This window comes from Xanthobacter agilis (assembly GCF_021730435.1).
Taxonomy (GTDB): domain Bacteria; phylum Pseudomonadota; class Alphaproteobacteria; order Rhizobiales; family Xanthobacteraceae; genus Xanthobacter; species Xanthobacter agilis.
Window position 1 is genome coordinate 57672 of the sequence record NZ_JABWGX010000009.1, and the last position, 57671, is coordinate 115342.

Genomic DNA, 57671 nt, shown 5'->3' on the forward strand with positions numbered 1-57671 from the left:
GGTCTCGCGGTTCACCTGCTGTTGCAGGGCGGCCTTGCGGCCGGTCGCGGCGTTGGCGCCGTCGTCGGATGCCGACAGCACCGCGCCTTCGGTGTTGAGGACGGTCACTTCCTCAAGCTTGAGGCCGGGGACGGCGGAGGCCACAAGGCGCCGGATGGCCTGGGCGGTGGAGGCATCCTCGGCGTTTTCGGTGCGGATCACCACCGACGCCGAGGCCTGCTGCTGGTCGCGGCGGAAGGCGGCCCGATCGGGCAGCACAATGTGAACCCGCGCCGCCTTGATGCCCTTCATGGTCTGAATGGTGCGGGCCAGCTCCCCCTCCAAAGCACGCACGCGCGTGACTTCCTGCATGAAGGAGGTGAGCCCGAAGGAGCGGACATCGTTGAAGAGTTCGTAGCCGGTGTTGGCGCTCTGGGGCAGGCCCTTCACGGCCAGCAGCATGCGGGCCTTGGCGGTGTCGGCATGACCGACCATCACCGTCGTGCCATCGGCATTCACGTCGAAGGGGATGCCGGCATCCTTCAGCGCGCCGCCGATGCGATTGACGTCTTCGCGCGTCAGGTTGGAATAAAGCGGCTCTCGCTCGGGCTGGCCGAGGTAATACACGCCTGCCGCGATGGTGCCGACCACCGTCAGGCCGATGAGTCCAAGGGCGACCAGCCGGCGCATGCCGAGGTCACGCAGATTTTGCCACAGGAGTTCAAGCTGCTTCTGGCCAATCATCCGCCGATCTCGTCCGCTAACGCTCCCACCCCGCAATTTAACTTTCGCGGTGAGGGTGAAACTGAAGGCCAAGCGGCCGGAACGCGAACGCCCGGACCTCGCGCCAAGCCTGAGTGTCGGCGGTCAAACTTGCCTGGGCATTGCAGGCGGGAAGAGACAAAAAAGGCCGCCCTCCAAGGAGGCGCGGCCAAATAAATCCACTCTGGGGAAGAATGGCGAATATCCAGATTGCCCGGAACGGACTCCGGAATTTATAAAACCGCCGCGCCCAGGAGGGTTGGGCGCGGCGGTCTTTACCTCACTGGAAGAGCTGCAGCACGTTCTGCGACGAGCTGTTGGCGATCGAGAGCGACTGGATGGCCAGAGACTGCTGGGTCTGCAGGGCCTTCAGGCGGGTCGACTCTTCTTCCATGTCCGCGTCCACGAGGGTGCCGATCGAAGACTTGTTGAGGTCGATCAGGCTGCTCGCGAAGGTCTGCTGGGACTCCAGGCGGCTCGAGGTGGAGCCGAGCTTGCTGCCACCGCTGGTCACCTGCGAGATGGTCGCGTCGACCAGCTTGGTGAAGGCCTGGATCAGGTCCACGTCGCTGTCGGTCGCGGCAGTGCCGGAACCGTCGATATCGGTCAGGTCGATTTCGGCGACCGAGCCGGTCCACGTGCCCGTCGAGCCATCGGCCTTCGAGTACGAGATCGTGAACTGGCTGTCCATGAAGCCCTTGACGTCCGTCGCGGTGGTGCTCAGCGTCACCGTCACGGCGCCATTGGTGCCGCTGGTGAAGCTGGCGTTGGTGGCCACCGTGGCCAGCGACGCCGCGGTCGTGGACGCGGTGTTGCCAGCCGTGTTGGAATCGTACAGGCGGAAGGAGCCGGTATCGAGGCTGGTCGTGCCCACACTCACGGTCTCGCCGCTGCGCGAGAAGGACGACAGCAGGTTCCGCTCTTCGGTGAAGGTCGTGCTGCTGGAGTCGACGGAGAGCCAGTTGTCACCGGCGCTGCCCGACACGCTGTTGGTCGCAGCGGTCTTGATGTTGGTGAGGGCGGCGTCGATGTCGTCCTGGTTCGCGCCGCGGTCGGCGGTCGAAGACACCGAGGCGGCCAGCGAGCTCTTGATGGTGTCGAGATAGGTGAGGACCTGCTCGACGCCCGAGGAGGCGGTGGTCACCGCGTTCTGGTCCAGCGCCATCGCGTCCGACACCGCGCTCAGGGCGCTGTTGTCGGAGGTGAGGGTGGTGGAGATGGTCCAGTAGCCGGCGCCGTCCGAAGCGCCGTTAATCTTCTTGCCGGTCGAGACGCGGTTGTTGGTGGTCTCGAGCTGGTCATTGATCGACCGCAGGGTCTGGAGGGCGACCGTTGCGGAGTTGTTGGTGATCATGCTGGTCATGATGAAATGTCCCTCTTCAGGTACAAGTGAAGAATTTCAGGGGGACATGCCGGACTTTCACCGGAATGACAGGGCGGCATCATGCCTTTGAATTTGGATCTAAAACGATCCAAAGGACCACCGAAGCGCGTCCCTCAACCTGTCATGGTCAAAAGCTAGCACGGGAAGCTTGCGCGAGGCAAGCTTCCCGGATGGGGCTGGCCGAAAATGTCGCGGCTGTAGGGAACGGCCGGATCAGAAGAAGGAGCGCACAAGGCCGCTCACCAGGAGGTTCCAGCCATCGATGAGGATGAAGAACAAGATCTTGAACGGCAATGAGATGACCGAAGGCGGCATCATCATCATGCCCATGGACATCACCAGCGTGGCCACGATCAGGTCGATCACCAGGAACGGCAGAACGATCAGGAAGCCGATCTCGAAGCCGCGCCGTAGCTCGGAGATCATGAACGCGGGAATGAGCACCCGCATGGAGATCTTCTGCGGCTCGGCGCCAGCGCCTGGCGTCGCACCACCCGGGGATGGGGCGGGCGTCGCGGGCAGGATGTTCTGACGCACGGCGATGTCGGCGAACAGTTGAAGATCCTTGCCGCGGACATGATCGAGCATGAAATCGCGGAACGGATCCGAAATCTTCTCCAGCGCTTCCTGCTCGGTGATGCGATTCTCTGTGAGTGGGACGACGCCGTCCTGCCATGCCCGGTCGAAGGTGGGCGCCATGACATAGAACGTCATGAACAGCGCGAGCGAGACCAGCACCAGATTCGCCGGCGTCGACGGCAACCCGAGGCCGGAGCGCAGAAAGGAAAAGGCGATGATGAAACGGGTGAAGCTCGTCAGCATGATGAGCAGCCCCGGCGCCACTGAAAGGACGGTGAGCAGCGCCACCATCTGGATGATGCGGGCCGCCGTGCCGCCGCTGAAGTCGGGCAGGATCTGGTCGAGGCTCGGCAGGTTTCCGGCCGACGACTGGGCGAAGGCCGGGTCAGCTCCGAGAACGATCGCAAGGCTCACGAGGGGAAGAGCCAGAGCCGCCGACGGCCGTCGCCGTCGCGCGCCCGCCGGGGAGCACACGATCACTGCACCACCATCGTTCCGAGCACCAGCTCGGTGACCTTGCCCTGAGACCGTGTGGTCGCGCGATCATTGAGGTCCTCGCGCAGGTGCTGAAGGCCGCTCGGCCCTTCAAGCTGGCTCAGGGAGAGGGACCGCATGTAGGCGATGATGTCTTCGCGCACTTCCGCCGCGGTGACATCCGGATTGGCGAGCGCACCGTTCTTGAACACCAGCGCGACTTCCAGGCGCACGAAGGTGGAGGAGGGCGCTGCGAGATTCACCACGATAGGCTTCAGGTCCTTGATCGCGAGATCCCCAGTGTAACGCAGCTGGGGCGCGTCCTTGTCTCCGGGGGCGGAGGCCAAGCGCGCGCTCACCGAGGCCTCCACGGTGTTTCCGAGCAGGTAGCCAATGCCCGCGCCCGTGACCAGCGCGATGAGGGTGAGAACGGCAAGCGCGATCAACAGGCCGCGTTTGCCGTTCGCCGGGGTCTCGTCGGAAGAGGGGCTGGCCACAGGATCTAATCCTCACCAGGGCGCGACGACATCGTAGATGCGCTGGCCCCACGCGGGCTGCTGCACGTCCATCTGGCGGCCCCGGCCACCGTAGGAAATGCGGGCTTCGGCGATCTTGTCATATGGAATGATATTGCCCGACGACACATCGAGCGGATTGACGATGCCCGCGATGTTCAGCACGCGGACTTCGTAATTCACCTTGATCTCTTGTGAGCCGCTGATGATGAGGTTGCCATCCGGCAGCACTTCGGTCACCACGGCGGCGATGCTCAGGCGCAACTTCTCCGATCGGTCGATCGTGCCCTTGCCGTTGGTCTCGGTGTCCGAATTGACGGTGAAATTGCCCGCCGCATTGCCCGCATTGGCGCCGCGGCCGAAGCCCGAGAGGCTGAGGCCGGTGTCGAAGTCCAGATCGCTCTTGGACTTGCGCGAGCGGTCGGTGGCGTTGTCGAACTGGGCCTTGTCGTCGAGGGCGATGGATACGCGGATCACGTCTCCCACCTTCGAGGCGCGCAAGTCCCGATAAAGGCTGCCCGAGCGGTTCTGGTCCCAGGTGGAACGGAAGCTGCGCACCGGCGGTTGCTGGAACGTCACCGGCACCGGCTCACGGGTGGTTTCAAGCCCGGAGCCAAGCGGGCTCAAGGTGGGGCCGGTCAGCAGGTTGTCGTTGTTTGTCTGGCAGCCGGCGACAAGAAGCGCGGCGCCGACGGTCATGGCGAAACGTTTCATCCGGGACGCCCCTCCTGCGCCCGGCGCGAGAGGCCGACCAGCGTGGAGGTCAGCCGTGCCGCGCGGGCAGGGTCGAACTCGTTCAGGATGGAGCTGGCCACCCGAGGGTTCAGCTTGGAGAGCAGGGCCGCCGCCATGTCCTCGTTCATGGCGGCCATCTGCGCCGCGGCCGCATCCGGCCGCATCTGGGAGATCACCGCGACCAGGGATTCGTCGGCCTTCTTGAGGAAGGCTTCGCGACGTTGCAGCCAGTCCTGGTATTCCGCCCGCTTCGCCTCAAGTTGAGCGATGCGCGCCTCGATTTCCTTCTCCATGGCCGCAAGCGCCTCCTTCTGCCGCGCGAAACGCGCGTCGGCGGCGGCATCGGCGATATTGCGGCAGTATTGCGCGGCCTGCTCATCCCGCGCGGCGGCGGCGGGCGCCGGCTGCGCGGCACCGGGTGCGCTCTGCGCTTGAGCCGGACTCGCGGCGCCGAGGACGGCAGCCAAGGCGAGAAGCGGCATGCCCCCAGCTGCGACCCGCGCCGGGCGCCGGTCCGCGGCGCCGCCCGAACGGCGGGCCAATGCCGCCGTGACAAGTGTGGGCAGCGTGAGGTTCATCATACACCCCTCCATGCTGAGGACGCTGTTCCGCCCGAAGGCGAAAGCAGAGGATGAATCGTTCTAGGCGGACTGTCTTGCGCGACGCTGACCTTGATGCGGCGCGTCATGCCGCGGCGGGCTCCACCGGAGTGCGGCGCATTACTGGAACACAAGCTCGGCCTGAAGGGCCCCAGAGGTCTTCACCGCCTGGAGAATGGAGATGATGTCCGTGGGCTTGAGGCCAAAACGATTGAGCCCGTTGACCAGGGACTGGAGGCTCGTTCCGCGCACGATGCCGATGGGCCCGCCACTCTCCTCCGCCGCGATGTCGGTGCGTGGCACCACCACCGTCTCACCGAAGCTGTAGGGCATGGGCTGGGAGACCTCGGGGGTCTCGGTCACCTGAACGGTCAGGTTGCCCTGGGTGACGGCGAAGGTGGAAACCTGCACATTGCGGCCGATGACCACCGTTCCCGTGCGCTGGTCCACCACCACCCGCGCCGGCGTGTCGGGCTCGACCTGGAGGTCGCCGATCTCGGCGAGGAAACGCGCCGGATTCACGCGCTCGGGTCGCTGCACCACCACGGTGCGCAGGTCGATCTCGCGCGCGAGACGCTTGCCGTAGCGGGCCTGGGTATAGGCGTTGACCACGTCGGCAATGGCGGCGGCGGTGCGGAAATCCGGGTTGGTGAGGTCGAGGTAGAACTCCGGAAGCTCGCTGAGGCGACCGGGAACCTGCTTTTCCACCAAAGCGCCGTTGGCGATCCGGCCGGCGGTGGGCACGCCCTGGCTCAAGGTCTCCGCCTGTCCCGTGATCTGGATGCCCGAAACGAGCTGGCCCTGCGCGACCGCATAGACGATGCCGTCGGCGCCGTTGAGGGGGGTGACGAGCAGGGTGCCGCCGCGCAGCGAGGTGGCGTCGCCGAGGGAGGCGATGGTGACGTCGATGCGTGTGCCGATGGCCGCGAAGGCGGGCAGGTTTGCGGTGACGGCCACAGCCGCCACGTTCTTCGCGCGGAGCGCGATGCCCTGCACGTTGATGCCCATGCGATCGAGCATGGACTGCATCGCCTGCTCGGTAAACGGCGAATTGCGCAACGTGTCGCCGGTGCCTTGCAGGCCGATCACCAGCCCGTAGCCCACCAGCAGGTTGTCGCGCACGCCCTGAATCGAGGAGATATCCTTGATGCGCGTCATGGCATGTGCAGGCTGCGCTGCGAAGCCGCACAGGCCGGCGAGAATGACAATGGCGAGACGCAGCAAGACAGTCATCTCATCTTGATCCTGACGGAACCATCGGCCTGGACCTCGCCGATGATGATCTGGCCACTGTCGATGTTCTTGAGCCGGACGATGGCGCCGGCGGAGCCCGATTCCAGTGGGGTCGCGTAACCGGAGATATGGAGGCCACCTTCCTTCAGAATCACGCGGGCGGTGACACCCTTGGTCACCATGATGGCGTCCGTGACGGAACTCATGGAGATGGGAACACCCGCCGGCAACACCCGACGCGCCACCTTGCCCGCCAGCGCATCGGCGCGCGGGGCGTACATGCCGCTTTCAACCACGTTGCGTGGCGCGGGCCGGTCGGTCAGGACCGCCGGGGTCAGTGCATCGCCGGGATAAAGGGTCACGCTGGGAACCGGCAGGGTCAGGTTGAGCTGGGCGGCGGAAGTTTCCGCTCCGGCGCTCAAACCCGGTGCGGATGGCGCGCCGGCATGCTGGTCGCCTTGCGCGCTCCGCTCCGCCTCCGCCTGCGTCGCGAGCGCCGAGATGCTCTGCGCCCGCCCGGCTCCACAGCCGAGGGCGAGGGCCATGGCGAGGCAGGGCAGGAAGGCGGTGCGCGCGCGCATCAGCGGATGCCCGTGGAGACGATCTTCGACATTTCGTCGGCGGCCTGGATCACCTTCGAGTTCATCTCGTAGGCGCGCTGGGCCTGGATCAGGTTGGTGATCTCCTTCACCGGATCGACGTTGGAGCTTTCCAGATAGCCCTGCGTGATGGCACCGAAGCCGACATCGCCGGCGACCCCTTCCACCGGCTGACCGGATGCGGGCGTCTCGCGGTAGAGATTGTCGCCGAGCGGCTCAAGGCCGGAATCGTTGGCGAAGGTCGCCAGCTGAAACTGGCCGATGAGCTGCGGCGCGGTCTGATTCGAAAGCTGGGCATAGACCTGCCCGGATTCGTTTATGACGATGCTGCTGGCATTGGTGGGCAGCGTCATCGCCGGGTTCACCGTGTAGCCATCCGCCGTCACCAGCTGACCGGTGGAGCTGCGGTTGAAGCTGCCGGCGCGGGTGTAGAGCGTCTCGCCGTTCGGGCTCGTAACCTCGAACCAACCGTGCCCGTTGATGGCCACGTCGAGCGGGTTGGAGGTCTGCGACAGCTCACCCTGGATATGCAGGTTGCGGATGCCGATGGTGCGCACGCCGAGACCGACGAGAGCGCCCTCGGGCACCGGCTCGGCGCCGTCCTGGTTCGGCACGCCGCGGGCGCGCTCGGCCTGGTAGAGCAGGTCGGTGAACTCAGCGCGGGCCCGCTTGAAGCCGGTGGTGCTGATATTCGCGATGTTGTTCGCGATCACCTCGACGTTCGTCTGCTGGGCCGACATGCCGGTGGCGGCGATGGCAAGCGCTCTCATGATGGCTCCCTCGAGACGTCAGATGGTCATCCGGCTGATTTCTTGATAGGCGGCGACGACCTTGTCGCGCACCGAGATCGCGGTCTGCAGGCTCTGTTCCGCGTTCATCACGGCTTCAACCACCTGCTGAACCGAGGCGCGGCCGTTGATGCCCATGATCGAGGTCGCCTCGCTGGTCTTCAGCGTGTCCACGGTGTCGGACGACATGCGTGCGAGCATGGTGGAAAAATCCGTGCCGTCCACGCCGGAGGTTCCCTGCGCGCCACCGGTCGCAGCGGTCTCCATCTGCGTATTGCTGCGGCTGAGCGACACGCCACCCGTCGAGGTGCTGGAAGTCGAGAAGTTGACGGAGCTGATCATGACGACGTCCTCAGCAGGTCGATGGTCATGGCGACCATGGACCGGGCTTGCTTGATCATCTGAAGATTGGCCTCGTAAGTGCGGCTGGCTTCCCGCATGTCAGCCATTTCCACGAGCGGGTTCACGTTCGGCATCATCACCCGGCCCTTCTCGTCGGCGGCCGGATTGCCTGGTTCGTACTCGGTGCGGAACGGCGTGCTGTCGACGCCGGTGTTCTTCACACGAACCCGCGAGACGCCCATGGCGCGGTCCAGCTCCGCCGTGAACTGGACGGTCTTGCGGGCATAAGGCTCCGCGCCGGGCGTGGAGCCGGTGGAACTGGCGTTCGCGATGTTTTCCGCAACGATCCGCATGCGCGTGGACTGGGCTTCGAGCCCGCTGCCGGCAATGCGCGTTGCGGCTTTGAGGGGATCGATCACGGTCATTTGAGGCTCGCGAGGATCATGCGGTTGAAGGTGCGGACGATGGTGGTGTCGAGGGTGAAGGATGAATTCACCTCGTTCGCTTTCATCATCTCCTGCTCGATGCTCACGGAATTGCCGGAATTGTTGACGCCCCAGGCATCCTTGGCCGAAAGCGTACGGGTCGGCACGTCCACCGACGGCGCCGCGAGATGGCTCTCGGAGGTGCGGGCGACGTTCAGTTGTGTCTGATTGAGCACGGCATCGAACGCTGCCGCATCCACCGCCTTGTAGCCGGGTGTATTGGCGTTCGCGATGTTGCCCGCGATGGCGGCTTGGCGCACCGACGCCCATTGCGAATGGCGGGATGCAAGGCCGAACAGGTAGAGAGGCTGCATGGCGATCTCCGCGAAGCGACTCCCGGCGCGTTCTGCATGGACAATCTCGGCGGATCACCCCGTTACAGGCAAATGCCGCGAGTTCATCTTCGCCTTCTACCGGGTGAGGCTTGCTTGAAGCTGATGATCGCGATCCCTAGGTCGGCGCGCGGGAATCCTCGAGGGCCGCGCGCAGCAGGGCGAGGCTTTCCTCGTGGCTGGTGCAGTGTGCGCGGAAATCGATGCCGTCGATCGCAACGCCGACCGAGGTGGCTTCGAAGACCAGCTTGAAATAGACCGAGAGCGTCGTGTGATGAAACTCCAGGTCGAGGCTGACGGTCGGCGGACGGCCCCAATCGGATTGGGTTATGGCATGTCGCCCATAACGCAGCGCGCCGGGTTTCAGCGTCAACTCCGCCGACGAATCGACGATGTCTTCGATATTGCTGGCTTGCCCGGCGTTGATATAGCCGATGAGCAGGCCGGCTTCGGTGAAGAACAGTTCGGCGATCACGCCACGCAGTGCTGTGGCGAGGAGCGTCTCGAAGGCTTGCGCCTCCAGCTCGGTATTGCCGTCTAGAGGCAAAAAGTGTCGGTGGCTATTTGGGACCATTGGAGCGTTTCGAATATATGAAGTGAAGGACCTGGGCCACTGGACGGTAAAATTCACGCGGAATCCATTGGTCCACTTCGACGGCGTCATACATGGCCCGGGCGAGGGCGCGGTCTTCCACCACCGGGATGGCGTTGTGTTCCGCGATTTCTCTGATCTTCAGGGCCACAAGATCAAGGCCTTTTGCAAGAACGAACGGTGCGCCACCGAGGTCGCGGTCGTACTTCAGGGCGATGGCATAGTGGGTGGGATTGGCGATGACCACGGTGGCTTTCGGCACCGCCGTCATCATCCGGTGGCGGGCGCGCTGGCGGGCGACGGCGCGCATGCGGGCCTTCACGAACGGATCGCCTTCCGCCTGCTTGACCTCGTCCTTCACTTCCTGGCGGCTCATGCGCAGCTCGGTCTTCCAGTGCACCCGCGACCACACCAGGTCGGCGCCCACCAGGACGATGGTGGCCACGCACACCGCGGAAACCAGACGCATGGCGAGTTGCAGCACTGCCGCCGGCAGCAGCAGAGGATCCGTGAGCATGGCATCCACAAGCCGATGCTCTTCCCAATAGAGTACAAGGCCGGCAACGAGGCCCACGGCGAACAGCTTGAACAGAGCCTTGCCGAATTCGATCTGTCCTTGAATGCCGAACAGCCGCTTGAAGCCGGAAGCGGGCGACACCCGATCCCATTTCGGGGAGATGCGTTCAGCCACCATCGAGGGGACATTCTGGAACACGGCCGCCACCAGACCGGCCATGGCGAGAATGATGATCATCGGCGTCAGGAAACGTCCGGCGACCAGCATGGTGTCCCAGAGCAGGTCGATCGCGTCGCTGCCGTATTCCAGACGGAACCCGCCGGGGTCGTCGATCAGCCTGGCGAGATCGTCGGTCAGAAGGCGCGCCGGCGCGGCCACGAAAAAGGTCAGGCAGGCGAGCACGCCGAGCAGCGAGGCGAACAACGTCGCCTCCCGGGAGAACGGCACATTGCCCTTCTCCAGGGCGTCGGAGATCTTCTTCTCCGAAGCGTCCTCGGTTTTACTCTCCTTGTCCTGTTCCTCTGCCATGACCCCCCATCCCGTTTAACCGCCGTCCGTCGTCTCGCCCGATCCCATGGCACATGCGCCGCACATGCGCCGCGTGTCGCGCCGTGCTGCGCCGCCGCACCAGAACGCCGAACGACGCCATGGCCGTGCGCCCGGCCGTGGAGCCGGGCCGGTCTTGCCGGAGCGGGTCGATATAGGGACACCGCTCCAAAACGCGCGCCTCAATCTCCTGTTCCCGCCGGTGCCAGCCGGATGTCCCTGCCCCGCCCGTTGGCCACCTGCGTCCGCATCGGCTCGCCGCAGGTCTTGTGCTCAGACAATTTCCGCGCGCGGAGCCCGCGCCGTTTTGTGTGGAACGTCTCTAACGCACATAAGAATCTTCGTCGCTGTCGCTGTTGAGCTCGATCTCGCCTCGGCCGGCCATGTCGAGGGCGAGGTCGGTGATGGTGCGACGCGCCTCGGTGACCTCGCGGGTCGGCACCGGCTCGCCGCTCGCCATCTCCTGCTCCACCATGCGACGGATGCGGGCGCCGAGAGACTGCAGGATCATCTCCCGGAAGTCGCGGTCGGTTCCCTTCAGGGCCAGCACCAGCTTGTCGGTGGGGACCTGGTCGAACAGCGAGGTGCGGGCGCGCGGCGTGAGCTTGACGATGTCGTCGAAGGTGAAGAGCAGGCCCTTCAGGATCTCGGCGGACTTCGGCCGGGTATGCGCCAGGCTCGACAGCACGATCTCCATGTCGTCGCGATCCATCTTGTTGATGATGTCGGCCATGCGGGCATGGGGATCGGCGCCGGCGTTGCGCGAGAAGTTCATCATGAAATCCTCGTACACGGTCCGTTCGATCACCTGCATGGTCGCGTCGACAATGGGCTTGAAGGTGAGCATGCGGCGCAGGATGCCGTTTCGCCGTTCCTCGGGAATGAAGCTCATCACCTTGGCGGCGCAGGCCGGACGCACCTTCGAGAGCATCAGGGCGGCGGTCTGCGGATGCTCCTTGGCGATGTAGGTGGCGAGGATGCTCTCCGACACCGTCGAGATGCGCTCCCAAATGGAGTGGTTCGCCGTGCCGAGCAACTCGGCCATGATATCGGCGATCTGTTCCGGGGGCAGGACGCCGCTCAGCAGCCGCTCCACGTCCGATGCCGTGCCCATCAGGCTGGCGCCCGATGCGAACTGGGCCGCGAAATCCTCGACGATCGCCTCGATTTGCGTGGGTGTGACGGATTTCAGCTGCGCCATCGAGCGCGTGATGAGCTTGATCTCGTCCGGATCGAAATGCTTCAGCAGACGGTTCGCCGTCGGCGGGCCCATGGTCATGAGGACCGCGGCCACCTTGTCGGTCCCGTGCAAGGGGCGCGATTTCCCCGGAGTCGGCGTCGTCGCCATGGACCTGTCTCCGTCAGGCTTCGTCGGTGCCGCCCGGGCCGACGATCTCCGTCAGGGAGACGCCGAAGCGCGAGCTGTCGTCCTCGACCACCATCACTTCGCCGCGGGCGATGATGCGTCCGTTCACCACCACGTCCACCGGCTCGCCCACCCGATGGTCGAGCGGCACCACGGCGCCGCGGCCGAGCTTCAGGAGGCTGGAAACCGGCATGGTCGCGGAACCCAGCACCACCTGGAGCTGAACCGGAATGCGCTTGACCGCATCGAGGCCGCGGCCGCCGAGGGTCTCGTCGGGCTCGGTTCCGGGAGCTGAGGAGAGCAGCACTTCGTCGAGGTCTGCGGCGTTCTTGTTGTCGGTGTCGGCCATGGCGTCCTCTGGAGCAGAAGGGAGGATGTTATCAGTGCTGCTTCACTTTCGCGCCGGGGATCCCGGCACGGGCATCGAGCTCGGCGATAACGCCATGGGCGTCTTCGATGCGGCTCGACAGCTTGGTCAGCACCTCGCGTCCGTCGCTGCTGAAGGTTTGAAGGGAATCGCGCGCCGCGGTCAGCGCCTTGGCCGCGTCCTCCAGCGCCCGGCCGTAGTCGGCGTTCAGCCGGTCCAGCCGCGACAGCCGCCGATAGAGCATGACCACGCACACCGTCGTGGCAACCAGCGCAGCGAGCAGCAGAATATCAACGGGGTAGGATATCATCGATGAAGTCCTGATTCTGGCTGATCTGTTCGTCGAGACGCACCACATAGGCGCCGTCCGACTGGCCGAGACGGCACCAGAAAAGGGGCTGGGCGGCGCTTTCGAGCTTCACGCGGCTGGTGGGCGTGGCGTTGAGCTTGAGCACCTGGCCGACCTTGAATTCCGACACCTCGCCAAGGGTCATCTCGCGCTCCTCCAGGATGGCGCGCAGTTTAACCTCGGTTCGGTTGATCTCCTGGCGGATCTTCTGCGCCCACTGCACGTCGCGATTGCCGGTCTCCGCCACGTTGGTGTGCGCCAGCGCGCGCCGCAGAGGCGTTAGCGCCGTCTGCGGGATCAGCACGAACATTTCGCCGCCGCGGTTCAGAGCTTGGAGCAGGAATTTCGCCACCACCGCCATGTTGTTGCGCCGGCCGATAACCGCGAAGTCCATGCGCGTTTCCTGGCGCTCGAACTGGAAGGTGGTGTCGCTCACCAGGGCGAACGACGTCCCGAGCGCCTTCGCCATCTGTTCGAACAGCATCTGGGCCACCCGGCCTTCGATATTGGTGAAGCTGCGCTCGTCCTCCACCGGCGGCTCAGAGCCGTCGGAGCCGAACAGCACTTCCACCATGCTGAAGATGAAATCCCGGTCGAAGCCGACGATCAGCTGGCTGTCCCACGACGGGGCCCGGAAAATGCCGGCGATGGCCATGCCCTCATAAGCCTCCAGAACCTCGCCGATGCGACCGTTCTCGATGCTGAGGAAGGAATAATAGGCCTGGGAGGCGGCGAACTGGCGCAACCCGTCGGCGCAGGCGGTGGCCATGCGGTCGAACAGCACATGCAGCATGGGCAGCCGGTCGAGGGACAGACCGGCCGCATCCAGCAGCATGTCACGGATGTCTTGATGCTTGTGGGGTGTCATGGATCAGGCCGCCTGCTGCACGGCACCACCGGCGGAGGTGGGCGCGGCATGAATCGCTTCGCTTTCCACCTCGTCGATGGTGGGCCGCTCCGCTGCGGAAATGGTCTTGCGCCCGTGCTCCAGCGCGATGGGGGGAAGCGCACCGTTCATGAAGGCGATCAGGGTCTGCTTGACGATGATGAAGGGTTGGCACTGCTTCTCCCGCGTCGTCTTGATCTTGGAGGCGAGCGGCGAAATGATCGCGTACGAGGAATAGATGCCGAGGAAGGTGCCGATGAGCGCGGAGCCGATGTAATGGCCCAGAACCTCCGGTGACTGATCGATGGCGCCCATGGCCTTGACGATGCCGAGCACCGCGGCGCAGATGCCGAGCGCCGGCAGCGCCTCCGCCACCGTGTTCATGGCGGCGGCGGGCTTGGTCTTGTGCTTCTTGATGGTGGAGATCTCCTGCTCCATCAGGCCTTCGATCTCATGGGACTTGGCGTTGCCGATCAGGATCAGCCGCGCGTAGTCGCAAACGTACTGGGTCAGTTCCTTGTCCTTCAGGATGGTGGGGAACTGGCCGAACAGCGCGGAGTTCTGCGGGTCGTCGATGTGCACTTCCACTTCGTTGCGCGGCTTTTGGCGCATGTCGCGCATCAAGGCGTACAGCAGGCTGAGCAGGGCGAGGAAGTCCTTGCGCTTCGGCGCCACCCCAGTCGCCGCCTGCATGATCGCGCTGCCCGTGTCCTTGATGACCGACATGGGGTTGGCGATGATGAAGGTGGAAAAGGCGATGCCGCCGATGATGACGTATTCGAACGGCTGCCAGACCACGCTCAGATGGCCGCCCATGGCGACGAAGCCGCCGAACGTGGCGCCGAGGCCGAGGATGATTCCGATAATGACCGCCAAGGCGCAGTTCTCTCTCTCATAGAGGTGTTGGCCACACGGATAGTTGAGCAGGATTGCGCGAGGCTGAAGTCCGAGCCGGCGCAACGCCGATCTCTCGAGCGCCGAGGCCGGGGTCCGCGCTTCACCACGCGCCGGGCAGGTTCGCACAAGCCTCGGTCGGGCATGATGCGAGCGTGCAGGATGTGTCCTGCCCATCCTCTGGCGAACCCACTGGAGCGGATGTGTCGTCCAACCTTTACGTGGCCCTTTCGGCTCAAATGGCGGCGGATAAGCGACTGACCACGGTCGCCAACAACATCGCCAACATGAACACGCCGGGCTTCCGTGCCGAGCAGGTGCGCTTCTCCGAGCTGTTGTCGGAAACGGCAGGGGACAAGACGTCCTATGTGTCGGAGGGCGAGACCTTCACGGCGCTGCGGCCGGGGCCGATCACGCAGACCGGGAATCCGCTGGACCTCGCGGTCGAGGGGGAGGGCTGGTTCGCCGTGCGTACCGACAAGGGGGTCGGCTATACGCGCGATGGCCGCATGCAGATGACCACCGAGGGCGCGTTGCAGAACATGAGCGGCCTGCCCATGCTGGACGCGGGTGGCGCGCCGCTGATGGTCGATCCCAATGGCGGCGCGTTGCGGGTGGGTACGGATGGCTCCCTGTATCAGCAGGGGCGGGTGGTTGGGCGGGTCGGCGTTTACACCATGGGCACCGGCAGCACGCTCACCCGGTATAACGGCTCGACGATGATGACGGATCAGCCACCGGCGCTGGTCCAGGAATTCACGCGCAACAAGGTCCTGCAGGGCTATTCTGAAGGCTCGAACGTGGATCCGGTGATGGAGATGACGCGCCTCATCTCCCTGCAGCGCGCGTTCGAGCAGGCGGCCAATGCCGTCTCGCAGAACGAGGATATGACCACGAGCGCGATCCGCCAGCTCGGGCCCTCCAGCTGATCGGGCGAGGCCCTTGGGAATGCGCCACGGGCGCATATGTGGGGAGGGTTGAGGTAACGCATGAACGCACTTGAGCGTTTGGCTGCGGTGGTGGAAGCGGGCCTGGAGGATTGCCCCCCGGCCCGGGTGGGTGGGCTCGTGCGTCAGGTGGCGCCGACCTATTTCGAAGTTTCCGGCCTCTCGCATGCGCTGCGGCTCGGGGAGCGCGTCGGGGTTGAGGGTGAACGGGGCGTGCGGCTCGGCGAGGTGGTGCGCATCGACGGCGCGGCCGCCGTGGTGAAGCCCTATGATGGCCAAATGCAGGTGGGGCTCGGCGAGCGCGCGTTCCGCGTGGGTCCGCTGCAGCTTCATCCGAGTGCGTTGTGGAAGGGGCGTGTCATCAATGCCCTCGGCCAGCCGCTGGACGGCCAGGGGCCGGTGCCCCGCGGGCCGCAGCCGATGCCGCTGGATCGGGATCCCCCGCCCGCCATGGCGCGGTCGCGGGTGGAGAAGCCGCTGCGCACGGGGGTGCGGGTGGTGGATATCTTCACGCCCCTGTGCCAGGGGCAGCGCATGGGCATCTTCGCGGGGTCCGGCGTCGGCAAGTCCACATTGTTGTCCATGTTCGCCGGCTGCACCGGCTTTGATACCGTCGTGGTGGCGCTGGTGGGCGAGCGTGGGCGCGAGGTGCGGGAATTTCTGGAAGGCCCGCTTGCGCCCAATCGCGGGCGCGCGGTGGTGGTGGTCTCCACGTCCGACGAGAGCCCGATGTTGCGCCGCATGGCGCCGCAAGCCGCGCTGGCGATCGCCGAGCATTTCCGCGATGCGGGTGAAAGCGTGCTGCTGATCGTGGATTCGGTCACGCGCTATGCCCATGCCGCCCGTGACGTGGCGCTTGCCGCGGGCGAGCCGGCGGTGGCGCGCGGCTACGCGCCGAGCGTGTTCTCCACTTTGCCGAAGCTGCTGGAGCGGGCGGGGCCCGGCGAGGAGGGCAGGGGCTCCATCACCGGCATCTTCTCGGTGCTGGTGGATGGCGACGACCACAACGACCCGGTGGCGGACGCCATTCGCGGCACCCTCGACGGCCACATCGTGCTCGACCGGGCCATCGCCGACCAGGGGCGCTTTCCGGCGGTGAACGTGCTGCGCTCGGTGTCGCGCCTGTCGGGTTCGGTGTGGAGCGAGAGCGAGCGGGAGCTGGTGCGGCGGTTGCGGGCCATGATCGCCCGGTTCGAGGACACGCGCGACCTCCGGTTGATGGGCGGCTACCAGGCGGGGAGCGATCCCGAGCTCGATCAGGCGATCGCGGCGGTGCCGCGCATCTACGATGCGCTGCGGCAGGTGCCCGGAATGCCGCCGAGCCGCGATCCTTTCGCTGACCTTGCGGCGGCGCTGCGGGCCTGATTCCGGCAGCTTCGCACAAGCCATTTACGGTTAAGTGTGGCACCATCGGCCGTATGGAGCGGCCACTGCCCTCGGGAGCCAAGCGAGATGAGCCTTTACGGTATGATGCGCACGAGCGTGTCGGGCATGAACGCGCAGGCGAACCTCCTCAGTACGGTTGGTGACAATATCGCGAACGCGAGCACCACCGGCTACAAGGCGGCAAGCGCCGATTTCTCCTCGGTGATGCTCCAGTCGGAGACCTCGAGCGGCGGCGACTATCAGTCCGGCGCGGTCAAGACGTCGATCAGCTACGGTGTCTCCACGCAGGGGACGCTCAACTACACCAGCAAGACCACCACCGACCTTGCGATCCAGGGCAACGGCTTCTTCCTGGTCACCGACGCTTCCGGCTCGAGCGCGCTCACCCGCGCCGGCGACTTCACGCAGGATGCCTCGACGGGCAATCTGGTCAACGGCGCCGGCTATAATTTGATGGGCTATGCTATCGGCTCCGACGGCACGGTCGACACCACCAGCTTGGTGCCGGTCAATATCGACAATGCGACGGTCACCTCGGCGGTGTCCACGAGCGCGACCTTCTCCGCGGCTCTGCCCTCCACCGCGACCTCTTCGGATGATCCGCTGACCACGTCACTGACCGCCTATGATGCGCTTGGGTCGGAGCGGACGGTGACGCTCAGCATGACGAAGAATGCGACGGCGACGACGGCCGGCACCACCGAATGGACGGTGGAGGCGACAGGCGATATCAATCCGACGCCGGCGACCTTTACTTTGATTTTCGATAGTTCGGGTAACCTGACGAATGCCGATGCCGCCAGCGCGTTTAGCGTAGGCGTGACGAACTCCCAAGATTCGACCGTCACCAGCCCGTTGACGATTGATCTGTCCGGCATGAAGCAAAAGGACATGGACTACACCGTCCTGACGTCGGATATCGACGGCAGCGCGGCGTCGGTGCTCTCCGATATCTCCATCGACACCGACGGCACCGTCTATGCGGTGAACGACGACGGCGACCAGTTCGCCATCTTCAAGATCCCGCTCGGCTATGTGACGAGCCCGGACAATCTCACCCCGATCACGGGCAATGCCTACACTGCGAATCAGGAGTCCGGCTCGCTGCAGATCGGGACTGCCGATTCGGGCGGCCTGGGGAGCATCGTTTCGGGCGCGACCGAAGGGTCAACGGTGGATACGGCGAGCGAGCTCACCACCATGATCGTCTCGCAGCGTGACTACACCGCCAATTCCAAGGTGTTCCAGACCGGCACCGAGCTTCTCGACGTTCTCATGAACCTCAAGCGCTGATCGGCGAAGCTTTCGGGGGGTCGTCATGAGTCTTTCAGCCACTTTCAACACCGCGCGTTCGTCGCTGCAGGCTACTTCAACGCGACTGTCCGTGTCGGCGAGCAATGTGGCTTCGGCGGACGACACCTCGACTTCGCGCAAGATCGCGGTTGTGACCACGACCAGCGACGGCGGGTCAAAGGTGGTCAATATTACGCGGGCGTCGGACTCCGCTCTTTACGACCGGATGCTGAGCGCCACGTCGTCGAGTTCCAAGCTGTCGGCCATCGACAGCGGGCTGACCGTCCTGCAGCAGACGGTCGGGGACACCGAGAGCGAGACCTCCCCGGCCGCATTGCTGGGTGTCTTCTCCAGTGCCCTGTCGTCGGCCGCGAACGCGCCCGACGACTCGGCGCTCGCTGCATCCGCCGTGACGGCGGCGCAGAATGTCGCCCAGTCGCTCAATGACGCCTCCGAGACGGTGCAGAAGGTGCGCACCGATGCGGATTCGAGCATCGCCACGTCGGTGTCCAATGTGAACGACCTGTTGGCGAAGTTCCAGGCGGCCAACGACGCGGTGGTGCAGGGGACGGCCATCGGCGCGAACGTGACCGACGCGCTGGACCGGCGGGACGCCATTCTTTCGGATCTGTCCGAGGAAATGGGGATCTCGACCCTCACGCGCGCCAACAACGATGTCGCCATCTATACCGACAGCGGCGTGACCTTGTTCGATAAATCGGCGCGGTCGGTCACCTTCCAGGCGTCCGGCGCGCTTGATGCAACGAGTTCGGGCAATGCGGTCTATGTGGACGGAGTGGCCGTGGCTGGGCCGGGTGCAAGCTCGTCCATGACATTGAAGTCGGGTGCCATCGCCGGCTATGCCGAATTGCGGGACGACGTGGCCGTCACCTACCAGACCCAGCTCGACGAGGTGGCGCGCGGGCTCATCACCGCTTTCGCGGAGACCGATCAGACCGGCGGCACGACCACGCTTGCCGGCCTCTTCACCGCGGGCTCGGGTGATACCTCGGTGCCCTCTTCCCTGGTGGCCGGGCTGGCTGGCAACATTACTGTGAATGCTGCTGCCGACTCCACACAAGGTGGCTCGCCTTTCACGCTGCGCGACGGCGGCATGAACGGCGCCTCTTACGTTTACAATGCGGACTCGGAAGCGAGCTATTCGACACGCTTGACGGAGCTTATCGGCGCGCTGAGTGCGTCGCAGACCTACGATTCGTCTTCACAGTTGGAAAGCGACACCAGCGTGATGACCTTCGCGACGGCTTCGGTGAGCTGGCTCCAGGGGCAGCGTTCGGTGGTGTCGACAAGTCTCGATACTCAAAGTGCGGTTCTCTCACAGACATCAACGGCTTTGTCGTCTGCGACGGGTGTCAATCTCGATGACGAATACGCGCTTCAGCTTGAATTGGAGCGCAGCTATCAGGCTTCATCCAAATTGATCGGTGTCGTGAGCGACCTTTACGATCAACTGTTCAGCGTGATCGGGTGACTGCAATGAAGAGCGGATTTATCTCCACTTTGAACTGGACCACCAGCTCGCTGAAGTCCATGTCCCGGTTGCAGACCGAGATTGCGACCACGACCGCGGAAATTTCCTCGGGCCGGCAGGCGGACGTGGGTCTGACACTTGGTGTGCGCACCGGGCAGAGCGTGTCGTTGTACGCGACCAAAGCGTCGATCGACGCACAAACGCAGTCCAATGCGTTCGCGTCCAACATCCTCAGCACGTCGCAGACGGCGTTGTCGCAGGTTCTCACGAGCGCCAACGATTTTCTCTCCAGCCTGATCACCGGCAGTTCGTCCAGTAGTGACCCGGAAACATTGGTGTCCGAGGCCGATGGTGCCTTGTCCACCTTGATCGACAATCTCAATACCGCGGACGGTCAGCGCTATGTGTTCGGTGGCACGAACAGTTCAGTCGCGCCCATGGTGGCCTATGAGGACGGTCCTGAAACCGCGGTGATCGATGCGTTCACCACCGCGTTCGGTGTGGATCCCAGCGATTCGTCGGTGAGCGCCATTTCCGCGGACGACATGAGTGACTTTCTGGATGGCGCTTTCGCGGATCTGTTTTCCGATCCGGGATGGGGAAATACGTGGTCGAATGCGTCGGATCAGGCTCTGACGAGTCAGGTGTCCAGCAGTTCGTCGCGGCTCGAGATCTCGACCACGGCCAATACCTCGGGCATGCGCAACCTGACCATGGCGCTGACGATGGTGGCAAAGCTTGGGACCGCCAATCTTTCGGCCGAGACGCGCGCAGTTGTGATCGACAAGGCGACGCAACTCGCTGGGGCCTCGGTGGCGCAAATCACCACCGCCAGCGCCAATCTTGGCGTGACGCAGACGCGCATAGACAGCGCGAATAGTGTCCTGAGCAGTGCAGGTAGTCTGGTTGATACGCAGATTACCAATCTTGAAGGGGTGGACACCGCCGAGGCGAAGACGAAGCTGGATAATCTGACGACACAGCTCCAGATGTCTTACTCCACGACGGCGACGCTGATGCAGTTGTCTCTTCTTGATTATGCCTGATCCCACACAAGAGGGTCGCCATGTACAAATTCGCATACGCGGAAATTCTTGACGAAGCTGGCAGCGCGGGTCGCGATCGCGAACGCCAGGCGTTCGATCATGTCATGGATCTGCTCACGGAGGCGCAGGCGGCCGGGGCCGACTCGCCGGAGCTGCGCTCTGCGTTGCTGACTGTGCAGAAGCTGTGGCGCTTCCTGATCTCTGACCTGGCGGATTCTCAGAACGAGCTGCCGCAGACGTTGCGGGTGAATCTCGCCTCGCTTGGGCTTTGGATCATTCAGGAGGCGGATCGCATTCTCAACGATCCGTCGCGGGATATCTCGCTGTTGGTTGATGTCAACAGAAGCATTCGGGATGGCCTGAAATGAGTAAAGCCATGCGTATATCGTTGAAGGCCGGTGAGAAGATCTATGTCAACGGCGCTGTGTTTTGCGCCGACCGGAAGGTGACGCTTGAACTGCTGAACGATGCCGTCTTCCTGCTGGAGGGGCATGTGATGCAGGTGCAGGACACCAGCACGCCCCTGCGCCAGCTCTATTTTATCGTGCAGTCGGTTCTCATGAGCCCCAACAGCGCGAAAGAAGCGCGCCGCCTCGCGGTGAATCACCTGGCGGCGCTGTTGGGTGCTTATTCCAATCCGGAGATGCTGGCGCAGCTCCGGCAGGTGAATGCACTCCTTGCGGAAGATCGATGCTTCGACGTGCTGCGGCAGTTGCGTCAGCTGTTTCCGTTGGAAGATGCGATCATCGAAGGTGCGCCGCAGCCGCAGTGCGAAGTGGCCTGAAGAACCGGTTCGCGCAGGTTTCATCGTGCATGAGTGACGGTGGAAAGGAGCCACAATGACTTCGGTATCGAGCGCAACAAGCAGTACGAGCACGACGAGTTCGACCAGTTCCACGTCGTCGACCGCCTCTGCGACATCCATCGATTATGATGCGTTCCTCCAGCTTCTGGTGGCGCAGTTGCAGAATCAGGATCCAACCGATCCGATGGATTCGACGGCCTATCTGTCGCAGCTCGCGTCCTTCTCTCAGGTGGAGCAGCAGGTCAGCACGAATTCGAAACTCGACGCCTTGCTGACGTCCACCGCGCTGCAGACAGCGGACTCGGCGATCGGCAAGACGCTGACCTCGGCCGATGGCACGATTTCGGGAACGGTGTCCTCGGTGCAGATCACCAGCGATGGCGTGGTGGCGACCCTGACGGACGGTCAGACGGTCACCATCGAAGACGGCGTGGAATTGAGCGGGTCGTGAACGAGGCCGATGCTCTGGATCTGGTCAATACGGCCATCTGGACCGTGTTGGTGGCTGCCGGGCCGGCGGTTATGGCGGCGATGGTGGTCGGTATTCTCATCGCTTTGTTTCAGGCGTTGACACAAATCCAGGAAATGACGTTGACCTTCATTCCGAAGATCATCGCGGTTCTGGGCGTAGCTGCCTTGACGGGATCCTTCATGGGATCGCACATCATGGCTTTCACTGAAGAGATCTACGGTCGCATCGCGATCGGCTACTAGGACGGCGGGCAGGGATGGGGCGAAGGGTCTTGATGCTGGGCGGAGCTTGAGCGCATGGCCGACATCCCTGCTTCCGATAATCCTGCGACACGGTCGCGGCGCGATATCGGCTTCGCCATGGGGATCGTGGCGATCCTCGGCATCATGTTCTTGCCGATTCCGCCGCTGCTTATCGACCTGGGGCTGGCGCTGTCCATCGCCCTTTCGGTCCTGATCCTGATGGTGTCGTTGTGGATCAACAAGCCACTCGAATTTTCAGCCTTTCCCACGGTGTTGCTGATCGCCACACTCCTGCGCCTTGGCCTCGGGGTGGCCACGACGCGCCTGATCTTGTCCCATGGCAGCGACGGCGTGCACGCGGCGGGGCAGATCATCGCCGGCTTCTCGCAGCTGGTCATGAGCGGCGACTTCGTGATCGGCATCGTGGTGTTCGTGATCCTGGTGACGGTGAACTTCCTCGTCATCACCAAGGGTGCCACCCGTATCGCCGAGGTGGGTGCGCGCTTCACCCTCGATGCCATCCCCGGCAAGCAGATGGCCATCGACGCCGATCTCAACGCTGGCCTGATCGATGATCGTGAGGCGCAACGCCGGCGTGCCGAGTTGGAGGAGGAAAGCGCCTTCTTCGGCTCCATGGACGGCGCCTCGAAGTTCGTGCGCGGCGAGGCGGTGGCGAGCCTCATCATCATCGCCGTGAATATTTTCGGTGGCATCATCATCGGCGTCACGCGCCACGGCATGCCGATCGGCGATGCCGCGAACATTTTCACGCGCCTGTCCGTGGGCGACGGTCTGGTGGCGCAGATTCCGGCCCTGATCGTTTCACTTTCGGCCGGCCTGCTGGTCTCGAAGGGGGGGACGCGGGGACGCGCGGAAACGGCGGTCCTGGGCCAGCTCGGGGCCTATCCACGGGCGCTGTTCGTGGCGGCGGGGCTGATGTTTTCCATGGCCTTGGTGCCGGGTCTGCCGCTGGCGCCCTTCGCCTTCCTGGGCGGGGTCATGGCGTTTGTGGGCTATTCCATTCCCAAGCAGCTCGCCAAGAAACAGGCCGCTGAGGCGCAGAAGGTGGAAGCGGAGCGGCAACGCAAGGAACGCGAAGCGCGCGAATCGGTGAAGGAAAGCCTGCGCACCCCGGAGATCGAGGTGTGCGTGGGCAAGCAACTGGCCGGGCAGGTGCTGCGCACGCCCACCGAGCTGACCAACCGCATTGGCAAGATGCGGCGCAAGTTCGCGGTGCGGTATGGGTTCGTGGTGCCGGATATCCGCATGACGGAGAGCCTTCAGGTGCCCTCCAAGGGCTATCAGATCAAGATCCACGGTACGGTCGTCGCGGCGCAGGCGATGCGCATCGGCGAGTTCCTGGTGGTGGTGGGCGACGGCCCCAAGCCCGATGTGCCGGGCGAGGAGGTGCGCGAGCCCGCCTTCGGGATGAAGGCGATGTGGGTTGCGGAGGCCTATGGCGCGGAGGTGAAACGCGAGGGTTTCGCGCCCGTGGACAATTTGACGGTCATCCTCACGCATTTGAGCGAGGTGATCGCCAATAACCTGCCGCAGCTGTTGTCGTACAAGGATATGCGCGGGCTGCTGGATCGGCTCGACCCGGAATATAAGAAGCTGATCGACGACATCTGCCCGTCGCAGATCTCCTCCTCGGGCCTGCAGGCGGTCTTGAAGCTGCTGCTGGCCGAGCGCGTCTCCATCCGCAACCTCAACTTGATCCTGGAAGCGGTCGCGGAGATCGTGCCCCATGCCCGGCGATCGGAACAGGTGGCGGAGCATGTGCGCATGCGCATGGCGCAGCAGATCTGCGGTGATCTTTCCGAGGGCGGGGTGCTGAACGTGCTGCGTCTCGGCGCCAAGTGGGACTTGGCCTTTCACCAGAGCCTGAAGCGGGATGCCAAGGGTGAAGTGGTGGAATTCGACATCGATCCGCGTCTGGTGGAGCAGTTCGGGGCGGATGCGGGCGCGGCCATTCGTGAGCGACTGAAGACCGGTGCCGCCTTCGTTCTGGTCACGGCGCCCGACGCTCGGCCTTATGTGCGCATGATCGTGGAGCGCATGTTCCCGTCCCTGCCGGTGCTATCACATGTGGAGATTGCACGCGGCGTCGAAATCAAGTCGCTCGGAACGATCTCGTGAACGAGGCCGCCAGCCTCGCGGTGCTGGTCGCCATGCTGGTGTTCTGCCGCATCGGCGCCTGTCTGATGCTGCTGCCGGGTCTCGGCGGCCGCAACGTGCCGATGCAGGTTCGCCTTTTCATCGCGGTGGCGCTCAGCCTCGCTTTCGTGCCGATCGTATATGGCGTGGTGGCGGCCAAGGTGGAGCATGCCACCATCGCCCGGCTGGCCGGCGCGATCGTCGCGGAGCTGCTGACGGGCGCGCTGCTTGGCTTTCTGGTGCGCATCTACATCGCTGCGCTGGAGACGCTGATGAACTTCGCGGCCCAAGCCATTGGGCTGGCGGGCATCGCGGGGATGTCGGTGGACGATGTGTCGCTGCCGTCACTCGCGACGCTGTTTTCGTTCAGCGCCATTGCGCTGATCTTCATCGGCGACCTACACTTGGAATTAGTACGGGGGCTGCTCGACAGCTATCGGCGCCTGCCTCCGGGCGAACTGTTCGGGTTCGGGGCGGCCCTGGCCAGTGTCGTCGACCAGTTCACGGAAAGCTTCCTGGTTGCGCTGCGCGTGGCAAGCCCGTTCGTGCTTTATTCCATCGGGATGAATCTGGCGGTCGGTCTCATCAACAAGTTCACGCCGCAGATCGCGGTGTATTTCATCGCAACGCCGTTCATCATGGCGGGCGGCCTGCTTCTGCTCTATCTGGGCATGTCGCAGTTTCTCTCGCTGTTCGTGATGGCGCTGGGGAATTGGCTGCGGACACATTGAGGGCCGGGATGAAGGAGCGCTTGAAGAAGGCCGAGCGAATCCGTGTGGTGCGCGAGCAGCTGCAGCGTTCGGCGGAATGGCGGCTGGCAGCGCTTGCGCGTGAGCAGGCGGCGATCGAAGATCAGCGCCGGGCACTTCTGCTCACGGTCGCCGACGACCTGTTCGGCCCTATGCTGCTGGAGCAGGCGGTCAAGCGCCTGGGACGGCTCGCGACCGATGCCGAGCAGGCGGACGCGCGAAAGAAGGCGCAGGAACAACGCGTCAAGGAGGAAGCGCTGGCGCTCAAACGGGCCGAACATGTGGCCGATGAGGCCCGCCGTGACGCCCAAACGGCCGAAGAGCGCACGCTCACCGCGGAGATCGCGGAGGCCAGCGCGCTACGGGGGCGCCGGGATGCAAGCTTCACATAAGCATAGGGTTTCAGCATGAAGCCTGTTGTGGTCTATGGGAGCGGCAGCCATGGGCATTAGCCCACCCACCGATCTTGTTGTCGATGTGATGAAGAATGCGCAGACCTCGCGCGTGCAGCAGGTCGTAAGCAAGCTCAAGGCCCTCTCGGTTGGCGGCGGCGCGGACTTCGGCGCGACGATGACAAGCACGGGGGCGAGCGGAACGGCGGCTTCCGCTGCGCCGCAAACCGCTGATGAGCAAGCCCAGGCGCAGGCGGCAGCGGCAACGCCGAGCGGTCTGACGTTCTCGGGAACGACCCTCACCTCGCTGCGCAATGCCCATGCGCTGAGCAACCGCCCTGTGCAGCAATTCTCGACCACCCAGCCGCCGGCGGCCACGTTGAAGAAGTTCGAGGGTATGGTGCTTGCCAAGTTCCTCGATACGATGATGCCTCAGACGAGTTCCGTTTTTGGAAGCGGCACCGCCGGGTCGGCCTGGAAGACCATGCTGACGGAAAAGATCGGCAACAGCATCGCCGACGTCGGTGGAATTGGCATCGCCGCGAGCATCGCACGGGCGAACGCGGCCCGCGGTTCGGGCGGCGGCAATGGAGATGGGGCATGAGCGCACCCTCAAGCGTGGCGTCCGGTGCGGTTGTGACTCCGGCGGTGGCCACGCTGCTGAGCGCGATCGACCATCTGGAAGAGGCTCTCGACGCGGAGACGACCGCTTTCGAGACCCGCACGCCGTTCGACATTGAGGAGATCAATCGCCGCAAGAGCCGGTGCTTGCTGGAGTTGAGCCGTGCCGCGCGGGCCCTGCCGCAGATCGCGGATGCCGATCTGGTGGCGCGCGTCGGGGTGCTCAAGGCGAAGTTGGAGCGCAACAGCTATGTGCTCTCGGTTCAGCTCGCCGCGGCGCAGGAAGTGGCCGCAATTCTCGATCGCGCCATGCGCGAGTCGGAGTCCGATGGAACCTATTCGGCCATGGCCGGGCGTGGTGAGAAGTGGGGATGATACGCTTCATCATCATTGGGGTCTGGGTGTGTGTCGTGGCTCTTGCCTCGACCTATGCCGCAGCCTATTGGGTGACAGGCTCGGAGCATGGAAAGGCCGAGGATTCCTACCTTTCTGGTCTTGAATACCGGCGGTTGCCTGTCATTACGGTTCCAATGGTCATCGACGGGTCGGTGAAGGGCTATGTATTGGTGAAGCTCGTGTTTACGGCGGATGCGTCCCTCCTTCGCAAGATGCCGATCGATCCGGGTATTTTCGCGGTCAATGCAGCGTTTCAGGAAATTTACGTCAACGGTCGCGTCGAAGGGGGGAAGATGGCGAAGTACAATCTCCCCGAGATGCTGGAACGAATTCGGCAGGCGACGAATGCGCATTTGAATGGTGACGTGGTTCGGGAGGTGCTGGTGGACTCCCTCAACTATGTCGACAAGACGGATCTGCGCAGCGGGCCGCTCCCCGCACCGAATTCGGCAGAAGGTGAACGGCAGCGTAAATAGTAACGGGGTGGGGCATGAAGATCGCGGGGAAGATCCATTCAATCGTCGCGGTGCTGGGCGCGGCGGCGGTGGCCGTGTGCGCGGTATCGATCGTCGGGGTGATTGCGGTTTCTGGGGTCGGGGAGCGCCTCGATAACGTCTGGCAGCGCGCCTTCCTCGCGGAACGGGTCAATAAGGACGTGGCGATGGTCACGGTGAACACCCGCGGTGTTTATGTTGCGAAAAGCGATGTGGACGTGCGGGTGGCGGCCAACGAGACCGAAAAGGCTCTGACTCAGTTGCTCAACGACGTCGGCGCGCTCAAGACCGCGACCCCGCCGAACATGCGGGACGGGGTGCAGAAGCTGTCGGGCGATGTCAATGCTTTCGCCGGTCTGGTGCGGGAGATCCTCAAGGCGTCGCTGGCCAGTGGCGCTCAGGCCGCGATGACGGCGGGTGGCGGTCTGGCCACGAACGTCGCGATCCGCACGGCGCTTCAGAAGGGCCTGGAGCGTAATGCCTCCGAGATCCGGGAGGAGCTCGATCCCCTGCGTGCGGAACAGGCGGAAACGCGTCAGTGGACGCTTTGGGCACTGATCGCGTTTACGGTCGTGGGGCTGGTGGCTGGCGTCGGTTCCGCGCTCTACATCGGCACGAGCAAGCTGAGCCGGCCGCTCCGGCAGGTGTCCTCGGCCATTCAGAAGCTCGCGGCGGGGGATCTCGACGTCGCTCTCTCGCAGAAGCGTGCCAAGGACGAGATCGGTGATCTGTGGAATGCGACGGAGCAGTTGAAGGCCGAGTTGCTTGCGGCTGAAGAGGCCCGTCGAGACCAGCAGGCTGCGGCCGTGCGGGCGGTAGAGGAAAAGCGCGCCGATATGCACCGCCTCGCCGAGGAGTTCGATCGCGCGGTGACCGATGTGGTCCAGACCGTGTCCGATGCGGTCGGCGTGCTGGAGCGCAACGCCGGCTCCATGCGGTCTTCCGCCGAGGAGACATCGCGTCAGTCCACGGTCGTGGCGGCCGCTGCGGAGCAGGCGACGAGCAATGTGCAGACGGCGGCCTCTGCCGCTGAAGAACTGGCGGCCTCCGTGCGCGAGATCAGCAGTCAGGTGACCGTGTCGGCCAAGGTCGCCCGCGAGGCGAATACCCAGGCCAACGGGACCGCGGAAGTGGTGCGTGGGCTTGCCACCAGTGCCGGGCGCATCGGGCAGGTGGTCAACCTCATTACGGATATCGCATCGCAGACCAACCTTCTGGCGCTCAACGCCACCATCGAGGCTGCCCGCGCGGGCGAGGCCGGGCGGGGCTTCGCGGTAGTGGCGCAGGAGGTGAAGAGCCTCGCGGAGCAGACCTCAAAGGCGACGGAGGAAATCTCTGGTCAGATCGGCGAGGTGCAGCGCGCCACCGATGAGGTTGTGCACGCCATCGAGGCCATCAGCGGAACGATCCGCAAGATCGACGAGATCTCGAGCGCCATCGCGGCGGCCATCGAGGAGCAGGGCACCGCCACTGGCGAGATTGCGCAGAATGTGCACCAGGCCGCACAGGGCACGCAGGAGGTTTCCGCTTCCATCACCGGCGTCAGCTCGGCGGCGGCGGATACGGGCCGGGCGTCGGGTGACATCGTCAACGCCGCGAGCAATCTGTCGTCCCAGGCCACGCATCTGCGCAGCCAGGTGACAGCCTTCATTTCGCGCGTGCGCGCCGCCTGACCTCGGCGGCGACCAGGATTACGGCCCGCGCCGCGGGAGGCGGCGCGGGATATTCGGCAAAGCTCAGACAGGCACACCCTGTCTTCTCGGAGTTGAGACGATGGACGACCTGCTGCAGGAATTCCTGACGGAAACGAACGAAAGTCTCGACGTGGCCGACGTGGAGCTGGTCAAGTTCGAGCAGGATCCGAACAATGCGGATATCCTGAACAATATTTTCCGTCTGGTGCACACCATAAAGGGCACCTGCGGCTTCATCGGCCTCACGCGGCTGGCCGCGCTCGCCCATGCGGCCGAAACCCTGATGGGCAAGTTCCGCGACGGTCGGCCGGTGACCGCCGATGCCGTGAGCCTGGTGCTCACCACCATGGATCGCATCAAGTGGATCCTCTCGTCCATCGAGGAAAATAACGGACAGGAACCGGAAGGGGTCGACGCGGACCTGATCGGCTTGCTGGAGGCGCTGGCGGCCACCGAGCTGCCGCCGCCGGAGCCGGAGCCTGTTCCGGAGCCCCCCGCGCCCAAGGTCGAGGCCGCGCCGCAGGCCTTGGAGCGGGAGCTGCTGCCGGGCGAGATTTCCCTCGACGAGCTTGAGCGCCTGTTCCGCGAGACCAAGGTCGAGCTGCCGGCGCGAGGCAAAGACAAGCCGGCAGCCCCCAACGTCGCGGCATCCGAGGCACCGGCCGCAGCCGGCAGTTCGGCTTCCGCCGCGGCTTCTGTTCCTGCTGCGGCCACGGCTGCGGTGCCGGCTCCGGTTTCGAGTTCGGGCGCGGTGGCCGTTGCCGATGCGGCCCGCCCGCCGGTAGCGCAGCGGCCGGCTGGCCTGGTACCCACCGGGGTGCCCGCCAACGCGGAGGAGGGGCACGCGTCGGCGCTTTCCGCGCAGACGATCCGTGTCAGCGTCGGGGTGCTTGAGCAGCTGATGACCATGGTGTCGGAGCTTGTTCTCACCCGCAATCAATTGATGGAGATCGCGCGGCGCGAGGGGGATTCCGAATACAAGGTCTCGCTGCAGCGGTTGTCGAACGTGACCGGCGAACTGCAGGACGCTGTGATGCGTGCGCGCATGCAGCCGATCGGAAACGCGTGGCAGAAGCTGCCGCGCATCGTGCGCGACCTCGGCCAGGAGTTGGGCAAGCAGATCGAACTGGACCAGATCGGTGCCGATACGGAGCTCGATCGGCAGGTGCTCGACCAGATCAAGGACCCGCTGACCCACATGGTGCGGAATTCCGCCGACCATGGCCTGGAGACGCCGGAGGAGCGCCGCGCCGCGGGGAAGCCGGAAAAGGGCATCATTCGCCTGTCCGCCTATCACGAGGGCGGTCATGTGATCGTCGAGATCGCGGACGATGGACGCGGTCTCAACGTGGCACGCATCAAGTCGAAGATCGTCGAGCGCAAGCTGGCGACCGAGGCCGAAGTGGCGAAGATGACGGACGTGCAGGCGTTCCGTTATATCTTCCAAGCCGGCTTCTCGACCGCGGACAAGGTGACGAGCGTCTCCGGCCGCGGCGTGGGCATGGACGTGGTGCGCACCAATATCGAGGCCATCGGCGGCACGATCGAGGTGCATTCGAAGCTCGGCCAGGGCTCCGCGTTCGTCATCAAGATCCCGCTGACCCTCGCCATCGTGCCGGCGCTGATCGTTCGCGCCGCCGAGGAACGCTTCGCGCTGCCTCAGAGCGCGGTGGTCGAACTGGTGCGCGTGCAGCCGGGCACCGACCACGCAGTGACGTGGTTTAACGATGTGCCAGTGCTCTGCCTGCGTGACAAGCTGCTGCCCATCGTCGCGTTGGGAACGCTGCTGGGCCTGAGCCCCGAAGGCGACGCCCGGCGCAAGGACCAATGGACCGACGCGCTGATCGTCGTGTTGCGGGTGGGGGCGGAGACCTTCGGCGTGGTGGTGGACGCGGTTTCGCACACGGAAGAGATCGTGGTGAAGCCCATGTCGACGGCGCTGCGTCAGGTGCCGATGGTTTCCGGTTGCACCATCCTTGGCGACGGGCGCGTCATCATGATCGTGGATCCGTCCGGCCTCGCGCAGGGCGCGGCCGCACGCGGCGCGGAGGCGGGGGAAATGGACCTTTCCGCGGCGGACAAGGGCCATCACGCGGTGGCGGAGGATCGCACCTCGCTGCTGCTGTTCCGGGCGGGCGCGACCGAGCCGAAGGCGGTGCCACTCGGTCTTGTCACCCGCATCGAGGAGCTGGATGTTTCCGGCATCGAGCGCGTGAAGGGCTATCCGGTGATCCAGTATCGGGGCAGCCTGATCCCGGTGCTCTACGCAAACGAGGAAGTCAGCCGCGTCAAGGACGGGACCCAGCCTATGCTGGTGTTCTCCGCCGATGGCCGGGTGATGGGCCTTCTGGTGGACGAAATCGTGGACATCGTCGAGACCGTTCTCGACATGCAGCTCTCGCCATCCGGCATGCCCGAGGTGCTGGGGGCGGCGGTGGTGGCCGGGCAGGCGACCGAGATCCTGGATGTGGGTTTCTACATCAACGTCGCCTTTGGCGAGCGGTTCGAGCAGCTGGTGCGGGTTGAAGCCCGTCCGAAGCTGCTGCTGGTGGACGACAGCGCCTTCCATCGTGATCTGCTTGCGCCGGTGCTGAAGGGCAACGGTTACGATGTTACCACCTGCAGCTCGGCGCGGGAGGCGCTGGACCGGTTGGGGGATGACGCGCGCTTCGACGCCATCGTCAGCGACCTGGAGCTTCCCGACATGGATGGCTTTGCCTTGGCGGCGGCGGTTCGCGACAATCCGCGAAATCGCGACCTGCCGATCATCGCGGTCAGCGCGGCGCGCGATCGGGAAACCATCGAGCGCGGGCGCGCCGCGGGCTTCACCGACTATGTGGCCCGGTATGATCGCGCGGGCCTCATCGAGGCCTTGAAGGAATTCGCCGGACGACAGGGAGCCGCAGCATGAGCGAGCACGTTCCAGCGTTGATCGGAACCCCGGTCGGCACCCAGCAGCAATATGTGACGGTCCGCATCGCCTCGCAGCTGTTCGGGCTTCCCATCGAGATGGTTCATGAGGTGTTCGCGCCGGATGCCATCACCCGCGTGCCGCTGTCTCCGGCGGCGATTGCCGGTGTGCTCAATCTGCGCGGGCGCATCGTCACCATGCTGAACATGCGGTGCCTGCTGGGGCTGCCGCCCGCCGAGGGGCGCGGCATGGCGGTGGGCATCGAGCACGATGGTGAGGCCTTCGGGCTCATGATCGACGATGTGGGTGAAGTTCTCGGGCTCGATGCGGCCAAGCGCGAGCCGAATCCCTCCAATCTCGATCCGCGCTGGGCGGCCGTGGCGGCGGGTGTTCATCGCCTGTCCGGCGAGCTCATGCTGATCTTGAACGTGGATCTGGTGCTGCGCGGAGCCGGTACGGTGAAGGCGGCGGTGGTGTCTCGCTACTGACGCGGTTCGCCCGCAGGGGCTGGGAGCGCGACAATTTGATCTGTCATCGGTTCGGTGACGCACGCTAATGCTATCGGTGCATGCCTCATGGCGGTTTCTGCCGGCGAGCCGGTGCCAGCTTCACTCGAAGGCGCTCGAGGAGCTTCACATATGAAGACCTGTCTCGTGGTGGATGATTCCGGCGTGGTGCGAAAAATTGCACGACGCATTCTGGAACGTCTCGGTTTCCTGGTCGAAGAGGCCGTCAACGGGCAGAACGCCCTCGAATCCTGCGACCGAGCCATGCCGGATGTCATTCTGCTCGACTGGGAAATGCCGGTTGTCAGCGGCATAGAGTTTTTGCGTCTGCTCAGGGCACGCGAAGGCGGAACAGTGCCGAAGGTGATCTTCTGCACCAGCCTGAATGACATGTCCCATATCGCCGAAGCCCTTGAGGCGGGTGCGGACGAATACATCATGAAACCGTTCGACGACGAAATCCTGCATGAAAAGCTGGAAGCGGTAGGTCTGGCGGAGAAGGATCTTCTGTGACGGTTTCCCGCTCTGCTCCCGATTCGCCCACGCAGGCTCCACTCATCCGGGTGATGGTCGTGGACGATTCCGTGTTCGTCCGCGGTATTGTCGCGCGCTGGCTGGGCGAAGATCCGACGCTTGAAGTGGTGGCCACCCATGCCAATGGACGGCGGGCGGTGGACGACATGGCTCGGTCCCAGCCCGACGTAGTCATTCTCGACCTCGAAATGCCGGAAATGGATGGGCTGACGGCGTTGCCGCTCATCTTGAAGCAGAGGCCGGGTACGATGGTGGTGGTTGCCTCCACGCTGACGCGTCGGGGGGCTGAGGTGAGCCTGAAGGCACTGACCCTCGGTGCGGCGGATTATCTGCCGAAGCCGGAGGCCGGTGCCGGCATGTTCAACGCGGACGACTTCAAGCGGGAGTTGATCGCGAAGGTCCGCAGCCTGGGTGCGAAGGCGCAGCGTCGACGTGGCGTGGCCGATGCGGGGCGCGCTGCGGCGCCCAGCGGTGTGCCGGCGCCCCGCGCGGTTGCTGGAGCCGGAGCGGCGGCCGCGATCACGCCGCGGCCTGCTGCGTCCGCTGCGGCAATGCGACTGCGGCCCTATTCCATGTCGCCGGTGGCGGTGTTGGCGGTGGGCAGTTCCACCGGTGGGCCTCAGGCTCTCACCCGGCTATTTACGGAGATCGGCCCGCACCTGAAGCATATTCCGGTCCTCATCACCCAGCACATGCCGCCGACGTTCACCGCGATTCTGGCTGAGCATGTCGGTCGCGCCGCTGGCCTTCCAGCCGCGGAGGGGACGGATGGAACGGTGGTTCAGCCGGGCCATATTTATGTGGCTCCGGGCGGTCTTCACATGTTGGTGGAAAAGACGGCAGCTGGCGTTGTTCTCCGCCTTTCGGACGCTCCGCCCGTCAATTTCTGCAAGCCGGCTGTGGACCCCATGTTCACAGCGATATCGGCTGCGTACCGACAAGGGGTGCTTGCGCTTGTTTTGACCGGGATGGGAAGCGACGGGGCGAAGGGCGGCGGCGTGGTGGCGGATGCCGGGGGCAGCGTCATCGTTCAGGATGAAGAAACGAGTGTTGTGTGGGGCATGCCCGGTGCGACTGCCACGGCCGGAAACGCCTGCGAGATCCTGCCCTTGGACGGCATCGGCCGTAAGGTGGTCCGGTTGGTGGAAGGGGGGCGCCGGTGATTAATGCTTCCGATTATGATTTTTTCGTACGCTTTCTGAAGCAGAAATCGGGTTTGCAGCTATCTGACGACAAGCATTACTTGCTCGAAAGTCGCCTGATGCCGCTGTTGCGGAAATTCGACGTTCCGGACTTCTCGAAGCTCGCGGCTATGCTGCGGGACGGCTCTTCAACCATCATCGCCGCTGCCGTGGTCGAGGCCATGACCACGAACGAAACCTTGTTTTTCCGGGACAAGGCGCCGTTCGAGGACTTCACGCGTACGATGCTGCCGGCATTGAGTGCGGCCCGGCCTCCGGGACACCGCCTGCGGATATGGTGTGCGGCGGCGTCGAGCGGGCAGGAGCCCTATTCTCTGGCTATTCTGTTGCTGGAGAACCCTGGGCTCGTTGGCCGACGTGAGGTGGAGATCCTGGGCACGGATCTGTCCAATGACGTGCTCGATCGCGCGCGCGCGGGCCGATATAATCAATTCGAAGTTCAGCGTGGCATGGGCGTTCAGATGCTCATGAAGTATTTCACCAAGGTCGGAGATTCGTGGGAAGTCAAAGAGCAGGTCAGGAAGATGGTTCAGTTCCGGAAGTTCAATCTCCTGGAACCCTTTTCCGGCATGGGCACATTTGACATTGTATTTTGCCGGAACGTCCTGATTTATTTTGATCCGCCGACGAAGACGGATATTCTTGCCCGTATTGCGCGCGTATTGGCGCCCGACGGCTATCTGGTACTCGGCGCGGCTGAGACCGTGATCGGTGTAGGGGAGGCCTTCAAACCCTTGCCGCAGCATCGTTGCACCTATGTGCCGTGTGCAGCCTCAATGGAGAGGCGTCCGTCTCCGTTTGGCATCAAGGTTTGACTGCAAGCGGGCCTGAGGCCGGGATCCGGGACTGGCGGCGAAAGCGCATGTTGGGTTTTCGTGCCGAGGGGCTTCTTACGTTCGGGTCGATCTCAAGCAATGGGCGCGGGCGCGAAGAGGTCGTCATTGGGCTCGGGATCTGTTCCGGGTATTCCAGTTCCGGAGCAGCTGCCGGCGAATTGCGCGACGAGGCGCCACAAACGTTGCCCGAATGGTGGGGCCAAGGCGCCGCCGATTCTCGCGACGAACATGTCCTTCGCTGGAAAAGGGCTTGCGCGGATAGACGTCATCCTCACTCCTGAATGGGCGGGGTCGACGTTGGAACTATTGTGACCATTGGTCCGCATCCGAAGCTTCACCGCGCCGCTCGTCAGTTTCTGGGTGCTGCTGATGAAGGCCTTCGCCCATAGCCTGACGGCAGCGATGAGGGCCAAGCCGAGGCCGCTCTCGGCCGTCGAGTTGTATCGGCTGTGGCGAGTCGGCAGGAGTTTCTCAGCTTGTCGAAGCAGCGCTCGATCCTGTTTGCAGGACATAGAAGTGATCGTCGACGGGGATCTGGATCTTCCGGCTTCGGCGCGTCGGGTTCATCGGCATGACACCGCGAGTCTCCATCACCTCCCGGACGTGGTCGGAATCGTAGCCGCGACCGGCCCGAAGGCCTTTCGGCGCTGGTCCGTCGCCATCGAGGAGCGGTAGGGCGCGGGTGTCGTCGTCGGCCTGGTCCGACGGGACGTCGACAGCTATGAGGAGCTCGATGCTGTTGGTGCACAGATGCATTTTGGTGGAAAACGCAGCTCGCGAGCACCCGAGACTCTGTCTCGCTGTCCGTGCCTTTCACCAGCGGGCCAGCGGTGCGCCCCGATGACGGTGATGCCGATCATATGAAGCGTCTCGCCGCCCCCTTCGGCGTCATTTAGGCCGTCGACTCATAGACTCAGACACCAGATCCTCGCAGCGACGAGTTTGACGGCGGCGAGGAAGTTGGCTGGGTCTTTGTCATAACGTGTGGCGATGCCTCGGAACTGTTTGATCCGGTTGAAGAACCTCTCCACAAGGTTACGCTGCCTATAGACCCAGCTCGAAAAGGCGAAGCGGCCCTTGCGATTCGGCGGTGTGGACGGTTTTCCGCCGGTTGAGGCGGAGGGGATTCCCTTTTTGTGCTTTCGGTGATTCATAGCGGGTCGGCTTTTGGCGAGGTCGACCATGCTGACGCGGATGACGGATGAGGATTGGGCAGTGGCTCTGGAGGTGTTCCGCGCCTGCCGGTCGCGACGCGGCGACAAGGGCCGCGACGATCGTAAGTTCCTCGAAGCCATGCACTATTTCACCGTGCACAACATCTCCTGGCGGGCCCTGCCCGCCGAATTCGGACCCTGGAACAGCGTCTGGAAGCGGTTCTGGCGGCTGCGCCAGGCCGGCGTGTTCGAGCTGTTCTTCGAGACCCTGGCCTCCCTCAGCCGCACCGCGCATCTGGTCCAGATGTTCGATTCCACCGTGGTGCGCGCCCATGTTTCCGCCACCGGCGCAAAAGGGGGCAGCAAGGCCAGGCCCTCGGCCGCTCGCGCGGCGGCTTCTCCACCAAGATCCACCTCAAGAGCGACTTCGATGGCCACCCGCTCGCCTTCCACCTGACCGGCGGCGAGGTCGGCGACAGCCCGCTGTTCAAGCTGCTGTTGGATCTGGGGCCGGACGTCACGCCACGCGCGGCGCTCGCCGACAAGGGCTATGACGCCAAGGCCAACCGGGCCATTGCCCGGGCTCGGGGCATCGCGCCGGCCATCCCCTTCAAATCCAACGCGAAGCACCCGCCGGCCTTCTTCCCGAAGGCGCTCTACCGGGGCCGTGCCCGCATCGAACAATGCTTCGGAAAACTGAAGCGATTCAAGCGCGTCGCCCTGAGCTGCGAGAAGACCGAATGCGGCGTCGCCGCCATCGTCGCCCTCGCCCTGAGCTTCATCCTCATCAAATCCGTCCACACTGCCTAGCGGAAAAGGCTGTCGATATCGTCCTGGGACACGACATTGGTGTCGTGGGAAAGAGCGGGACCATTCAGCAGCGCGGCATCCCCATCGCGGCTTTCCATCTCCTTGGCCCGTTCCACCAGTTCGGAGCCGCCCCAGATTTCCGTCATGCGCGTCACGCGCTCCTCAATGAACACAAGAAGCTTGACCACCTTGCGGATGCGCTGACCGGTTATGTCCTGGAAGTTGCAGGCCTCGAATTGCCGGACAACTTCGTCTTGAATTTTGCGCGCAAGCTCTAGATCTTTATCAGACAGCCGGCTGACGAGCTGTTGGGTCAGGTTGTCGATCGACTCGGCGGCCGAAAGGATGGTCTCCGTCGCGCCCTCTGTATCGCTGACCACAGCCTCGAGCTCACTCGTGGCGCTGGTCAGGCGTTCGCCGCGCGGGCCTTCGGTATGGATGGTTGCGATTTCGTGTCGCGTATTGCGAATGGCATCCTGAATGGTCTCTATGCCCGACCAGAGAACGCTGCGATCTCGTTCACGCGCAAGTGTCGGATCGCGGTCCTGAAACTTGCGTATCTCCTCGCGCACTTCACCAAGCTGCGCCAGAATACTGTTGATTTGGCTATCGAACGATGTCAGCGCCGGGACGCCTTCCGCTTCATTTCCGCCGTTGGTCTTGGCGGTCTCGATACGGAATGGACGACGCGCGCCTGACATGCAACTCTCCTGAACGCTCGAGCACTTGGCTCTGATCTTATAAGACCCAAAAAGGCCCACCGAAAGCCCCTAGCGTCGCCCACTGCAAGCTTCATGCAAGCTCCTGACGGCAGAAGGGGCTTGCATGCGGCGGCAGCGCCGTGCGAGGGGAAGATTTTCTCGCTCGTTTGCGGAGTGTGAGATGGCGATTGACCTTACGATGCCGGTCCTCGTGGTGGATGATTATAAGACGATGGTTCGGATCATCCGCAATCTCCTGAAGCAGATTGGATTCGAGGATGTGGACGAGGCCTCGGACGGTGCCGAGGCTCTCACCAGGCTGAAGGAGCGCAACTACGGCCTCGTGATTTCCGATTGGAACATGGAGCCGATGACAGGCTACGAGCTTCTCAAGCAGGTGCGCAGCGATGACGCGCTGAGTAGCATTCCCTTCATCATGATCACGGCCGAAGCTAAGTCGGAAAACGTCATCGCGGCGAAAAAGGCAGGCGTGAACAACTACATTGTTAAGCCCTTTAACGCGCAGACTTTGAAGGGCAAGATCGATGCGGTGTTCGAGGGCTGACAGCGACTGCGCGTCTTGACGGGGGGGCGGCCTCCTGCCTGCCTTTCCTTTCTCCTCGGCGCATGCGCGGGTGCCGCAGCTTCGGGTGTTTGCGGCGTTTGCGCTCCCGTTGGCGGGGCGGGTGCCTGTCTCGAGAATGGTGTCGGGGGGTGGTGTTGTCTGATCGGGCAATGCTAGTGCTCTGCACGCCGGCCGTTGGGCGCTGTCGCCTCATCAGGGCGTCGCGTCGGAATGCGGCGAGAAGGCTCTGGCGCGGGGTTGTTTTCCGAATGGTGTCTTAAGTCGGCGGTGTGCGCCGCGGCCACAACGGATTCGCGTGCTGCCGGCGGGGTTAGGCGCGGTCATAGCGATGGGGCGCTCTTAAGCACATAATGCGAATTCTGTCGAGTTCGAAAACTATTTATTTTAGTCCCATTGAGGGGCCATTTTATTGATTTGAATCAATTGTTCGCTGGAGTGTGACATCGCTTGTTCCATTTTACGGGAGGTTCGGCGGGGACCTCTGCCAGTATGGAATTATTAATATCAGGTTAACGTAGTTGCTCGGATTGCCGCGGCGGGAATCGCGAATATGCTACCTATCAGTGTCGGCGCCCCTGGGGGAACCGTCGTTCCGCGTCTGTGGCGGAGCGCGGGCAGGGTGCACCGGCTAGCGGTATGGAGGGTAGCATGTATGTGGTCGTGGACGAGCGGCCGTCCGTCATCGAAAGCTATGTTGGGGCTTTCTCTCGTGAAGGGGTCGCTTCTCAGGGGTTCACGCATGGCGAATTTCGCGATTGGATTCTGACTACCTGCGAGGAAGATCTTTGCGCCGTCGAAAGTTTCGTGGTCGGAGATGTGGATGGACGCATCGGTTATCCGGATCTCATTCGAGGCTATTCGAGTGCGCCCATCATTGCGCTTGAGGATGTCAAGTCTCTCACGCACACGTTAGAGCTGTTTACTGCTGGGATCGACGACGTCGTTCGCAAGCCCGTTCATGTGAAAGAGATTATGGCGCGCGCGGATGCGGTGTGGCGCCGGGTGCGTGCGGGAGAGCCGCAGGCAGTGGATTGCAACCGGTTGAAGGTGTTCTTCGATGGTCGGGACCCGGAAGTCGATGGTGAGCCCCTCGCTCTTCCGCGACGCGAGCGTCATATCCTCGAATATCTTGTGAAGAACAGCAAGCGTCGGGTCACCAAGACTCAGATCTTCAATACTATCTATGGTATTTTCAATGACGACGTGGACGAGAGCGTTATTGAAGGCCATATGAGCAAGCTGCGCAAGAAGTTGCGTCTGAAGCTTGGCTATGACGTCATCGATGCGAAGCGTTATTTGGGGTATCAGTTTGTAGCCTGAGTTTCGTGCTTCGCGCCGACCTTCGCCTTCTCTTTCGGCCGGATCATTCTGGTCGGAGGAGAAGGGGATTTAGAATAAAGTGGTGCGTGATAGCTTGGCTTACAAGCGTCTACGATGCGAATGGTTGTCGGCGTCACCGCCGAGGGGGTGTCGGTCCCGCGCTCTCTGTGCGCTCGCGCAAAAGGCGCAGCCGGCGAAGGTGTTTGGCTCACCGTAGCGGCGGGGATGGGACGAGGCTTCCGGTCCGGCCTTTGGCGGGCGCGCTCTGCCGCAACCGAAGTGCGTCATCCGAAATATAACGTCCCTTCTCCCATTTTTCAGGTGGTCGCTTCAGGTGGTCGCGGGGAATTGCGGGAGGGTGTTGGTGGTGCCCTTCAGGGGGGCGGGGCGTCCTTGCTCGGGGGGTGACCAGACGGATCTTGGCTTCAGGCCGTGGCGCGTAGAGTGTGCGGCGAGCGTCCGCCCCCGAACCGGGTCGCGAGTTGCCGAGACTGCGCTTGTCTTTATTTCGCTGGTGATCCCAGAGCGGGGCCTCTTGAGGTCGGCACTCGGCGCGATGCGGAGAGGGTGGTGATGTAGAGGGCGTCTTGCACGTTGCGGCGCCCGTACCGGGTGCGCCGCACTCGCCGCCATGTGCAGCTTTCCCGAGTCGCATGTCGTTTGGAACGACGGCGCTTCGCTTCGGCGCAGGGGCCGGAAGAATGTGGCCGGGCTTCTGATCGGAACGCTGGTACCTGCTGAACCGCATTGCTCTCCGATCAGCCGTTCCTGCGCGGACACGGTTGCGGTTCTGTGTGCTGGCGGGGGCTGCGCTCCTGGAGGCCTTGAATTGCTTCGGTGCCGATGTCGCGCGGCGTCTATTGAGGTCTTTGGCTCGGGGCGGCCCGCGCGATGCGGTTGGACCCGGTCTGGGGGCGGCTTGTGTCGCGTGGGGGGGCCAGACTCCGGGCCAGCGAGCGAAACAGATGTGCGAGGCCTGGCGCCGCTTATGGTCAGGAGGCCCTAAGGGGAGCTGAACGGCGGGTCGCCCGGCGGGGTCATCACGACGCCATGGCTCAAACGCACGTGCGCCCAGCCCAGAGGGACACCATCGGCTCCTCAGTGGTGCTTTTTCGCGTTGTCTGCGCTCGCGCCGGCATGAAAGACCCTACCACGGTGTTGACGGACCGAGGCCGACGTCCATCTCTGATCGTCGTGTTCGGGTGTACTGGCCTACGGCGAGCTGATGGGGCGCGCCTGCCATGTTCGCCGCGCCTGCCATGTTCGCCGCGCTTGCCGAGGGTGCGGGGGTGAGTGCCGATGTGACATTCTGGAAGCAGACGGCGCAAATACGGCGCATCTGTCACAGGGGGTGTGACACTGGGGAAGCGGGGCATCGCCGACGGTTCGATCAGGAATAAGCCGCTGAGGCCATGGGGTGGCACTCTTTTCGGGAAACGCTTCGCTCTCGCGAACCCGTGGCATTGATACATTTCCGGTAGTCGAGCGCAGTTGCGGAAGGTGTCGAAACTATGGCAAGTCTGTTGCTGGCCGGAGTGCTGGGGGTAATATCGTGCAGGGTGGTTTCCCGTGGGGCGCGGCGCAGATCAAGGATCTCTTCGTTCGGCTGGACATTCAGGCTGCGACCCAGCCAGGAGCGGCGGGGTCGCAGGGGGTGAAGGGAATGGATGAGCCGATCCAGGGCATCCCACGTGTCTTGCTGGTGGATGGCGATCCTGAGTTGCTGACCGAGTTGCATGATGGGCTTTGCGCGTTGGGTGTGCCCTGCCTGACCGCCGGCACGGCGGTGGAAGCGCTGACACTGGTGCAGGAGCACGAGAGTTTGCAGGTGGTGGTCACGGACCTGCACTTGCCGCGCATCGACGGGATCGAGTTGTTGCAGAAGTTGGCGTTGCGTCGCCGGCGGCGTCCGCTTGCCTCCATCGTGATGACGGAGCACGCCTCCGTGGATCGGGCGATCGGCGCGCTGCGACTCCAGGCAGTGGATTTCCTCCAGAAGCCTGTGACCGCGGAGGAGGTGGCGAACGCGGTCGGTCGCGCTCTTGATCTTGTCTGTGGTGGCCCGGAGCGGTTCAGCCGGGAGGCCGTCGGGGCGATCGAACGGTCGGATTTTCTGCGGGCGCTGGTGGCCGCTCGCTCTGATCGGGCGGCGCTGTTCGAGTCCAATCTCTTTTCCGATCCGGCGTGGGAAATGATGCTGGATCTGGCGGTCGCTGAGGCGAGTGACCGTGCGATCTCGGTGACCAGCCTGTGCATCGCGTCCGGTGCGCCCACAACGACCGCGCTGCGGCGCATTGACGATTTGCGTCAGGCGGGCCTCGTGGACAAGATGCCGGACGCGCGGGATAAACGTCGTATCGTTGTCCGCTTGACCCCCCTTGGGCGTGAGCGGATGGAAGCCTATGTGCAACGCCAGGCAGAGCGTCTCGGCGTGAGATTGGGGTGATCCCCGGCGTGTGCGGGGCCGGATTCCGTTGCGCAAGGTTGACTCGACGTAGGGCTTGAAGCTCGTGCCAAGCTAGCCTATGCTACCGTTAATCAAATTTTGCGTGGCGAATGTCAGGGGTTTGATATTTCGGGCGCGAGGCGCATTCAGAGCCGGACGGTACTTGATCATGACCATCTATCTCGGATCCACGTTCGCAACCTATAATTACTACGCGAACAATAGCGAGAAGGCCCTGGCGCTGCAGGCTGCTGATCCGCAGACGTCAAATGCGACTTCGTATTACGAGGAAAACATAGATAGCGTCACGTCGGTGGATGACTTCGTCAGCAATTACCGATTGTTCAGCTACGCGATGACGGCCTATGGTCTCAGCGACATGGTCGACGCGAAAGCGTTCATGACCAAGGTGCTGAACAGCGATTTGTCGGATGACACCAGCTTTGCGAACAAGTTGACCGACGAGCGTTTTGCCACGTTCGCGGAGGCGTTCGCGGACCTCAACCCCGACGCGACGGACACTTCCACGACGGCGTCTACGGGCACGGTGGTGAATGCTTATCTGGAGCAGTCCATCGAAGATAGCCTTGGCGAGACTGACCAGGGCGTACAGCTCGCATTGTATTTCAAGCGTACCGCTTCCAGCGTGTCCAGCGCCTATGGCGTGCTTGCGGATACCGCGTTGTGGACCGTGGTGAAGACAGTCTACGGCCTGCCCGATTCGCTCAGCGGCATGGATACCGCTATGCAGAAGTCGGTCGTGGAATCCAAGGTCGATGTCGCGGACTTCCAGGACCCTGAGAAACTGGATCGTTTGCTGTCGCGTTTTACGGCGATCTGGGACGCGACCCAGAATACGAGCAGTGATCCCATCCTCACCCTGTTCGGTGCTTCCTCAAGCAGCAGCTCGTCGAGTTCCAGCAGCTCGTCGAGCTCCAGCGGCGACAGTAGTGTGCTCAGCCTTTTCGCTTGATGCACGGGCCAGCCATCGTGTTTGGGCTACTGCTCTGTGAACCGCGCCGGCTTTGCCGGGGGCTATTTCATGCGAGTCGCGCGCCATGTGCTGTGCCTTGAGCAGAGCGTAGTCGCGTTCCTCGGCTTCGGCCGGCGGGATATGGCCGATGGGCTTCAGCAACGGGCGATGGATGACCTCGGCCTTGCAGACGCCGTTGATCATCCCTGCGAGGGCATTGTCGTAATGGCGCACCAGGCCGCCGCTCATGAAGCGCCTGCTCCAGCGCGTCGAGCACGAAGCCGGGCATGAGCGATCCGGCACAACCGCCCGCCCACGATGCGGCGAGCATAGGCATCGATCACGAAGGCAACGTCAGGGAACCAATCGGCTCAGGAGGCGCCGCGGGCGAACACGGCCAGCTTGGCGACCAATTCCGCCTGACGGCCGACGCCCAGCTTTTGGAACACCCGTTTCAGCACCACGCGGGCAGTGCCCTCGGTGATGCCGAGCGTGTCGGCGGATTGCTTGACCGTCATCCCGGAGCCGAGGAGGGCCGCGAGGCGCGCTTCGCCGAGGGTGAGATCGAAGGTGTTGCGCAGCACGCTCGGGTCGATGACGCGGTCTTGCTCGAGCGGCTGCGCCAAGACCAGAACATGCGAATCGGGCTGCGCCTGCGATGGGTCCGAGACCGGGTCAGCGGAGGCGCGGCCTGGGTCTACAGTCGGCGGCAGGCCGAGATGGGCGGCCGAGGCGCCGATCACGGGCAGGGTCCAGACCACGAGACGCGATCCTCCCTTTGCATCTGAGATGGTGGTCGGCTGTGGTGAGTTGGAGGACTGCGGGACTGCGGACCGGGCGGCGCGCACGGCGGCGTTGAAGGCCTCGTGTTCATGTTTCTGGGTGGGGGCCAGGCGCCCGTCCTCGTGGCTGAAGTATCGACCCATCAGGTTTCGCGCCGGACGATTGATGAGCAAGGGCTTCTGCTCGTGGTCGAGCACGAAGGCGGCGCGGTCCATGGCGTCGAAGGCCGCGGTTGCGGTGGCGTGCGCCGCGCGCTCCCCGGCAAAGTGCGACGTGATGCGCAGCGATTGCTCCACATGGCGGGAGACCTGGCGCAACGTGTCCATTTCCGTGCGGACATAGGGCCCCTTCGCCCGCGCCCGCTGCACCACCACGGCTGTGGGTGCCCCCAGGTCCGACTGAATCGCCGCCGCCATCTGCCAGCCGAGGCCCACGCGCGGGAGGAATTGACTGTAATAGGGCAGTTCTTCCGCTCGCCCTTCGCCGATGACATCCTGGTCGCAATAGACGTCGCCGACGCGGAACCCCACCTCGATCGAGCGGTCGAGCCAGGGGTTCTGTTGCCACCATTTCTCCGCCTGGGAAAGGTGGATGAACTCGGAAAGCTTCGGGGAGTGGGTGTCGATCTGCCAGCGTCCCGACGGCACTTTCGCGCCGAGAAAGGCGCCCTCCGAGCCGGAAAGTGTGGCGATGGCGTCCATGGCGCTGGCCCAGTGGTCCGGGCTGAGGGTCGCCTCATAGATGCGGTAGACCGCGTCGCTGAATGTCGGCAAGATTTCTGCTCGCACGATGAGGGATCGGCACAAAGGGGCGCGGATAGCGCGCCGGGGGCGTGCCCGCATGTATAGCTGCGCTAAACTGTGCGGTTCAAGCGTGTAGAGGACACCGCCCGGTCTAGAAATACCCCTTTTGGGATATGACGCACGGATGGCTTCTGTGCGAGACCCGCCCTGCCGGTTGTGGCGGGCGCACCGTATGTTCCGGCCTCTGTTGCCGGGAGCTGACGCGAAATTCGAAATGAAGTCGTCATGAAATGTGCGGTAACGTGCATGGTCGTCTCCAGGTGCAGCCGCTCGAATAGCGGTCGTAAGGATGGATTCGCCGGCGGCCGGAAACATGATGTGCGGTGTTTTGCGCTCGGGCGTGAAAAGACTGCAGCCGGCGTCGTATGCGTCCTGTTTTGCGCCGGGCGGTGTTTGCTTCTGATGTGGTCGTTGGCTGCGGGAAGGCGGCTCTCTCGGACTTGGCGGTGCAGGCCGGCGGCGCCTGCCGCCTTTAGGCGCGGGGGCGTGGCCGGAAGCTGAGCCGCTCGGGCGCGTCGAAGTCGCCATGGGCGTAAAGTTACGGGGTTGACTACGAATAGTTGCGTTTCTAGGTGTGTTTTTATGCAAGAGTGCAGTGCATCACAGGTGCGGGCCATCTGGTTTGCGCGCTTGTGGGCGTCGGTTGGGTCAAGCTGAGCGAGGTTTCCATGAGCAGCGAGTCCTCCACCTCAAGTCGATCGCCCTTTCTTGATCCGCGCGCCTGGGGGGCGGCACCTCTGCCGTGGGCGAAGGCCTTCGGGGTCGGCAATGGGGCGACCGCAGGCGCTCCGGCGGGCTGGCTGGCCGATGGCGCCGCGGGTGGCCCGCTCGGTGAATACCTGCTGGATTCGTGGCAGCGCTCCGTCCTATTCCTGGACATTCTGCGTCAGCGCGGCGATGAGCAGGAAGACATTACCTCGCGGCCGCAGGCGACGGTGCTCACTTTCGATCACGAGGTCCTGGTGAGCGGGCGCGCGCTGCCCCGGCCGATCAATTATTCGCTGTCGCGGATCGTGCCGCCGGTCGGCATGGAGGTGGACCCGCGCAAGCGCCCGGTGGTGGTGGTGGACCCGCGCGCCGGACAGGGGCCCGGCATCGGCGGTTTCAAGGCCGAGAGCGAGATCGGCGAGTCGCTGCGTAACGGCCATCCCGTCTATTTCATCGGCTTCGCGGCCAAGCCCGAGCCGGAGCAGACCTTTCTTGACGTGGTGGAGGGACAGGTCAGCTTCTTCGAGCGCATTGTCGAGATGCACCCGGATGCGCCGCGTCCCTTTGCCATCGGCAATTGCCAGGCGGGCTACCAGACGCTGATGGTGGCGATGCTGCGTCCGGACCTGTTCGGACCCTGCATGGTGGCGGGCTCACCCATGTCCTATTGGCAGGGCGTGCACGGCAAGAATCCCATGCGCTATTCCGGCGGTCTTCTGGGTGGCTCGTGGCTGACCGCGCTGGTGAGCGATCTCGGCAAGGGCAAGTTCGACGGCACATGGCTGATCCTGAACTTCGATGCCCTGAACCCGGCCAATTGGCTCTGGACCAAGCAATACGAGGTCTATTCCACGGTCGATACCGAGGGGCCGCGCTATCTCGAATTCGAGAAGTGGTGGGGCGACTTCATCACCCTGAACGGCACCGAGATTCAGTTCCTGGTGGACGAGATGTTCATCGGCGACAAGCTCACCCGCAACGAGGTGCGCTCCACTGACGGCAAGGTGTTCGACCTGCGCAATATCGTCTCGCCGGTGATCGTCTTCACCTCCGAGGGCGACAACATCTCGCCGCCGCCGCAAACGCTGGGCTGGATTCTGGATCTCTACAAGGACGTGGACGATATTCGCGCCGAGGGGCGCACCATCGTCTACTGCATGAATCAGAAGGTGGGTCACCTCGCGATCTTTGTGTCCTCCAAGGTGGGCGCGAAGGAGGACGAGGAAATGGTCCGCCTGATGGATCTCATCGATTGCATGCCGCCCGGCCTCTATGAGCTGGTGATCGAGCCGGCCACCGAAGCCGAGCTGAAGGCTGAGGGCGCCGAGGGCAAGACGCCGTGGCACAGCCGCTTCGAGGCGCGCTCGCTCGATGATATCCGCGCCTATGGTCGCAACAGCGTGGAGGATGACCGGGCCTTCGCGGCGGTGCGCCGGCTCTCGGAGATCAATCACTCCCTCTACCGCACGTTCCTGCAGCCGGCGGTGCGCGCCCTGGCGACCCCGCAGTTCGCCGACCTTCTGTTCAAGGTCAACCCGCTGCGGGCGAGCTATACGGCCTTTGCCGACAACAATCCCTTCATGAAGGGGGTGGCCAAGGCGGCCGACGAGGTGCGCAAGGCGCGCAAGCCGGCGTCGGAGAGCAATCCCTTCCTGGTGGCGGAGAAGGCTGTCTCCGAACAGATCAACACCAGCCTCGATGGCTTTCGCGAGGCGCGGGATCAGTGGGTGGAAAAGGCTTTCTTCGCCATCTACGGTTCGCCGGTGCTGCAAGGGATGCTCGGCCTCAATCTCGATGAGAAGGTGCGCCAACTGCCGGCCAACAGCCCGCAGAAGGAGGCCTTCCGCGCCCACAAGATCGAGGAATTCCGCGCGCGCGTGGCCGAGGGTGGGTTCAATGCGGCGCTGGTGCGGGCTGCGCTTTACGTCATCTCCGCGGTTCGCTCCATGGACGAGAGCGCGGCGAAGTCGCTGAACAACGCGCGCAAGCGGCTGACTCAATTGTCCCTGGATGAATTCAAGGGATTGGTGCGGGAGCAGTTCTATATTCTGCTGTTGGAACGGCAGGCGGCGGTGGACGCGATCGCCGAGATGGTGAGCGATCCGGCGCAGCGGCAGGAACTGGTCAATACGGTCGCGGTCATCGCCGCGGCCGACGGTGCCTATACGCAGGCTGAGCGGGAACGGGTGGAGCGGCTGGCCGCCCTGCTTTCGGTCGCGGTTCCAAAACCTCCGGTGTTGGCTCTTGCGGCCGGTGCCGAGGGTGTTCGCCAGATCGCGCCCAGCTCCGCATATTGATCTGTTGCGGGCGGCTTCGACCGCCCGCGCTCCATTTGTGTCGTCAAGGCTTTCGGCCCGCGCATCTTGCGGGACCGATGGTGCATGCTTCCGCGCGGGGCAAAGTGGCCCGTGTCGATGCGCCAGAGCAAGGCCCATGAGCTCCGCTCAAGCCTGCGCGGCACATGAGCCATCCCATTCGGCGCCGGTCGGAGGCCGGGGCCGATGGTCCGATGATCTCCCCATTTCCACACGCCCTACGGAGGCCGCGTTCGATGCCGACCATCGCGAACCGCCTGTTCGAGGACATCAAGCCGGGCGATGCCGCCTCGGCGCAACGCACCGTCAGTGCGGCGGACCTGCGGGCCTGGGCCTGCGCCTTTGGCGATGCCGGGCACCTGGCCGGGGCCGGTGATAGCCAGGCCGTGGCCGGGGTCGCCGCCTCCCTGTTCGCCGCGCTGGTGGGCTCTGCCTTGCCGGGGCCGGGCGCGGCCATCCGCTCCAGTACCGTCAGCCTTTCCGCGCCGCTGCCGGTCGACATGCCGTTAACCGTCGTCGTCACGGTGCGCGAGACCCATGGAGCGGACAAAACGCTGGTGCTCGACGGGCGGGTCACCGGTCCCGACGCTGGCGTCATCGCCACCGCCACCATTGTGGTGGCGGCGCCGGCGGTGGCGGCGCGGGTGGATGTGCCGGAGCATCGCCTGGAGGGCCTGCTGGAGCGGTGCCGTGGCCTCAAGCCCATGCCGACCGCGGTGGTGCATCCGGTGTCTCTCGATGCCATCGAAGGGGCGCTCGATGCGGCGGCTGCGGGGCTGATCCTGCCGGTCCTCTATGGGCCTGAAGCGGAGATTCGCCGTATCGCGGCGGCGGCCGGGCTGGATCTCTCCGGGGCGCGCATCGTGTCCACCGCGAGCGAGGAGGAGTCCGCCGCCAAGGCGGCGGCGGCGGCCGGAGCGGGCGAGGTGGAGGCCCTGATGAAGGGCAGCCTGCATACCGATGTGCTGCTGCATGCGGTGATGCAGAAGGAGGCGGGGCTGCGCACCGGCCGCCTGCTCAGCCATTGTGCCATGATGTCGGTGCCCACTTACGCCCGCCGGGTGGTGCTGACGGACGTCGCCCTCAACATCGCGCCCGACACCGACCAGAAGCGCGACATCTGCCAGAACGCCATCGGTTTCGCCCGGGCGCTGGGGGTGGAGACGCCGAAGGTGGCGGTGCTGGCGGCGGTGGAGATGGTCCGCACCAAGATGGCGGCCACCGTCGATGGCGCCATTCTCGCCAAGATGGCCGACCGCCGGCAGATCGTGGGCGGCATCGTCGACGGTCCGCTCGATCTCGACGCGGCCGTGGACGCGGGGGCGGCGAAGGTGAAGCACATCGTCTCGCCGGTGGCCGGCGTCGCCGATGTGTTGCTGGTGCCGAACATCGAGGCCGGCAACATGATCTACAAGAACCTTGCCTTCATGTCGGACGCCCAGGCCGCGGGCCTGGTGGTGGGCGCGCGGGTGCCGGTGATGCTCACGAGCCGCGCTGACAGCGCCTCGGCGCGGCGCTTCTCGGCCGCCGCCGCCGTGCTCTACGCCGACGCTCTGAAGCGCGAGCCTGACGCGATTCTGCCCGTCACCGCGGACTGATCCGCGGGGCCGGGCGCCGCGCCCGGCTCTCCTCTCCTCATCCCGGCCCCGGTGCCATGCGCCGCCGGCGGCGTTCCAGGAGCCAAGACCCATGACCGATGCCGTTCTGGTGGTGAACTCCGGATCCACGAGCCTCAAATTCGGGGCCTACACCACAGGCAAGGAGGCGACGCTGCTGTGTCGCGGCGTGGTGGACAGCATGTCCACCGATCCCCATTTCGTCGCCAAGGAGCCGGACGGCAAGCCCCTCGACGCCCACGAATGGGGCGAGGGGCAGGTGCTGCATCACAAGGCGGCGCTCAACTACATCATCGGGTGGCTGGAGCAGCACGAGGCCAACATCAAGGTGGTGGCTGCCGGCCACCGCGTGGTGCTGGGCGGCACGCGGTTCGATGGACCGGTGGTCATCACCCCCGAGGTGCTCGACTATCTCGACGGCCTGTCGGTGATGGAGCCCTCCCATCAGGCTTTCAACGTGCGTGGGGCGCGGGCCATCGCCGAGGACTTTCCCGGCCTGCCGCAGGTGGCGGTGTTCGACAGTTCCTTCCACCGCACCATGCCCGACGTCGCGCAGATCTACCCGCTGCCGAAGGCGGCGCGCGACACCGGTGTGCGCCACTGGGGCTATCACGGCATCTCTTATGACTACATCAGCCGGCAGGTCCCGAAGGTCGCGCCTGAGGCGCGGCGGGTCATCGTCGGCCATCTGGGGGGCGGGGCCTCAGTGTGCGCCATGCTGGACGGCAAGAGCATCGAGACCTCGATGGCCTTCGCCGGCCTCACCGGCCTGCCCATGGCCACCCGCTCCGGCGATGTGCCGGCGGACGTGATCTTCTACCTGCTGCGCACCAAGGCCTATACCAGTGAGACCCTGGAAAAGGCGCTGTACGGCGATTCCGGCCTGCTCGGCCTGTCCGGCACCAGCAGCGACATGAGGGTGCTCCAGGCGAGCCCGGATGCCGATGCGAAGCTGGCGGTGGACTATTTCGTCTACGCCCTGGTGAAGTTCATTGGCGCCTACACGGCGCTTCTGGGCGGCCTCGACGCCTTGGTGTTCACCGCCGGCATCGGCGAGAACTCGGCCATCGTGCGCGCCGCCGTGCTGGAGCGTCTGGACTGGCTGGGGCTGAAGCTGGACGCCGCCGCCAATGCGGCCAACGGCCCGCGCATCTCCACCGCCGACAGCAAGGTGGCGGCCTTCGTCATTCCCACCAACGAGGAACTCATGATCGCCCAGCACACGCTGGATCTCGTTTCGAGCGTCTGAATGGCATGGCGGAAGCGGGGCGGCCGAGGAGGATGAAGCGTTGCTCCATGGGAGGATGCGCGCTTACCTTAGGTTAAGTATGCCCGTCCGCTCTCGTTAGCTGTGTTCCGCCGCGCCGCTTTGCAAACAGGAGACGTCGCCGTGTCCTCCACTCCTTCCTCCGACCAACTGAGCGCCTCCGCCGCGCCGGTTGGCCCCGATCTCGAGAAGATCCCGCTGGATCAGGTGTTCAGCACCCTGGGCGTGAAGGCCGACCAGGGCCTCTCCGCGCAGGAGGCCCAAAAGCGTCTTGAAACCTACGGGCCCAACGCCATCATCGCCAAGGAGCGCAGCCTGCTCTCGCGGGTGCTGGGCTATTTCGCGGGTCCCATCGCCTACATGATCGAGGCGGCCGCGTTGGTGTCGGCCATCCTCGGCCACTGGCAGGACTTCACGGTCATCGCGGCCCTGCTGGTCTTCAACGCGGCCCTCGATTTCTGGCAGGACAGCAAGGCTTCCAACGCGCTGGCCGCCTTGAAGAAGGGCCTTGCACCGGAGGCCACGGCCCTGCGTGACGGCAAGTGGGCGAACGTGGACGCGGCCCAGCTGGTGCCGGGCGATGTGGTGAAGGTGCGGCTCGGCGCGGTGGTGCCCGCCGACCTGAGGCTGTTCGGCGCCGGCTTCGCCGCCATCGACCAGTCGGCGCTGACTGGCGAGTCGCTGCCGGCGGCCAAGAAGGAGGGTGACGAGGCCTATTCGGGCAGCGTGGTGAAGCAGGGCGAGATGGCGGGCGTCGTCATCGGCACCGGCGGCAACACCTTCTTCGGCCGGACCGCCAAGCTGGTCGCGGGCGCAGGTTCGGTGAGCCACGCGCAGAAGGCCATGTTCGAGATTGGCAACTTCCTCATCGCCGTGGCGGTGGTGCTGGCGGTGATCCTGGTGGCCGCCGAGGTGTGGCAGAAGGCGGTGGTGGCGCAGGACTGGAAGTGGGACGATGCCCTCGGCATCCTGCAGTTCGTGCTGATCCTTCTGGTGGCTTCCATTCCGGTGGCCATGCCGGCGGTGTTCTCGGTGACGATGGCGTTGGGCGCGCTGGCGCTCTCCAAGCAGAAGGCCATCGTCTCCCGCCTCGAATCCATCGAGGAGATGGCGGGGGTGGATGTCCTGTGCTCGGACAAGACCGGCACGCTCACCAAGAACCAGCTCAAGCTCGGCGATCCCATCCTGATCGCGGCCACCGATCCGCAGGATGTGATCCTGGCCGGTGCCCTCGCCTCGCGGGCGGAGGACCACGACGCCATCGACACCGCCGTCATCGAGGGGCTGACGGATCCGGCGGTGGTCAAGACCTTCACCCAGACCGCCTTCGTGCCGTTCGATCCCGTGACCAAGCGCACTGAGGCGACGGTGAAGGACGAGCGGGGCAGCCTCGTGAGCGTTGCGAAGGGCGCCCCGCAGGCCATCGTCGATCTCGCCCAGCCCGCCGCCGATGTCGTCGCCAAGGTGAATGATACGGTGGCCGCGCTGGCCGCCAAGGGCAATCGCGCGCTGGCGGTGGCCCGCTCGCAGAACGGTGGCACGACATGGTCGCTGCTCGGCATCCTGCCCATGTTCGACCCGCCCCGCGACGACAGCCGGGCGACACTGGAGGCGGTGGGCGCCAAGGGTGTTCGGGTGAAGATGATCACCGGCGACGACACCGCCATTGCCATCGAGACCGCCCGCCAGCTCGGCATGGGCACCAACATCCTCACCGCGTCGGACGTGTTCCCGAAGGACATGAACCCCGATCAGGTGCCGGCCAACATCTCCGATGCGATCGAGCGCGCGGACGGCTTCGCCCGCGTGTTCCCGGAGCACAAGTACGCCATCGTGAAGTCGCTGCAGGCGCGCGGCCACATCGTCGCCATGACCGGCGATGGCGTGAACGACGCCCCCGCCCTGAAGCAGGCCGATTGCGGCACCGCCGTTTCCGGGGCCACCGACGCCGCGCGCGGGGCGGCGGCGCTCATCCTCACCGCGCCGGGCCTCTCGGTCATCAACAGCGCCATCGACGAGGCGCGCCGCATCTTCGGGCGCATCACCACCTACACCATCTATCGCGTGGCGCTGACCATGGACATCATGTTCCTGGTGGTGCTCTCGACCATCCTCCTGGGTTTCCAGCCGCTCACCGCGATCATGATCGTCATCATCTCGCTCCTCGATGACATCCCGATCATGACCATCGCCTACGACAACACGCCGGTGAGCGAACGGCCCATCCGCTGGAAGATGCCCCGCATCCTGGCGGTCTCGACGGCGCTGGGCTTCTTCTCGGTGGTGCAGTCGTTCGGGCTGCTGCTGGCCGGCATGTGGGCGATCAACAGCGCCGTGGGCCAAGTCTATGGGCAGATGCTCGGCCTCGTCGACACCACCCACCTGCAGACGGTGATGTTCCTGCAACTGGTCACCGGTGGCCACCTGCTGCTGTTTGTCACCCGCTCGGAGCGCTGGTTCTTCCTGCCGCCGTTCCCGGCGCTGCCGCTGGTGGCCGCGATCCTCTCCACGCAGGTGCTCGCGATGCTGATGTGCGCCTACGGCTGGTTTGTGCCCGCCATCTCGTGGGACGCCATCGGCGTGGTGATCGGCTACTGCATCGTGTGGACCTTCATTCTCGGCGCCCTGCGCCTTGTGGTGGAGCAGTTGGTCAGCCACCGCACCACGTCGCGGCTGCGCGCCACCCACCTCGTCATGCAGCGTCTGCGGCCGTGAGCCGTCCCCGGCCCCGTTATGTCTTGACGGGGCCGGACTCTTTGCCTGGGACAGCATTGTTGACGCAAATGCCGGAGCGCCTTCTGCATTTCCTCATGTTGCGAAGGCGCCCTAAAGTGTTCATGCCGATTCGGCTCCACGGGCGACGCCCGGCAGCGGGGCGATTCCAAGGGCCGTCCTCGGGCGCGAGCGATGGTGGTTTTACCTGAGAGGAGAGCAGGATGGGCCTGCGCAAGAAGCTCGTCGTCGAACCCGGCACCCGGGTGCGGCTGAAGGACGTGGATGCCGCTTTCCACGGCGATTACGCCTCCGCCGAGCTCGCCAAGGACGATCTCGCCAAGAATGTCGTCCGCCTCGCGGAACTGCAGCAGAAGCTCTATGGCGAGAAGAAGCATGCGCTGCTGGTCGTGCTCCAGGGCATCGACGCCGCCGGCAAGGACGGCACCTGCTGGCATGTGATGGCGGCCATGAACCCGCAGGGCACCTCCGTGACGGGCTTCAAGCAGCCGACTGCGGAAGAGCACCAGCACGATTTCCTGTGGCGGGTACATCCGCACGCGCCGGGTCTCGGCGAGGTGGCGGTGTTCAACCGCTCCCATTACGAAGACGTGCTGGTGGTGCGGGTGCACGATCTGGTGCCGAAGGAGGTCTGGTCCGAGCGCTACGACATCATCAACGACTTCGAGACGCTGCTGACAACGGCCGGGGTCACCATCCTCAAGTTCTTCCTCTACATCACGCCGGAGGAGCAGCTCGCCCGGTTCGCCCAGCGCCTCGACGATCCGGCGCGCCAGTGGAAGATCTCGGAGGCTGATTACAAGGAGCGGGCCTTTTGGGACCAGTACATCGCGGCCTATGAGGACATGCTGGCGAAATGCTCCACCAAGCATGCGCCGTGGTATGTGATCCCTTCCAACCACAAATGGTTCCGCAATCTCGCCGTCTCCAAGATCATCGAGGAGACGCTCGACGAGATGAACCTGAAGCTGCCGGCGCCGACCGTGGATCTGGAGCAGATCCGCAAGGATTATCACCAGGCGGTAAAGGCGGAGAAGGGCAAGGCCTGACATCCGGCCGGCCGGACATTTTCGCAATCGGACGAATCGTGAAAGTGTTCCGGCTTGGCCGGAGGGTCCTTGCGGCGCGTGTCTTTCCAGGCCGGTCGCGGAGGGGCTCGTCCGGTTCCGGCATCACCGACGGCGGGGCCCATGGGCGTTACCCTTCTGATTTTCCTCCTGGTCTATGTGGCCATGGGCTTCGGCAAGCTGCCGGGCTTCAAGGTAGACCGCACTGGCGCGGCCATCGTCGGTGCGCTTGCCATGATGGTGGCGGGCAGCATCAGCGCCAAGGCGGCCTGGGAGTCCATCGACTACAGCTCGGTGGGGATGCTGTTCGGCCTGATGGTGGTGTCCGCCGCATTCGTGGTGTCGGGCTTCTACGGGTGGACGGCGCAGAAGGTGGCGACGCTGCCGGTCAGCGCGCCGGTGCTGCTGGCGGTGCTCGTCGCCGTCGGCGGTCTGCTGTCGGCGGTCCTCACCAACGACGTGGTGGTGGTGGCGATGACGCCGCTCCTGGTTTCGGTGACGCTGGCGCGGGGACTGAACCCGGTGCCCTTCCTGCTGGGCTTCTGCTTCGCCGCCAACACCGGCTCGGCCGGCACCCTGATCGGCAGCCCGCAGAACATGATCGCGGCGCAGCAACTTGGCCTGTCGTTCAATGGCTTCCTGATGGTGGCGGCGGTGCCGGCGCTGCTGTCGCTCCCCCTGGTGTGGGGGCTCATCGTCTGGCTCTATCACGGGCGCTGGACCTCCCCGCAGTCGGAGCGGGAGCATCCGGTGGCGGCGACGCTTACGGCGCCGCCGCTCGACAGGGCGGAAACGCTGAAGGCCGGGGTGGCCACGTTCCTGGTCGTGCTCGCCTTCGTGGTGAGCGACTGGCCGCGCGACCTCATCGCGCTGGGCGCCGCCGGTATCTTGCTCATCAACCGGCAGATCGCCTCGAGCGACATGCTGAAGCATGTGGACGGTAATCTGCTGCTGCTCATCATGGGGCTGTTCGTGGTCAATGCGGCCATGGCGGCGACCGGGCTACCGCAGAGCCTGCTGAACGACCTGCGTGGCGCCGGCATCAATCTCAACGATCCCTTGTCCCTGTTCCTGGTGTCGGGCGTGCTCAGCAATGTGGTGGGCAACAACCCCGCGGTGATGCTGCTGGTGCCCTTCCTTGAACCCGGTCATGACCGGGCGCTGGCCGACGCGCTCGGCGCCGCGCTCGCGCTGGGGACTGGATTTTCCAGCAACCTCATCGTGTTCGGGAGTCTTGCTGGGATCATCGTGGTGGAGCAGGCCGCGGTCTGCGGCATCAGGATTTCATTCGGCGAGTTCGCGCGCGCGGGTGTGCCCGTGGCACTCGCCTGCATGGCGATGGCGGTGGTCTGGATCCTGCTGATTGGCATGTGACGAAAGGTGATGATCCCGAACAGGATACGCGACGACGCGGTCTTTTCCCTGAATGATCCCAGGTCTCGCTTTTTTAAGTGTTGGCTGCCGGGACTTTGCTGGAAGTCAAACAAACCGTCATGAGCTAGCTTCATCATTGGTTGCACGTGCTGCGGGGCGCGCGCGCGAAATCGGGGGTGAGAGATGACACAGACGGGAGCGGCCACCATGGCCGCAGCGGGCGCGCCGGCGCCGCAGGCGCAACCGCGATCCGCATCGTCGTCCGGCGGGCCGGCGACGCTCGATGCAGCGGGCATCGCGGCGAAATTCAGCGAGCTTGAAAGCTCGGCACAGGGGCTGAGCGCCTCCGAGGTGGCGACGCGGCAGGAGAAATATGGCCCCAATGCCATCGCCGCCCATGAGGAGAGCCGGTGGCAGAAACTCCTGGGTTACTTCTGGGGCCCCATTCCCTGGATGATCGAGGCGGCGGCCCTGCTGTCGCTGGTGCGGTTCGACTGGCCTGATTTCTCGGTGGTGATGGGCCTGCTCATCTACAACGCCATCGTCGGCTTCTGGCAGGACAGCAAGGCCGCGAGCGCGCTGGCCGCGCTCAAGAAGGGCCTGGCCCTGAAGGCCCGCGTGCTGCGCGACGGCCAGTGGGCCACGGTGGACACAGCCGAGCTGGTCCCCGGCGACGTGGTGAGCGTCTCCGGCGGCGACACCCTGCCGGCGGACGTGATCCTGACCGACGGCAAGTATCTGTCGGTGGACCAGGCGGCGCTGACCGGTGAATCGCTGCCGGTGTCCAAGCATGTGGGCGACAGCGGCTATTCCGGCTCCATCGTGCGTCAGGGCGCGATGACCGGCCTTGTCACCGCCACGGGCAACAGCACCTTCTTCGGCCGCACCGCGAAGCTGGTAGCCTCCGCCGGCTCCAAGTCGCACGCTGAAAAGGCGGTGCTGCAGATGGGCGATTTCCTCATCGTCCTGTCCGCCGCCCTCGCGGTCGTGCTGGTGCTGGCCCAGGTGCATCGCGACATTGTCGCCGATGGCCATTGGGAATGGCAGCACGCCGGTTCCATCCTGCAATTGGTGCTGGTGCTCTTGGTGGCCTCGGTGCCGGTGGCGACGCCGGCGGTGATGTCCGTCACCATGGCGCTCGGCGCGCTGGCCTTGTCGAAGCAGCAGGCCATCGTTTCGCGCCTGTCCGCCATCGAGGAACTGGCCGGCGTGGATGTGCTGTGCTCGGACAAGACCGGCACCCTCACCATGAACCAGCTCACCCTGCAGGCGCCCATTCCCTGGGCCGGGGCCGCGCCGGATGAGCTGATCGTCGGGGCGGCGCTCGCCTCGCAGAAGCAGAGCGACGACGCCATCGACAAGGCGGTGCTGGCGGCGGTGAAGGACCCCAAGGTGCTCGACCAGTACAAGCCGGTCGATTTCACCCCCTTCGATCCGGTGAACAAGAAGACCGCTGCGACGGTAACCGGCCCCGACGGCAAGACCGTGCATTATGCCAAGGGCGCGCCGCAGGTCATCGCGGCGCTGTGTGGGCTGTCCCAGGAGAGCGCGAAGGATTATTTCGGCGCCGTGGACACGCTCGCCCGGAGCGGCACCCGCGCCCTGGGCGTTGCCCGCTCGTCGGACGGGCAGACCTGGACGCTGCTCGGCCTCCTGCCCATGCTCGACCCGCCGCGGCCGGATGCGAAGGAGACCATCGCCCGCGCCAAGGAACTGGGCGTGAGCGTGAAGATGGTGACCGGCGACGACGTGGCCATCGGCAGCGAGATTTCCCGCCAGCTCGGCCTCGGCGATCATCTTCTGGTGGCAAGTGACGTGTTCGGCCAGGATTCGAGCCCCGAACACATCGCCATCGACGCCGCCCGCGCGGTGGAGGTGGCGGACGGCTTCGGCCGCGTGTTCCCCGAGCACAAGTTCCAGATCGTGAAGGCGCTGCAGGAGCGCGGCCATATCGTCGCCATGACCGGCGACGGCGTGAACGACGCCCCGGCGCTGAAGCAGGCGGATTGCGGCGTGGCAGTTTCGGGCGCGACCGATGCGGCCCGCAGTGCCGCCGCGCTCATCCTCACCGCGCCGGGCCTTTCGACCATCATCCATGCCATCATGGAGGCGCGGGCGATCTTCGAGCGGATCACCAGCTATATTTATTACCGGATCGCGATGACGCTCAACATCATGCTGGTCGTGGTGCTGACCTATCTCGTCTATGACTTCATGCCGCTGACCGCGATCATGATCGTGTTCCAGGCTTTGCTGGACGACATCCCGATCATGACCATCGCCTACGACAACGTGAAGGTGCAGGCCAAGCCGGTGCGGTGGAACATGCCGCGCATCATCACCTTCTCGACCGTCATGGGCATCATGGCGCTCATTCAGAGCTTCGGCATGGTGATGCTGGGCATGTTCTGGATGCACAATGCGGCCCTCAGCGCGATCCTGCCCATGGACCTGCCCCACATCCAGACCATGCTGTTCCTGCAGCTGGCGGCCGGCGGGCACCTGTTGTTCTTCGTC

The 57671-nt window shown here is 64.4% G+C and carries 55 protein-coding genes and 3 pseudogenes (2 of these 58 cut by a window edge); 34 read left to right on the top strand and 24 right to left on the bottom strand.

The genetic code is table 11. The annotated features are described in order from the left end of the window. The 19 genes from fliF to motA form a co-directional block, all read right to left on the bottom strand. On the bottom strand, window positions 1-723 hold the beginning of the coding sequence (fliF, locus tag HUW53_RS08525) for a flagellar basal-body MS-ring/collar protein FliF (protein ID WP_237345328.1). 975 nt of this gene lie to the left of the window's left edge; only the first 723 of its 1698 coding nucleotides appear in the window; its start codon is at window positions 721-723; its stop codon lies beyond the left edge, outside the window. A gap of 298 nt (window positions 724-1021) precedes the next feature. Further along, window positions 1022-2104, bottom strand: coding sequence for a flagellin (locus HUW53_RS08530; protein ID WP_237345329.1), 1083 nt, complete (start codon window positions 2102-2104; stop codon window positions 1022-1024). A 234-nt stretch (window positions 2105-2338) separates the two neighbouring features. After that, entirely contained in the window at window positions 2339-3118 is a 780-nt protein-coding gene (gene fliP, locus HUW53_RS08535; RefSeq protein ID WP_237345330.1) for a flagellar type III secretion system pore protein FliP, read from the bottom strand. Window positions 3119-3180: 62 nt separating this feature from the next. Next, window positions 3181-3675, bottom strand: a complete 495-nt coding sequence (locus HUW53_RS08540; RefSeq protein ID WP_237345331.1) for a flagellar basal body-associated FliL family protein — start codon at window positions 3673-3675, stop codon at window positions 3181-3183. A gap of 12 nt (window positions 3676-3687) precedes the next feature. Next, window positions 3688-4407 (bottom strand): flagellar basal body L-ring protein FlgH, encoded by a 720-nt coding sequence (locus tag HUW53_RS08545; protein WP_237345332.1) that lies wholly within the window; start codon window positions 4405-4407, stop codon window positions 3688-3690. Next, window positions 4404-5009: a MotE family protein gene (locus HUW53_RS08550; protein ID WP_237345333.1), complete on the bottom strand. Its 606-nt coding sequence runs from the start codon at window positions 5007-5009 to the stop codon at window positions 4404-4406. The genes HUW53_RS08545 and HUW53_RS08550 overlap by 4 nt, the downstream gene beginning before the upstream one ends. 138 nt (window positions 5010-5147) lie before the next feature. Continuing rightward, window positions 5148-6260: a flagellar basal body P-ring protein FlgI gene (gene flgI, locus HUW53_RS08555; protein WP_237345334.1), complete on the bottom strand. Its 1113-nt coding sequence runs from the start codon at window positions 6258-6260 to the stop codon at window positions 5148-5150. Further along, a complete protein-coding gene (flgA, locus tag HUW53_RS08560; RefSeq protein WP_237345335.1) occupies window positions 6257-6841 on the bottom strand; it encodes a flagellar basal body P-ring formation chaperone FlgA in 585 nt (194 codons plus the stop codon). The genes flgI and flgA overlap by 4 nt, the downstream gene beginning before the upstream one ends. Next, window positions 6841-7629 carry a flagellar basal-body rod protein FlgG gene (gene flgG / locus HUW53_RS08565; protein WP_237345336.1) on the bottom strand — a complete coding sequence of 263 codons (789 nt, stop codon included), beginning with the start codon at window positions 7627-7629 and terminating at the stop codon, window positions 6841-6843. The genes flgA and flgG overlap by 1 nt, the downstream gene beginning before the upstream one ends. Before the next feature lie 18 nt (window positions 7630-7647). Continuing rightward, on the bottom strand, window positions 7648-7989 hold the full coding sequence (gene fliE, locus HUW53_RS08570) for a flagellar hook-basal body complex protein FliE (protein WP_237345337.1): 342 nt from the start codon (window positions 7987-7989) through the stop codon (window positions 7648-7650). Next, window positions 7986-8405, bottom strand: a complete 420-nt coding sequence (gene flgC, locus HUW53_RS08575) for a flagellar basal body rod protein FlgC (protein ID WP_237345419.1) — start codon at window positions 8403-8405, stop codon at window positions 7986-7988. The genes fliE and flgC overlap by 4 nt, the downstream gene beginning before the upstream one ends. Before the next feature lie 5 nt (window positions 8406-8410). Beyond that, the gene (flgB, locus tag HUW53_RS08580) at window positions 8411-8788 is read right to left on the bottom strand and encodes a flagellar basal body rod protein FlgB (protein ID WP_237345338.1); all 378 of its coding nucleotides are present in this window, start codon (window positions 8786-8788) and stop codon (window positions 8411-8413) included. Window positions 8789-8924: 136 nt separating this feature from the next. Continuing rightward, window positions 8925-9380, bottom strand: coding sequence for a hypothetical protein (locus tag HUW53_RS08585; RefSeq protein WP_237345339.1), 456 nt, complete (start codon window positions 9378-9380; stop codon window positions 8925-8927). Beyond that, window positions 9367-10443, bottom strand: a complete 1077-nt coding sequence (gene flhB / locus HUW53_RS08590; protein ID WP_237345340.1) for a flagellar biosynthesis protein FlhB — start codon at window positions 10441-10443, stop codon at window positions 9367-9369. The genes HUW53_RS08585 and flhB overlap by 14 nt, the downstream gene beginning before the upstream one ends. 340 nt (window positions 10444-10783) lie before the next feature. Then, window positions 10784-11809, bottom strand: coding sequence for a flagellar motor switch protein FliG (locus tag HUW53_RS08595; protein WP_237345341.1), 1026 nt, complete (start codon window positions 11807-11809; stop codon window positions 10784-10786). 13 nt (window positions 11810-11822) lie between these two features. Further along, window positions 11823-12176: a flagellar motor switch protein FliN gene (gene fliN / locus HUW53_RS08600; protein WP_237345342.1), complete on the bottom strand. Its 354-nt coding sequence runs from the start codon at window positions 12174-12176 to the stop codon at window positions 11823-11825. A gap of 31 nt (window positions 12177-12207) precedes the next feature. Beyond that, window positions 12208-12504 (bottom strand): hypothetical protein, encoded by a 297-nt coding sequence (locus tag HUW53_RS08605; protein ID WP_237345343.1) that lies wholly within the window; start codon window positions 12502-12504, stop codon window positions 12208-12210. Continuing rightward, a complete protein-coding gene (locus HUW53_RS08610; RefSeq protein WP_237345344.1) occupies window positions 12485-13411 on the bottom strand; it encodes a flagellar motor switch protein FliM in 927 nt (308 codons plus the stop codon). The genes HUW53_RS08605 and HUW53_RS08610 overlap by 20 nt, the downstream gene beginning before the upstream one ends. Before the next feature lie 3 nt (window positions 13412-13414). Next, on the bottom strand, window positions 13415-14305 hold the full coding sequence (motA, locus tag HUW53_RS08615) for a flagellar motor stator protein MotA (protein WP_237345345.1): 891 nt from the start codon (window positions 14303-14305) through the stop codon (window positions 13415-13417). A 221-nt stretch (window positions 14306-14526) separates the two neighbouring features. On the opposite strand from motA, the gene flgF reads away from it, so the two are divergent. From flgF to HUW53_RS08720, 21 genes are all read left to right on the top strand, one after another. After that, window positions 14527-15252, top strand: coding sequence for a flagellar basal-body rod protein FlgF (gene flgF, locus HUW53_RS08620; RefSeq protein ID WP_237345346.1), 726 nt, complete (start codon window positions 14527-14529; stop codon window positions 15250-15252). 60 nt (window positions 15253-15312) lie between these two features. After that, complete coding sequence (gene fliI, locus HUW53_RS08625) at window positions 15313-16635, top strand: flagellar protein export ATPase FliI (protein ID WP_237345347.1); 1323 nt, start codon at window positions 15313-15315, stop codon at window positions 16633-16635. Window positions 16636-16722: 87 nt separating this feature from the next. Then, entirely contained in the window at window positions 16723-17949 is a 1227-nt protein-coding gene (locus tag HUW53_RS08630; RefSeq protein ID WP_237345348.1) for a flagellar hook protein FlgE, read from the top strand. A gap of 25 nt (window positions 17950-17974) precedes the next feature. Further along, the gene (gene flgK / locus HUW53_RS08635; protein ID WP_237345349.1) at window positions 17975-19441 is read left to right on the top strand and encodes a flagellar hook-associated protein FlgK; all 1467 of its coding nucleotides are present in this window, start codon (window positions 17975-17977) and stop codon (window positions 19439-19441) included. 5 nt (window positions 19442-19446) lie between these two features. After that, complete coding sequence (locus HUW53_RS08640) at window positions 19447-20487, top strand: flagellar hook-associated family protein (RefSeq protein WP_237345350.1); 1041 nt, start codon at window positions 19447-19449, stop codon at window positions 20485-20487. A gap of 20 nt (window positions 20488-20507) precedes the next feature. Continuing rightward, window positions 20508-20855: a flagellar biosynthesis regulator FlaF gene (gene flaF, locus HUW53_RS08645; protein WP_237345351.1), complete on the top strand. Its 348-nt coding sequence runs from the start codon at window positions 20508-20510 to the stop codon at window positions 20853-20855. Beyond that, window positions 20852-21271 (top strand): flagellar biosynthesis repressor FlbT, encoded by a 420-nt coding sequence (gene flbT / locus HUW53_RS08650; RefSeq protein WP_237345352.1) that lies wholly within the window; start codon window positions 20852-20854, stop codon window positions 21269-21271. The genes flaF and flbT overlap by 4 nt, the downstream gene beginning before the upstream one ends. Before the next feature lie 55 nt (window positions 21272-21326). After that, window positions 21327-21743: a flagellar hook assembly protein FlgD gene (gene flgD / locus HUW53_RS08655; protein ID WP_237345353.1), complete on the top strand. Its 417-nt coding sequence runs from the start codon at window positions 21327-21329 to the stop codon at window positions 21741-21743. Further along, the gene (gene fliQ, locus HUW53_RS08660; protein ID WP_237345354.1) at window positions 21740-22006 is read left to right on the top strand and encodes a flagellar biosynthesis protein FliQ; all 267 of its coding nucleotides are present in this window, start codon (window positions 21740-21742) and stop codon (window positions 22004-22006) included. Before flgD ends, fliQ begins: the two co-directional genes overlap by 4 nt. Before the next feature lie 54 nt (window positions 22007-22060). Then, the gene (flhA, locus tag HUW53_RS08665; protein WP_237345355.1) at window positions 22061-24145 is read left to right on the top strand and encodes a flagellar biosynthesis protein FlhA; all 2085 of its coding nucleotides are present in this window, start codon (window positions 22061-22063) and stop codon (window positions 24143-24145) included. Next, window positions 24142-24894, top strand: a complete 753-nt coding sequence (locus HUW53_RS08670; RefSeq protein ID WP_237345356.1) for a flagellar biosynthetic protein FliR — start codon at window positions 24142-24144, stop codon at window positions 24892-24894. The genes flhA and HUW53_RS08670 overlap by 4 nt, the downstream gene beginning before the upstream one ends. Before the next feature lie 8 nt (window positions 24895-24902). After that, on the top strand, window positions 24903-25304 hold the full coding sequence (locus HUW53_RS08675) for a hypothetical protein (protein WP_237345357.1): 402 nt from the start codon (window positions 24903-24905) through the stop codon (window positions 25302-25304). Between the two features lie 49 nt (window positions 25305-25353). Beyond that, the gene (locus HUW53_RS08680) at window positions 25354-25908 is read left to right on the top strand and encodes a rod-binding protein (RefSeq protein WP_237345358.1); all 555 of its coding nucleotides are present in this window, start codon (window positions 25354-25356) and stop codon (window positions 25906-25908) included. Continuing rightward, window positions 25905-26300 carry a hypothetical protein gene (locus HUW53_RS08685; RefSeq protein WP_237345359.1) on the top strand — a complete coding sequence of 132 codons (396 nt, stop codon included), beginning with the start codon at window positions 25905-25907 and terminating at the stop codon, window positions 26298-26300. Before HUW53_RS08680 ends, HUW53_RS08685 begins: the two co-directional genes overlap by 4 nt. Continuing rightward, complete coding sequence (locus tag HUW53_RS08690) at window positions 26297-26797, top strand: hypothetical protein (RefSeq protein WP_237345360.1); 501 nt, start codon at window positions 26297-26299, stop codon at window positions 26795-26797. The genes HUW53_RS08685 and HUW53_RS08690 overlap by 4 nt, the downstream gene beginning before the upstream one ends. A gap of 14 nt (window positions 26798-26811) precedes the next feature. Then, entirely contained in the window at window positions 26812-28488 is a 1677-nt protein-coding gene (locus HUW53_RS08695) for a methyl-accepting chemotaxis protein (protein ID WP_237345361.1), read from the top strand. 100 nt (window positions 28489-28588) lie between these two features. Continuing rightward, entirely contained in the window at window positions 28589-31420 is a 2832-nt protein-coding gene (locus tag HUW53_RS08700) for a hybrid sensor histidine kinase/response regulator (protein ID WP_237345362.1), read from the top strand. After that, window positions 31417-31908 (top strand): chemotaxis protein CheW, encoded by a 492-nt coding sequence (locus HUW53_RS08705; protein ID WP_237345363.1) that lies wholly within the window; start codon window positions 31417-31419, stop codon window positions 31906-31908. Before HUW53_RS08700 ends, HUW53_RS08705 begins: the two co-directional genes overlap by 4 nt. 150 nt (window positions 31909-32058) lie before the next feature. After that, window positions 32059-32439 (top strand): response regulator, encoded by a 381-nt coding sequence (locus HUW53_RS08710; RefSeq protein ID WP_237345364.1) that lies wholly within the window; start codon window positions 32059-32061, stop codon window positions 32437-32439. Then, window positions 32436-33623: a protein-glutamate methylesterase/protein-glutamine glutaminase gene (locus HUW53_RS08715; RefSeq protein ID WP_237345365.1), complete on the top strand. Its 1188-nt coding sequence runs from the start codon at window positions 32436-32438 to the stop codon at window positions 33621-33623. Before HUW53_RS08710 ends, HUW53_RS08715 begins: the two co-directional genes overlap by 4 nt. Next, the gene (locus tag HUW53_RS08720) at window positions 33620-34477 is read left to right on the top strand and encodes a CheR family methyltransferase (RefSeq protein ID WP_237345366.1); all 858 of its coding nucleotides are present in this window, start codon (window positions 33620-33622) and stop codon (window positions 34475-34477) included. Before HUW53_RS08715 ends, HUW53_RS08720 begins: the two co-directional genes overlap by 4 nt. 92 nt (window positions 34478-34569) lie before the next feature. Here the strand turns inward: HUW53_RS08720 and HUW53_RS08725 are convergent, their stop codons facing one another. Continuing rightward, a complete protein-coding gene (locus HUW53_RS08725) occupies window positions 34570-35010 on the bottom strand; it encodes a hypothetical protein (RefSeq protein WP_237345367.1) in 441 nt (146 codons plus the stop codon). A gap of 393 nt (window positions 35011-35403) precedes the next feature. Then, window positions 35404-35589 (bottom strand): annotated as a pseudogene (locus tag HUW53_RS08730) (transposase); the annotation flags it as partial. 103 nt (window positions 35590-35692) lie between these two features. Between HUW53_RS08730 and HUW53_RS08735 the strand changes: the two are divergent. Next, window positions 35693-35896, top strand: a pseudogene (locus HUW53_RS08735) (transposase); the annotation flags it as partial. After that, window positions 35875-36462 carry an IS5 family transposase gene (locus HUW53_RS08740; RefSeq protein WP_237345420.1) on the top strand — a complete coding sequence of 196 codons (588 nt, stop codon included), beginning with the start codon at window positions 35875-35877 and terminating at the stop codon, window positions 36460-36462. The pseudogene HUW53_RS08735 and the gene HUW53_RS08740, both read left to right, overlap by 22 nt. Here HUW53_RS08740 and HUW53_RS08745 read toward each other — a convergent pair. Next, window positions 36459-37163 (bottom strand): protein phosphatase CheZ, encoded by a 705-nt coding sequence (locus HUW53_RS08745; RefSeq protein WP_237345368.1) that lies wholly within the window; start codon window positions 37161-37163, stop codon window positions 36459-36461. The genes HUW53_RS08740 and HUW53_RS08745 overlap by 4 nt on opposite strands. Window positions 37164-37344: 181 nt before the next feature. Between HUW53_RS08745 and HUW53_RS08750 the strand changes: the two genes are divergently transcribed. From HUW53_RS08750 to HUW53_RS08765, 4 genes are all read left to right on the top strand, one after another. Further along, on the top strand, window positions 37345-37728 hold the full coding sequence (locus HUW53_RS08750; protein WP_237345369.1) for a response regulator: 384 nt from the start codon (window positions 37345-37347) through the stop codon (window positions 37726-37728). A gap of 669 nt (window positions 37729-38397) precedes the next feature. Then, window positions 38398-39069, top strand: coding sequence for a response regulator transcription factor (locus HUW53_RS08755; protein ID WP_237345370.1), 672 nt, complete (start codon window positions 38398-38400; stop codon window positions 39067-39069). Between the two features lie 1552 nt (window positions 39070-40621). Further along, window positions 40622-41515 carry a response regulator gene (locus HUW53_RS08760; protein ID WP_237345371.1) on the top strand — a complete coding sequence of 298 codons (894 nt, stop codon included), beginning with the start codon at window positions 40622-40624 and terminating at the stop codon, window positions 41513-41515. Between the two features lie 169 nt (window positions 41516-41684). Then, entirely contained in the window at window positions 41685-42488 is an 804-nt protein-coding gene (locus HUW53_RS08765) for a DUF1217 domain-containing protein (RefSeq protein WP_237345372.1), read from the top strand. On the opposite strand, the pseudogene HUW53_RS08770 reads toward HUW53_RS08765, so the two are convergent. Beyond that, window positions 42411-42859: pseudogene (locus HUW53_RS08770) on the bottom strand (hypothetical protein); the annotation flags it as partial. The gene HUW53_RS08765 and the pseudogene HUW53_RS08770 overlap by 78 nt on opposite strands. Next, on the bottom strand, window positions 42860-44044 hold the full coding sequence (locus HUW53_RS08775; RefSeq protein ID WP_237345373.1) for a helix-turn-helix transcriptional regulator: 1185 nt from the start codon (window positions 44042-44044) through the stop codon (window positions 42860-42862). A 698-nt stretch (window positions 44045-44742) separates the two neighbouring features. Between HUW53_RS08775 and HUW53_RS08780 the strand changes: the two genes are divergently transcribed. The 7 genes from HUW53_RS08780 to HUW53_RS08810 form a co-directional block, all read left to right on the top strand. Then, entirely contained in the window at window positions 44743-47079 is a 2337-nt protein-coding gene (locus HUW53_RS08780) for a DUF3141 domain-containing protein (RefSeq protein WP_237345374.1), read from the top strand. A gap of 254 nt (window positions 47080-47333) precedes the next feature. Further along, complete coding sequence (locus tag HUW53_RS08785) at window positions 47334-48695, top strand: bifunctional enoyl-CoA hydratase/phosphate acetyltransferase (protein WP_237345375.1); 1362 nt, start codon at window positions 47334-47336, stop codon at window positions 48693-48695. A 91-nt stretch (window positions 48696-48786) separates the two neighbouring features. Beyond that, window positions 48787-49962, top strand: a complete 1176-nt coding sequence (locus HUW53_RS08790) for an acetate/propionate family kinase (protein WP_237345376.1) — start codon at window positions 48787-48789, stop codon at window positions 49960-49962. 141 nt (window positions 49963-50103) lie between these two features. After that, window positions 50104-52695 carry a plasma-membrane proton-efflux P-type ATPase gene (locus tag HUW53_RS08795; protein WP_237345377.1) on the top strand — a complete coding sequence of 864 codons (2592 nt, stop codon included), beginning with the start codon at window positions 50104-50106 and terminating at the stop codon, window positions 52693-52695. A gap of 221 nt (window positions 52696-52916) precedes the next feature. Continuing rightward, a complete protein-coding gene (locus HUW53_RS08800) occupies window positions 52917-53762 on the top strand; it encodes a polyphosphate kinase 2 family protein (RefSeq protein WP_237345378.1) in 846 nt (281 codons plus the stop codon). A gap of 141 nt (window positions 53763-53903) precedes the next feature. After that, the gene (locus HUW53_RS08805) at window positions 53904-55154 is read left to right on the top strand and encodes an ArsB/NhaD family transporter (RefSeq protein WP_237345379.1); all 1251 of its coding nucleotides are present in this window, start codon (window positions 53904-53906) and stop codon (window positions 55152-55154) included. 183 nt (window positions 55155-55337) lie between these two features. Next, a protein-coding gene (locus HUW53_RS08810) for a plasma-membrane proton-efflux P-type ATPase (protein WP_237345380.1) crosses the window boundary here: on the top strand, window positions 55338-57671 show its 5' portion. The gene runs 276 nt beyond the window's last position; 2334 of the gene's 2610 nt are visible here — the first part of the coding sequence; its start codon is at window positions 55338-55340; the stop codon falls past the right edge of the window.

Coding starts and splice junctions, on each gene's coding strand:
- HUW53_RS08545 (WP_237345332.1), bottom strand. CDS start 4,407: ATGAAACGTTTCGCCATGACCGTCGGCGCCGCGCTTCTTGTCGCCGGC.
- HUW53_RS08705 (WP_237345363.1), top strand. CDS start 31,417: ATGAGCGAGCACGTTCCAGCGTTGATCGGAACCCCGGTCGGCACCCAG.
- HUW53_RS08805 (WP_237345379.1), top strand. CDS start 53,904: ATGGGCGTTACCCTTCTGATTTTCCTCCTGGTCTATGTGGCCATGGGC.
- flgD (WP_237345353.1), top strand. CDS start 21,327: ATGACTTCGGTATCGAGCGCAACAAGCAGTACGAGCACGACGAGTTCG.
- HUW53_RS08630 (WP_237345348.1), top strand. CDS start 16,723: ATGAGCCTTTACGGTATGATGCGCACGAGCGTGTCGGGCATGAACGCG.
- HUW53_RS08790 (WP_237345376.1), top strand. CDS start 48,787: ATGACCGATGCCGTTCTGGTGGTGAACTCCGGATCCACGAGCCTCAAA.
- HUW53_RS08640 (WP_237345350.1), top strand. CDS start 19,447: ATGAAGAGCGGATTTATCTCCACTTTGAACTGGACCACCAGCTCGCTG.
- HUW53_RS08695 (WP_237345361.1), top strand. CDS start 26,812: ATGAAGATCGCGGGGAAGATCCATTCAATCGTCGCGGTGCTGGGCGCG.
- HUW53_RS08595 (WP_237345341.1), bottom strand. CDS start 11,809: ATGGCGACGACGCCGACTCCGGGGAAATCGCGCCCCTTGCACGGGACC.
- HUW53_RS08585 (WP_237345339.1), bottom strand. CDS start 9,380: ATGGTCCCAAATAGCCACCGACACTTTTTGCCTCTAGACGGCAATACC.
- HUW53_RS08680 (WP_237345358.1), top strand. CDS start 25,354: ATGGGCATTAGCCCACCCACCGATCTTGTTGTCGATGTGATGAAGAAT.
- HUW53_RS08725 (WP_237345367.1), bottom strand. CDS start 35,010: ATGTCCTGCAAACAGGATCGAGCGCTGCTTCGACAAGCTGAGAAACTC.
- HUW53_RS08765 (WP_237345372.1), top strand. CDS start 41,685: ATGACCATCTATCTCGGATCCACGTTCGCAACCTATAATTACTACGCG.
- HUW53_RS08750 (WP_237345369.1), top strand. CDS start 37,345: ATGGCGATTGACCTTACGATGCCGGTCCTCGTGGTGGATGATTATAAG.
- HUW53_RS08745 (WP_237345368.1), bottom strand. CDS start 37,163: ATGTCAGGCGCGCGTCGTCCATTCCGTATCGAGACCGCCAAGACCAAC.
- HUW53_RS08755 (WP_237345370.1), top strand. CDS start 38,398: ATGTATGTGGTCGTGGACGAGCGGCCGTCCGTCATCGAAAGCTATGTT.
- flgA (WP_237345335.1), bottom strand. CDS start 6,841: ATGCGCGCGCGCACCGCCTTCCTGCCCTGCCTCGCCATGGCCCTCGCC.
- HUW53_RS08530 (WP_237345329.1), bottom strand. CDS start 2,104: ATGACCAGCATGATCACCAACAACTCCGCAACGGTCGCCCTCCAGACC.
- HUW53_RS08800 (WP_237345378.1), top strand. CDS start 52,917: ATGGGCCTGCGCAAGAAGCTCGTCGTCGAACCCGGCACCCGGGTGCGG.
- fliE (WP_237345337.1), bottom strand. CDS start 7,989: ATGATCAGCTCCGTCAACTTCTCGACTTCCAGCACCTCGACGGGTGGC.
- flgB (WP_237345338.1), bottom strand. CDS start 8,788: ATGCAGCCTCTCTACCTGTTCGGCCTTGCATCCCGCCATTCGCAATGG.
- HUW53_RS08675 (WP_237345357.1), top strand. CDS start 24,903: ATGAAGGAGCGCTTGAAGAAGGCCGAGCGAATCCGTGTGGTGCGCGAG.
- HUW53_RS08700 (WP_237345362.1), top strand. CDS start 28,589: ATGGACGACCTGCTGCAGGAATTCCTGACGGAAACGAACGAAAGTCTC.
- HUW53_RS08690 (WP_237345360.1), top strand. CDS start 26,297: ATGATACGCTTCATCATCATTGGGGTCTGGGTGTGTGTCGTGGCTCTT.
- HUW53_RS08785 (WP_237345375.1), top strand. CDS start 47,334: ATGCCGACCATCGCGAACCGCCTGTTCGAGGACATCAAGCCGGGCGAT.
- flgI (WP_237345334.1), bottom strand. CDS start 6,260: ATGACTGTCTTGCTGCGTCTCGCCATTGTCATTCTCGCCGGCCTGTGC.
- fliI (WP_237345347.1), top strand. CDS start 15,313: ATGAACGCACTTGAGCGTTTGGCTGCGGTGGTGGAAGCGGGCCTGGAG.
- HUW53_RS08550 (WP_237345333.1), bottom strand. CDS start 5,009: ATGATGAACCTCACGCTGCCCACACTTGTCACGGCGGCATTGGCCCGC.
- flhA (WP_237345355.1), top strand. CDS start 22,061: ATGGCCGACATCCCTGCTTCCGATAATCCTGCGACACGGTCGCGGCGC.
- flbT (WP_237345352.1), top strand. CDS start 20,852: ATGAGTAAAGCCATGCGTATATCGTTGAAGGCCGGTGAGAAGATCTAT.
- HUW53_RS08605 (WP_237345343.1), bottom strand. CDS start 12,504: ATGATATCCTACCCCGTTGATATTCTGCTGCTCGCTGCGCTGGTTGCC.
- HUW53_RS08685 (WP_237345359.1), top strand. CDS start 25,905: ATGAGCGCACCCTCAAGCGTGGCGTCCGGTGCGGTTGTGACTCCGGCG.
- fliN (WP_237345342.1), bottom strand. CDS start 12,176: ATGGCCGACACCGACAACAAGAACGCCGCAGACCTCGACGAAGTGCTG.
- flhB (WP_237345340.1), bottom strand. CDS start 10,443: ATGGCAGAGGAACAGGACAAGGAGAGTAAAACCGAGGACGCTTCGGAG.
- HUW53_RS08710 (WP_237345364.1), top strand. CDS start 32,059: ATGAAGACCTGTCTCGTGGTGGATGATTCCGGCGTGGTGCGAAAAATT.
- HUW53_RS08780 (WP_237345374.1), top strand. CDS start 44,743: ATGAGCAGCGAGTCCTCCACCTCAAGTCGATCGCCCTTTCTTGATCCG.
- flaF (WP_237345351.1), top strand. CDS start 20,508: ATGTACAAATTCGCATACGCGGAAATTCTTGACGAAGCTGGCAGCGCG.
- flgK (WP_237345349.1), top strand. CDS start 17,975: ATGAGTCTTTCAGCCACTTTCAACACCGCGCGTTCGTCGCTGCAGGCT.
- flgG (WP_237345336.1), bottom strand. CDS start 7,629: ATGAGAGCGCTTGCCATCGCCGCCACCGGCATGTCGGCCCAGCAGACG.
- HUW53_RS08610 (WP_237345344.1), bottom strand. CDS start 13,411: ATGACACCCCACAAGCATCAAGACATCCGTGACATGCTGCTGGATGCG.